Here is a 57,671-nt window from a genome sequence, read left to right on the forward strand (position 1 = left end):
CTAAGCGCTTGAAAAGACTAGCTTGGATGATGCCATCGTAATCTAATCGTTTCTGTGCGGACTTTGCTGGATCAACCGTTCGCGGTATTTTTACCTTTTGCATAGGGCGCGAATATTATCTTCCAAATCAAAATTAGTCAAAGAAAAAGGCAAAAAAGTTGTACTTTTTTACGCTTAACATATAGAGCATTAGCCAGAATCAATTTTGATCGATTATCCTATTGGAAATGCTCGCGTGAATTGTAATTCAAAATGAAAAATTACCAACTGGTTTTAGCCTCAACTTCCCCTTTTCGTAAACAACTGCTGGAAAAGCTATCAGTACCGTTTACTTGTTTATCTCCGCAATGCGATGAGACCCCCTTCCCTAACGAAACGCCTTTAGATTTGGTACAAAGGCTTGCGATTGGAAAAGCGACGTCTTGCGATACCGACCAAGACAGCTTGGTGATCGGGAGCGATCAAGTTTGTGTTATTGACGACAAGATAGTCGGCAAACCATTAGACCGAGAGAATGCCATCAAGCAATTATTGGCTCAAAGCGGTAAAACCATCACTTTTTATACTGGGCTTGCGGTACATAATACAGCCACGAATCACACTGAAGTCGGCTTCGACACCTTCGAAGTTCATTTTAGAGATTTGACGCTTGAACAGATTGAACGATACGTCGACAGAGAAGAACCATTTTATTGTGCTGGCAGCTTTAAAAGCGAAGGAATGGGAATTTGTCTTTTCAACAAATTAGCCGGCAAAGATCCGAATACGCTAGTAGGCCTGCCTCTCATTGACTTGATCGACATGCTACAAAAGCAAGGGTTTGAGGTTTTGTAAAAAGTACTATGTAAAAGATATTGTGTAATATACCCAAGTAACCTCGAGATGCTAGGTTCAGCGAGAATGACTTGGTTTGTAGACGCGGCGGCGATTTAAAGATCTAGTCATTCTAAATCAAGAATCGGCAACAAAGTATACAAGCCAAGGCAGCTCGCCCTTTGGGAGCGTGTCATTGACCCGATTGCTGCGTCAAACAACTTGGAAAGAGCTAGCTATTACACTGCGTTGTTTTCCTTACTCTCGAATCAATGACAGCGCTCTGAATCCTGCATCTTGAAGTCACTTGGGTATAGGTATTGATAGTTAATAAACGTTAAAGGGTTGGCATGAGAAAGCGCCAACCCTTTTTTAAATGCCAGTGCGAGAAGATTAAAATCACAGCGTCAAACTAATCACTCTATATCTAAGATAGAGATTCCCGACAATGCTCTTTCGTCGCTCTCGGGAAAAACGCTGTGTCAGCCCATTCCTCTAAAAATAAGAATTACCCACTTAGATTCAGAAGTCGCAGCGCGTCATCCTCAAGAGTGAGAAACGAGCGAGTTGGGGATCTCTTTTCTCATCTTTCGAAGCGAAGCAGTCTTGCTATCCCATAGGGTGAAGCCCGCTCTCACCTCTACTTCTTACGCAGACCCGCGAGTACTTTCTCTAATCTCGCTTCCATCGGCGCATTGATTTCCATCCACTCATCATTCGATGGGTGCTGGAACTTGATGTTCGCTGCATGAAGGAACAAACGGTCTAAGCCCACTTGCCCAGTGTAAGCATCGAAGCGACGGTCGCCGTAGCGATCATCCCATGCAATTGGGTGACCCGTATATTGAGTATGCACACGAATTTGGTGAGTACGACCGGTAATTGGGCTAGCTTGGATAAGCGTTGCTTGGTCAAACTTTTCCAGAATCTTGAATCGAGTTTCTGACGGCTTCCCATTTGGGTTCACACGCACGATGCTATTCACTTCGTTTTTAAGTAGCGGCGCATTCACGACCTTACAGCTGCTTTTCCACTCCCCCATCACAAGGGCAAAGTAGAACTTCTTTACGGTCTTTTCGCGAAATTGCGCTTGCAGATGGCGCAATGCTGAACGCTTCTTAGCCACCAATAAAATACCAGAAGTATCGCGGTCGATACGATGAACAAGTTCAAGGAAGCGAGCTTGCGGACGTAACGCACGAAGTGCCTCGATAGCACCAAATTTAAGACCACTGCCACCATGCACAGCTGTACCAGAGGGCTTATTTAGAATCAGCATATGATCGTCTTCAAAAATGATCATATGTTCTAGCTCTGCTACTTTGTTCAACTTAGTGCTTGGCGCAACGTCGTCCTCTTTTTTCTCTACCGTTACTGGTGGAATACGTACGAGATCGCCAGCCTTGAGTTTGTACTCAGCTTTAATACGCTTTTTGTTAACGCGCACTTCCCCCTTACGCACGATTCGGTAAATCATGCTCTTAGGGATATCTTTTAATTGGTTACGCAGAAAATTATCAATGCGTTGACCTGCCATGTCTTCGTCGATATCAACGAACTGGACTTTTGTTCTTATTTCGCTCATGCGCGGTATTGTAAACCCAAATCTGTGCGACTTCACATTATTCTTGCTGCAAAAGAAACACTCGTTGTCATAAATTGTTCTAAAACTCGCCAAGCTTTTGTTTAGATTATTAAAAGTCTTTATCAACTTCTCGTTTTGATTTGTGTCTTTCTCAGTTTGCAAGACTCAAGTGCTTATGAAACAGCCAGTTATAAATTACAAAAATTGAATTTAGCGCCAAATTTTCCATCGTTTGCGCTAAAGCAGATTGCTGATATCCACCTGCACTGCTATAGTTCACAGCTGCTAAGGAAGGTTTGGTTACATTTTGTTCATTACCAATCATTTATCCCCAAGCAATGTGAGTAGATTGTTGAACGTCAGGTGCAGCATTGGCGTAAGACACGTTGAGTTCAACACACTTGTCACTCTACTCCTCGCATATTCACGTTGAGTATCTACCGCCCGAATAGCGGGTCACAAGTTAACGTTTCCAACGAAACCCAAAGCAATTTGTGATGACTGAAGTGCCCTAGAGCATCCCCTTCCAGCCGGGAGGCTGCAAAATATAAGCCATGGGATCAGGCACCGTGAAAGAGCGAAAAGCCAGTGACAAGTTGAAAAGAAAGATAAAAGAAAAGACAACGAGAAATTTTCAATGAAAAGAATGTTAATTAACGCAACTCAAAAAGAAGAGTTGCGTGTCGCTCTGGTTGATGGCCAGCGACTTTTCGATCTTGATATCGAGAGTCCGGGTCATGAATCTAAAAAAGCGAATATCTACAAAGGACGTATCACACGTATCGAACCAAGCTTAGAAGCCGCATTTGTTGATTACGGTGCTGAGCGTCACGGTTTCCTCCCTCTCAAAGAAATTGCCCGCGAATATTTCCCAGAAGGTTACACTTACCAAGGTCGCCCAAGCATTAAAGAAGTGCTGACTGAAGGTCAAGAAGTTATCGTTCAAGTGGAAAAAGAAGAACGTGGTAGTAAAGGCGCAGCTCTAACTACTTTCATTTCTCTTGCGGGTAGCTATCTTGTTCTTATGCCTAATAACCCTCGTGCCGGCGGTATTTCTCGTCGTATCGAAGGTGACGAGCGCACTCAACTAAAAGCAGCATTAAGCACTTTAGAACTGCCTCAGGGCATGGGTCTGATTGTTCGTACTGCTGGCGTTGGTAAGAGTGCAGAAGAGCTTGAGTGGGACTTGAACGTACTACTTAACCACTGGGGTGCAATTAAAGGCGCAGCAGATTCTAACCCTGCTCCTTTCCTAATCCACCAAGAAAGTAACGTAATCGTTCGTGCAATCCGTGACTACCTACGTCGTGATATCGGTGAAATCCTAATCGACAGCAACACCATTTATGAGCGTGCTAAAGAGCACATCAAACTGGTACGTCCTGATTTCATTAGCCGCGTTAAGAAATACGAAGGCGAAGTACCACTATTCAGCCACTACCAAATCGAAAGCCAAATTGAATCGGCTTTCCAACGTGAAGTGCGCTTACCATCAGGTGGTTCTATCGTAATCGACCCAACGGAAGCTCTAACATCTATCGATATCAACTCGGCTCGCGCAACCAAAGGCGGCGATATCGAAGAAACAGCGCTTAATACTAACCTAGAAGCAGCAGACGAAATCGCTCGTCAATTGCGTCTACGTGACCTTGGTGGTTTGGTGGTTATCGACTTTATCGATATGACACCGGTGCGCCACCAGCGTGAAGTTGAAAACCGTCTGCGTGAAGCCGTTCGTCTAGATCGTGCTCGTGTACAAATCGGTCGCATTTCCCGCTTTGGTCTGTTGGAGATGTCTCGTCAGCGTTTGAGCCCTTCTCTAGCAGAAGCAAGCCACCATATTTGTCCTCGTTGTAGCGGTACAGGTGTTGTTCGTGATAACGAATCTCTAGCACTTTCTGTACTTCGCCTGATCGAAGAAGAAGCTCTAAAAGACAATACAGCCCAAGTACTAGCAGTAGTGCCTGTGCCGATCGCATCTTACCTTCTGAACGAAAAACGTCGCTCGGTCAACCACATCGAACGTATTCAAGAAGTGAAGATTACGGTTGTGCCAAACTCAGACATGGAAACGCCTCACTTCGAAGTTATCCGTGTTCGAGAAGGCGAAGAGTTTGACCTGCTTTCTTACCTACTTCCTAAGAAACTGGAAGCAATGAAAGAAGCAGAAGGCAAAGAGCCAGCAGAGGTTGATGTCAAGCCTAAGCGTATCGAAGAGCCTGTATTAAAAGGTTTTGCTTCGCCAGCGCAAACTGCTCCTACGCCAGCAGCAACTTCTAAACCTGCTCCAGCAGCGAAGAAGAAAGAAGCAGCTCCGCAAGAAGAAAAACCAGGTCTATTCAGCCGTCTGTTTAAAGCAATTGGTAGTTTCCTATTCAGTGGTTCTGAAGAAGTTAAAGAAGAACCTAAGAAAGAAGAGAAAAAACCAAACCGCGATAACAAGCGCAACAAGCGTGACCGCAACGATCGTCGTCGCAACAACAACCAGCGTGATAACCGCGAAGGTCGTGACAACCGCGATAACAAACGTCGTCGTAAACCGCGTGAAGAACAAGCGACTGAACAGAACGAAACACAACAGCAGCCTAACAAGCAGCAAAACCGCAACCAGAAACGTAAACCTAGAGCTCAACAAGCTGAAAAAGCACAAGAGCCTAAAGTTAACGCGAAAGTCGCGGAAAAAGGTCTGCAGCTAGCTGCTGAAGCTCGTACTGGTTCAGAAGCGAAGCCGGAAGAAAATAAAGCGAAGTCAAACGCAAAAGCAGAGAAAGTGAAAGAGCGCCGTCAACGTCGCAAGCTAAACAAATCTGTACGTGTTAAAGACCAGCAAGCGGCTGAGCAAGCAGAGCTGGAAGTACCAGCACAACCTGTTGAAGCAGTTGAAGCAACGGTTGAGAAGCCAGTTGAGGCAGCAGCAGAAGCGCAACAAGACAACAAAGCAGAGTCTAAACAGCGTCGTAACCGCCGTTCACCACGTCACCTACGTGCAAGCGGTCAACGTCGTCGTCGTGGTCGCGATCGTCGTCCTAACCCATTCCGCCTACGTAAAGGTGGTGTAGCATCTCCTGAGATGGCAATGGGTAAAGTGATGCCACGTTACATTCCAAAACCAGCGCCTAAGAAGGAAGAGCGAGTGAAGGAAGAAGTAGTGGTAACGGCAGCAGTTCCTGCAATTCAAGGTGGTTTTGCTTGCCCTGAAATGGCGATGGGTAAAGTTATCATCCGTCGTGAACAACCTGCAGTTGTTGAAGCACCAGCAGTTGAAACGAAAGTTCAAGAATCAGTAGAAGCGAAAGTAGAAGCGCCTGTTGCGGAAGCGCCAGTGGTAGAGGTTGCCGTTGCTGAGCAAGCTGAAGCTACAGTAGTTGAAACAACGCAAGTAGAGCCAATCGTCGAAGCACCTGTTGTCGAAGTGACTGAATCTGCAGTTGAAACAGCTCCAGCTCAGGAATCAGCCGTTGAAGTGGCAGAAGAAGCGGTAACAGAAGTTACAGCAGAAACGCCAGTAGAAACGCAAGAACCTAAAGCAGAAGTTATCAAAGTAGCTGCTAAGCCACGCGCTAGTGCTCCAATGACTAAAGCGCCAGGTCCTCAAGAGCTTCGCGAAATTACGGTTACAGCGGCACCGTTTAAAGCTGAGCGTTACGCACCGAAAGGCGCAGGTAGCCAAGTAGCAACAAACCGTGCATCAGCAGTAATGACAAAACCGAACTTTAACTAAGTTTTACTTTGTCATCGCATTAAGCGAAATACGAAACAAAAGGCTGCCAATCGGCAGCCTTTTTTGTTGAAGTAAGTGTTAACTCTAATTAGCTATATTAATATCAATGACTGATCACATTTGTGCGTCAATATCCCCTTCATTGTTGAACTTAATCACACTTTTCGGTAGCATTCGCCGACTCAAGTTTTCGACACCATTCTGATGCGGCTCTTTTTTTAATACGGTTTGTGCTGATAGAAGTGACTTCACTTTCACCAGCAGTACTTGTGCAAATACGAATATGTGTCGGGAGAAATTCATCGCCAAGAGAACTCAATACAAAACATGTTCGAATTTCCTCAATTTTCTAAGCACTCCGTAAAAAACGACGTGCTATCAGGTCTAACTGTTGCGCTCGCATTGGTTCCTGAAGCCGTAGCATTTGCATTTGTTGCTGGTGTAGACCCTATGGTTGGTCTTTACGCAGCCTTTATTGTCGGTCTTATCACCTCTATTTTCGGTGGTCGACCAGGTATGATTTCCGGTGCGACTGGCGCAATGGCAGTTGTTATGGTGTCGCTTGTTGCAACTCACGGTGTTCAATATCTATTTGCCGCAATTATGTTGGCGGGTATTCTTCAAATTGCAGCCGGTCTATTTAAGCTAGGTAAATTTATCCGAATCGTTCCTCATCCGGTGATGATTGGTTTCGTAAACGGTCTGGCTATCGTTATCTTCCTTGCACAACTAGGTCAGTTCAAAGCACCAGACCTTAACGGTATGCTAACGTGGCTACCACAAGACCAAATGCTGCTAATGCTAGGTCTGGTTGCGCTAACAATGGCTATCATTCACTTCCTACCGAAGATCACAACGGCAGTGCCTTCTTCTCTGGTTGCGATCGTGACCGTTACTGCACTTGTTGTTGGCTTGGATCTAGAAACACGTACCGTAGTTGACTTCCTACGTACTATGTCTGGCGATGAAGCAGCGACTTTGGCGGGTTCTCTTCCGACCTTCTCTATTCCAGCGGTACCTTTCACTCTAGAAACTCTGCAAATCATTTTGCCTTACGCAATCATCCTTGCCGCTATCGGTCTGATCGAGTCTCTGTTGACACTAACAGTGCTGGATGAAATGACTAACACTCGCGGTCAATCTAACCGTGAATGTATCGGTCAAGGTATGGCGAACATGACGTGTTCTGTGTTTGGTGCAATGGGTGGTTGTGCGATGATTGGTCAGTCAATGATCAACGTAAACTCAGGTGGTCGTGGTCGTCTATCAGGCATCGTTGCGGCTATCGCTCTGCTAATGTTCATCCTGTTTGCTTCTTCACTCATTGAGATGATTCCACTTGCTGCACTCGTTGGTGTCATGTTCATGGTGGTTATCGGTACATTCGAATGGGCAACCTTCAAACTTGCACGTCGCGTACCTAAGCAAGATTTCTTCGTTATCGTTCTTGTAACAGTAGTGACGGTGCTGACTGACCTAGCTGTTGCAGTAGCTGTGGGTGTGATTGCATCTGCGCTAATGTTTGCATGGCAACATGCTAAGCACATCTACGCAGATACGCGTCTAAATGAAGAGGGCTCAAAAGAGTACAAGATCCACGGTCCTATCTTCTTTGGTTCTGCGGCAAACTTCCTAGAATTGTTTAACGCACATGGCGATCCAAAAGACATCATCGTTGATTTCGCGGACTCTCGCGTAACAGACCACTCTGCTATCGAAGCGATTGAAACGTTGGCTGAGCGTTACGCCGCACTTGGTAAAACACTTCACCTACGTCACTTGAGCCCAGATTGCCGTAAGCTACTAGATAAAGCAGGTAGCTTGGTTGAAATCAACGTAAAAGAAGACCCAAGCTATAAGGTTGCGACCGACGTACTTGCAGGTTAATAAAAACAAAAAGGGATGAGCATGACTCATCCCTTTTGCTATCTATTTTGAGTTAATAAATACTCAGATTTTTTTCAAAATCGCTTCTGACGCCTCTTCAATCAAATCCAGTACCAGTTCAAAACCAGCATCGCCACCGTAATATGGGTCTGGGATCTCGTCATAATCAGAGTCACCATGACTTAAAAACAACGACACTTTAGGACGGTGTTCTACCGGGCAAATATCCAATAGATCGGCGAGATTGGCTTTGTCTGCAGCTAACACCATATCAAATTCATCGAAGTCCCCAACTGTTACCCTGCGGGAACGCATTCCTTTAAACGAATAACCGCGTTGCTTTCCCGCTTGCATGGCGCGAGCATCAGGCGGATTTCCGGCGTGGTAACCAATGGTCCCTGCAGAGTCCACTTCCACTGATATGCCCAGTTCTTTGGCTTTAGATCTTAATACCGCTTCACCAGTTGGCGAACGACAAATATTTCCCATACAAACAACGAGTAATTTCTTCATTTTATTCCCTGAATTATCGATGGTTTTTCTTCATCAACTGTTGGTCTATCATAACGAGATAATTCAATGAACCCAAATCGGCTTGGGTCAGTTCAAAAAAGGAATTGAGGAAGCATTATGTCTATCGACGAAAACAAAGAAGCACGCCACAAGGCGCGCCAACAAAAAGTAAAAGAGCAGGTAGACGCGAAAATCGCAGCCGCCCAAGAGGAGAAAGGTTTATTACTGATCATCACTGGTAATGGGAAAGGCAAATCGACTTCCGGTTTTGGTACAATTGCGCGTGCAGTTGGTCATGGTTTGAAGTGCAGCGTAGCGCAGTTTATCAAGGGTACATGGGATAACGGCGAGCGTAACCTACTTGAAAAGCTAGGTGTTGAGTTCCAAGTTATGGCAACAGGCTTTACTTGGGAAACCCAAAACAAAACAGCCGATACTGAAGCCGCCCAACTTGTTTGGCAAGAATGTAAGCGTATGCTTGCCGATGAATCAATTGATGTGGTTCTGTTCGACGAACTAACGTATATGGTGAGTTACGGGTACATAGACTTAGACGAAGTCGTCGAAGCACTAAATAATCGCCCTAAAATGCAATCGGTCGTCATTACAGGACGTGGAGCGCACCGTACTTTGATTGAAATGGCAGATACAGTATCAGAAGTGAAAAACGTTAAGCACGCCTTTGAATCCGGAGTTAAAGCTCTGAAAGGCATAGATTGGTAAGCGTCCGCCGTTGCTTCCGAAAAGACTAAAAACTAAAAAGGGTTGGCTCAATGCCAACCCTTTTACTTTACCTATATCCTCATAAAGAAGCTTGATCCTTTAGTTGAACAAGTTCTTCAACAAACCATCTACCGCCTCTTTTGTTTTCTCATCTTTGATCTTGTCCGTGAGCTTCTCTACTCCACGATCAATTTCTTTCTGAGCTTTTTGTTTCAACACGTCATCAAAGACTAGCTTGAACTTAGGATCTGCCCATTTGCCAGAAACGTTGATAGGGATAGTGATGTCTTTCAATTCATCAATGGTCTTACCACCCTGACCTTCCAATGAACCCACTATCGAAGTACTAATGGTGAAATCAACAGTTTCATTCAAGTAGTTTGCCTGCCCCTTACCACGAACACGAAGAAGTGGAGACTGCGCTTTCATGTTATCCGTTGAGACCGTGCCTTTATTTAACTTCAACGTCGCGGTCATCGCACTGAAGTCGGTTTTCTTAACTTCATCTGTGCCTTCAATGCTTTGACCTTTAAATCGCGCGTAGTTTTCGCGGATTAGCTGAGCAACGTTAATGCCATTCACAGCACCATCTGCAAAATTGATCACCACTGTACCAACAAGGTTCTTTTTGATGCCAGTTGGCGTTAGGCTCTTACCACTCACATTGACATCAATGTTACCAGTACCTTCCAGCATGTCGTTATTTGCTACATCGACAAGTAACGGTTGGACTTGTACACCTTTGATTGATTTCTTCGCAGAGTATGTGGCAGGTGATTTACGCGCATCCAGTTTGGCTGTCGCAGTGATCGTGCCTTGGTACAACTTAGAGCTGAATGAAGTAAGCTCAAAGACACCACGATTAACAGAGAAGCTTGCTTTCACTGCTTCCATCTTCGCATTAGCCGCCTTAAATTTGTCAATCGTAATATTGCCTTTCACATCAAGCGTTTTTAGTGCAGACAAGTCCGGCTCAACTTCAGGACCAGTAGATGCACTACTGTTGCCACCTGATGCTGGTTTATCACCCGCAGGAGCTTGCTTATTCAAGCCAAGGAATTCGTCCAAATCGATATTAGGACTATGCACTGCAAAACGTACTTTAGGAATATCACCCAGAGTCACATCTGTTTTACCATCGAGCGCAATTGCGTTCGCCGTAAGTTTCTCGAGCACAAAGCTCAGATGATTCTTAGTGAGGTCGAATGAAAGATCAGAGACCATATCAACTTTCATTGGTGATTGCGGTAGCGCATCTCCCTCAAAAGTCGCATTCAACGTCAGCTTATTCAGTTGTACCTTACTGATCGCCTTATCGATACTTAGCTCACCACCACCTTGCATATCGAGCTTCATACCACCAGCGTCACCTTTCAATGCATAGCTCAAGTTATTCACTTTATCGAACTCAAACGTATCTAGGCCAATAGTTGCTGAGTCAATTTTGTTTGCAGGATCAGCGTAAGTCGCATCAAAGTTGATGTTTTTCAGTGCGTAGCTCGCCAGACCTTTTGCTACTTTAAAGTCCGCTTTGCCTTGTGCTGTGAACGTTTGGTCATTCATCTCACCTTTCATGCCGAAATCAGCCGTTGTCCAGTTATCAAAAGCAAACTGAGAAAGGTTTAAAGAAATGTCAGAAAGCTTAGTGTAGCTACCTGTTTGCTTGTCTTGGATTTCAACATAGCCATTTGAAATGCTGACTCCAGCGAGATTGATCGTCCAATCAGAAGCAGCACTTTGTGAGTCTGCCGCTTTTTCTGGCGAAGCTTCGGTCGTTTGTTCTGCTTGTTGAGTTTGTGCTTTGGTTAACGCATCAATGTTCTTCGTGCCATCTTTCAGTGTTTCAAGATAGAACTCCGCACCATCAAGGGTGACATTACCAATTTCCAGCTGTTTGCTTAATAGCGGGGTAACCGAGACATCAACACCTACTGTCTCGACTTTAAGTAGGTTTGGTTGACTAAAACCTTGTGGGTTTCTCAGTTCAGTACGACCCAATTCGAAACCAATCGACGGGAAAAACTGCCAGCTGATATCCCCTTCGATTACGAGTTCCAATCCAGTTTGCTTTTGCGCTTGCTCCACGATAAGTGGTTTAAATTGGTTTGGATTGACAAAAATAACCAACCCTAAAATGACAGCTAAGATCGCCACAATTGGAATGGCAATGATTAAGAGCAGTTTCTTCATTCGCTTTTTCCTTGCTCGAGTGTTTTTACAATTATAAGCACAGACTTGTTTTATCGCTGACCGTTCCACGAAAGCGTGAAAAATGTCCGATTTTGTAGTGCAACTGACTAATTTAAAAACAAAAAAAAGAAGTGGCACCTAAGGTGCCACTTCTTCATACAAAAATAAAGCGATATAGCCGTCTAAACGCTTAAGCTTTCAGAAGTTTTGCAATGTGCGCTTTAAGAACATCGATTGCGATACGGTTTTTACCACCGCGAGGTACGATGATGTCCGCGTATTGCTTAGAAGGTTCAATAAATTGCATGAACATCGGACGTACTGTCTGCTGGTATTGCTTAAGAACAGATTCCATTGTACGACCACGCTCTTCAACGTCACGTTTAACACGACGCAATAGACAGATATCTAATGGCGTATCCATAAATACTGTCGCGTGCATTAAGTCGCGAAGACGCGGATCAGTCAGAAGCAAGATACCTTCAAGAATGATGACCTTTTTAGGGGTCATTGGAGTGGTATTGCTTGTACGAGTGTGCTCAGTGTAGCTGTACTCAGGTACTTCTACTGCTTCGCCACGAACCAATTTTTCTAAGTGTTCACACAGCAGGTCGTGGTCTAACGCGCTCGGGTGGTCGTAGTTAGTCTTTACACGCTCTTCCATGCTTAGTTGGCTTTGGTCGTTGTAGTAGCAATCTTCCGTGATGACACCGATTTGATGATCGCCCACTTTCTCGCGAAGCTCATTGTAAATAGTGCTCGCGATCAGACTTTTTCCAGAAGCAGAAGCGCCAGCAATACCTACGATGACGCATTGATTATTATCAGACATTAATTTGCACCCGATGATGATTTTCTAGTCACATAAAAAGATAAACTGCCTGATTATAGGGAGTTCACCCGTTCGTTACTAGTTGGAATTAGGGTTTCGTTATAAGTTTCTGTCAGCTCAGAGGATTAACCTCCGAGCAAACGTTTAAATGAACAATATTCAACCAGTGCTAATATTAAACTCAGTTCACCATAGTAAAACTGATTGCATCAGGTTTGGCTTTGCCTTGCCAATACATTGTACAACAAACACGATCAGCAAGTTGTTTATAGTAACCAGCGTGTTCACTATTCGGACGTCTCGCCACGGTCGGAATACCAGCATCAATGTCTTCTCGCATAGAGATATGAAGCGGAATTTGCCCAAGCAGCGCCAAGCCAAATTCTTGTGACATTTTTTCTGCACCACCAGTACCGAAAATATGCTCAACAGCCCCACACTGACTACAAATGTGGTAACTCATGTTCTCAACGATGCCGACAACAGGCACGTTGACTTTATGGAACATCGCCGCACCTTTACGTGCATCCGCCAATGCGAGATCTTGCGGTGTTGTAACAAGCACCGTACCTGTTACTGGAATTTGCTGAGACAGCGTTAGTTGGATATCCCCCGTACCCGGTGGCATATCAATCACCAAGTAATCAAGCTCTGGCCAATCCGTTTCTGTCAGTAGCTGTGATAAGGCCTTAGAGGCCATGGGACCACGCCAAATGGCTGCTTCCGATTTATCGACTAAGTAGCCAATAGAATGAGTATAGATTCCGTGGGCAAAAATAGGCTCCATCCACTTAGCATCACGAACTTCAGGCTTAGCGTCTTCTTGACCAAGCATCATAGGAACCGATGGACCATAGATATCGGCATCTAACAAACCGACTTTTGCTCCGGATTGCGCAATTGCGAGGGCAAGGTTTACTGCTGTGGTTGATTTCCCAACCCCACCTTTCGCGGAACTTACCGCAATAATGTTTTTAACGCCCTTTACCGCATTGGTGACTTGAGTCTCAAGTGCTTTAACGTTGAGCTCAATCTGGAAATCAAATGCAGGAACGTCACCTGATGCTTGTTGCTCTTGTATCCAATCGGATAACGAAACTTGAAGTTCGTTACTCGCGAACGGTAAAGTGATTTGAATGCCACCTTGTGCGGGAATCACGACAATACCGTGAATGTCCGCCCAGTTTTCCACCAACTGTGGATGTTGGAACTGGTTGAGCCAATGACAAAAATCTTGTTTTGAAGTGAACTGATGCATGAGACCTCCTTTATGCATCTAATCGTAGCACCCAGCGGCGAGATTCAGAACCCCAAAAAAACTAAGGCAATCCATGGTTTGATGCCTTGGCGTTGGGAAGCTCATGGGGTAGTATTACTCTCTATTTTTTATACCTATCAAAAAGCGATTATTAAGTATGGCAAACGATCCAAGAAAACTGCTGGTAACTTGTGCCCTTCCGTACGCTAATGGTTCGATTCACCTAGGTCACATGCTTGAGCACATTCAAGCTGATATCTGGGTTCGCTACCAACGCCTACGTGGCAACACTGTAAACTTCATCTGTGCTGACGATGCTCACGGCACGCCAATCATGCTAAAAGCACAACAGATGGGAATTACACCAGAAGAGATGATCGCTGCAGTAAGCGAAGAGCATCAGAAAGACTTCGCTGGCTTTGATATTAGCTTTGATAACTACCACAGCACACACTCAGACGAGAACCGCGAGCTAGCGTCTCACATCTACCTTGAGCTGAAGAAAAACGGCTTTATCTCTAGCCGCACTATCTCTCAGTTGTTCGACCCTGAGAAAGAAATGTTCCTACCGGATCGTTTCGTAAAAGGTACTTGTCCTAAGTGTAAGTCAGAAGACCAATACGGTGACAACTGTGATAACTGTGGTGAGACGTACAGCCCAACTGAACTGATTAACCCGAAATCAGCAGTATCTGGCGCAACGCCAGTCATGAAAGACTCTGAGCACTTCTTCTTCGACCTACCTCAGTTCGAAAGCATGCTAAAAGAGTGGACTCGTTCAGGTTCTTTGCAATCTGAAACTGCTAACAAGATGCAAGAGTGGTTCGAGTCTGGTTTGCAACAGTGGGACATCTCACGTGATGCGCCTTACTTTGGCTTCGAAATCCCAGGCGAGAAGAACAAATTCTTCTACGTATGGCTAGATGCACCAGTTGGCTACATGGCTTCTTTCAAGAACCTATGTGACAAGACTGAAGGTCTAGACTTCGACGAATACTGGAAGAAAGACAGCTCAACTGAGCTTTACCACTTCATCGGTAAAGACATTGTTTACTTCCACTCACTATTCTGGCCAGCAATGCTAGAAGGCAGCGGTTTCCGTAAACCAAACAATGTATTCGTACACGGCTACGTAACAGTAAACGGTGCGAAGATGTCTAAGTCTAAAGGTACGTTTGTTAAAGCAAGCACTTACCTAAACCACCTAGACCCAGAGTGTCTGCGTTACTACTACGCTGCAAAACTAAACAGCCGTATCGACGACCTAGACCTTAACCTTGAAGACTTCACTCAACGTGTTAACGCTGACGTAGTAAACAAAATCGTTAACCTAGCTTCTCGTAACGCTGGCTTCATCTCTAAACGTTTTGAAGGCAAGTTGGCTGAAAACTTTGCAGAACCTGAGCTATACAACGAATTCGTTGCAGCAGCAGACCGCATTGCAGAGCTTTACGAAACTCGTGAGTTTGGTCGTGCGATCCGTGAAATCACAGCACTAGCAGACAAAGCAAACCAATACGTTGACGAAAAAGCACCTTGGGTTGTTGCAAAAGAAGAAGGCAAAGATCAGGAACTGCAAGAAATCTGTTCTGTAGGCATTAACCTGTTCCGCGTGCTGATGACTTACCTAAAACCAGTGATGCCTGCACTAGCAGCGCGTACTGAAGCATTCCTAAACGAAGAGCTAACTTGGGAAGGCATCGCTGCACCACTGACTGGTCACGAGATCACTAAGTTCAAAGCGTTGTTTAACCGTATCGATCCTAAGAACATCGAAGCGATGATCGAAGCATCGAAGGAAGACGCTGCGGCAGAAATGGCAGCAAAAGAAAAAGCGGAAGCAGAAAAGAACAAAGCTAGCCAAACTGAGCTAGATAAAGATCCAATCGCTGAAGAGATTGAGTTCGATGCTTTTGCAGCGGTTGATATGCGTATTGCTCGCATCATCTCGTGTGAAGAAGTGCCAAAAGCAAACAAACTGCTTAAGTTCCAACTAGACATCGGCGGTGAAACTCGTCAGGTATTCTCTGGCATCAAGTCAGCTTACAAACCTGAAGAGCTAGAAGGCAAGCTAACCGTAATGGTAGCGAACCTAAAACCTCGTAAGATGAAGTTTGGTATGTCAGAAGGCATGATCCTAGCAGCGGGTCCTGGTGGCAGCGACCTATGGATCCTTGAGCCACATGAAGGTGCTCAACCAGGCATGCGTGTAATGTAATTCGTCACTTTACGATCAAACGTAAAAATCCCCGCCCAATTTGGCGGGGATTTTTTTGACAAAATTCACACTTTTGGTGAAATTACGCACCAAAATCGTACAGTTCTTTATTCATAAAAAAGCTAAGCCACTGTTTTAAAACAACTTAACTATTGGCATCAAAGATGCTCTTACTTAGTTGCTAGGTCAACAGCACTAACAAGGAGTTGGTTATGTTTGTTTTGATTTCTACTTTGATCTCGATTGCCATTCTGGCAGGGATCTATCATTTGGCAGCGAAGCGAGAAAAACAACATGCTCGCAAATATCAATTACTCACCTTATTACGCGATGTGGTTCACCTACTACGCCGTCACCGAGCGGTGACCCACTACTCTATCCAATACCAACAACATCATGAAAAAGAGATAGAGCAAATTCATCAGGAGTTAGGTTATAAACTGCATCAGCTCGTGGAAACTTCTCGCTTTGAGAACAAACCCATGTATCGCGTGCTGCAAATCAAAATCGATAAGTTGATGGAACAATGGCAGGACAACACGGTAGCACGGAATCAGATGGAGCATGGCAAACTGATCCGCCATAGTTTGTTCTTAATGGATGAGGTTACCATCGCATGGCTCGCTATTGCCCAGAGAGACGAGTTACATGACGAGTACCATATGAATTGGCAAACCGTGATTGATAGCTTAGAAACGCTGACACAGCTCCGTATCAGCATTCAAGACATGCAAGACAGAGGAGGACCTGAAAGGATGAGAAATTACGCATCGGTAATGATTAGAAGGCTCAATCAATTGGCAGTAATTAGCCCCTTGAGCGTTGCCTCTCCGATGTCTGCTAGGTCGATTCAATCTCTAAATGAATATATAGAAGGTGAAATACTGTCACTGAGCGAAGAGGAGTTGTACGACATTACTTCTGACTTGTCCCTTACTGTGTTCAATACCTATGACCAGATGCTCTCAGACATCATAGAGACCCTTTACCTACCATTACCCAAACTGTCCTTAGCTTAAAGATTCGATGATGGTTTGACTGCTCTCGGTGAGTTACTACTAATAATAAAAAACCGCAGGTACATGCCTGCGGTTTTGTATTTGAATCTTTTGCCAAGAGCGCTGATTAACTGTCGTCTTCCGTGAAGTTGGTCGGCAGTTCTTGCTTCATCTCATTCCAGATCTGAGCACTTTCCATACCATAGTGACGAATCACAACAGGAAGCTGATCACGTTGACCGGTTTCACACGTTTCTAGAAGTTGGCGGTAGAAGCGCAGCGCTAGATCTCGTGATGCTGGATTTGAGAAGTAGTAGCTGCCCACACGATCGTACAGTTTTCTCAAACCGTTAAAGATCAAACCGTAAATTTGGTTGCCAGAATGGAACGCTAAGCGTTGGAACAACATGTAATCATAGAAGTTGAACGTCTTAGCAATCAGGATTTCCTGACGTTTCGCCTCATCCTTCTCCGTGTCTTCTTTCACGCTTTGCAGAATCTTATCGGCATAAGGAGATGCCGCGATAAAATCATCCCATGAAGGTGCTTTTACTAGAGCTTCACATGACTCGATAACGTTTTGAATAGTACGCTCAGACGCTTCTTTGTTTGCTTTGAATGCATAACGCATGAAGATAGGACTGATGTTAGTACGTGCAGCAAGCAGGTCTTCGACGATGTTTGTCGCGTTATCAACATCTAGAGTCATCAGCGTGTCCAAGATATGCAGACCAGATGTCTCCATAAATTGGTTCACTTTGGTTGGCTTACCGTGCTGAATAGTCAACCAGCCATCACGAGCAAGACGTTGAAGTACTTCACGTAGAGTCGTACGGGTAACACCAATTAGTTCAGATAGCTCACGTTCAGCGGGTAAAATTGAGCCAGGAGGAAAACGGCCGTTCCAAATGCTCTCGATAATGTATTTTTCTGCGAAACCCGCAGGGCTTTTAGCCTTAATGACCATTCTGTTTTTATCCAATCTTGATTTCTAAGGGTCGATACGACTCATCATACCACTACTTAACGATTTGCGAAAATTAACGATCAATAAATGAAACGAAATCTCAATATAGAGTTAATACTCTACATATATTTTCAATTTAAAACGTTAACCACTTGGAACCAAACGCGCAAAATTTATATTTTGAATAAAATGTACAGACCACAAACTCAGGAAAAATAAAGCCTACCTCGTCACACTTTTCTGTTCAAAATATGCAAAATAAATTTGTGTTTTACGATTAATATTCTTTCTTAATTTATCTTTTCTAGTAATTGACTTGGTTTTAAATTCCAAGGTGATTTTTTTTAATCTTTTCGTGGTATAGTAACGCCGTTTTGATCGCGTTATTACAAATAAAAAGCAGTTTTAGTCGGCAGCATCACGTTTTGTTATTGACTAATAAATGCCGGGGTGTAGAGTTGCGGTCGAAAGTGAGCGGTGCTTAAGTTCAGGGGAAGTAACTTGGCAAGACTACAGTAAAACAATGGATTGTTGTTTTTCTAAGTTATTGTTTTAAAAGACTAAATAATAAGTCTAACAAACAGATACTTAAGCACTATTGTAGTGTCTATTCATAATTTTGTTATAAAGAGAATTATCATGCCGATGTCGCTCGGAAATGCCTTTATCAAGAATTTCCTTGGTAAAGCGCCTGATTGGTACAAAGTTGCCATTATAGCCTTCCTAATTATTAACCCGATTGTCTTCTTCCTAATTGACCCATTTGTTGCAGGTTGGTTGTTAGTTGCGGAATTTATTTTCACACTAGCAATGGCGCTTAAGTGTTACCCACTTCAGCCAGGTGGTTTACTTGCAATTGAAGCGGTCGCTATCGGGATGACTAGCCCTGCCCAGGTGAAGCATGAGCTAGTTGCGAATATCGAAGTACTTCTACTATTGGTATTCATGGTTGCCGGTATCTACTTTATGAAGCAGCTTCTGCTGTTCATCTTTACAAAGATCCTGCTTGGTATTCGTTCGAAAACGCTACTCTCCCTTGCGTTCTGTTTCGCCGCAGCATTTTTGTCAGCATTCCTAGATGCACTGACTGTAATCGCGGTGGTTATCAGCGTAGCGGTAGGTTTCTACTCGATTTACCACAAAGTCGCTTCTGGTAACCCAATTGGTGATCATGACCATACTCAAGATGACACGATTACTGAACTAACACGTGACGACCTTGAGAACTACCGTGCTTTCTTGCGTTCACTATTGATGCACGCAGGTGTGGGTACCGCGCTTGGTGGTGTAACAACCATGGTTGGTGAACCTCAAAACTTGATTATTGCTGACCAAGCAGGTTGGTTCTTTGGTGAGTTCTTGATCCGCATGGCTCCAGTAACGCTGCCTGTATTCTTCTGCGGTCTGATTACTTGTGCCGTTGTTGAGAAGCTTAAAGTGTTTGGTTACGGTGCGCAGCTGCCTGATAACGTTCGTCAGATCCTTGTAGATTTCGACCGTGAAGAGCGCAAGACTCGTACTAACCAAGACGTTGCAAAACTATGGGTTCAAAGCCTAATCGCGGTTTGGCTGATTGTTGCGCTAGCGCTTCACTTGGCAGCCGTTGGTTTGATTGGTCTTTCAGTGATTATTCTAGCAACATCGTTCACTGGTGTTATCGAGGAACACTCAATGGGTAAAGCGTTTGAAGAGGCACTGCCTTTCACCGCGTTACTTGCTGTTTTCTTCTCGGTTGTTGCGGTAATTATTGACCAAGAACTATTTAAACCTGTGATTGACTCTGTACTCGCAGTAGAAGATAAAGGCACACAGCTCGCTTTATTCTACGTAGCAAATGGTCTGTTATCGATGGTATCGGATAACGTGTTTGTTGGTACGGTTTACATCAATGAAGTGAAAGCGGCATTGATGGAAGGTTTGATCACTCGTGAGCAGTTTGACCTACTAGCAGTAGCAATCAACACAGGTACTAACCTACCGTCAGTTGCAACACCAAACGGTCAAGCCGCATTCCTATTCCTACTAACATCAGCACTGGCACCATTGATTCGTCTATCATACGGTCGCATGGTGATCATGGCGCTTCCTTACACGGTTGTATTAGCGCTTGTTGGTCTGATGGGTATCATGTTCTTCCTAGAACCAGCGACAGCATTCTTCTACGATGCAGGCTGGATTGTACCTAGTAGTGGTGATCTAGCTCCAGTTGTGTCAGGTGGACACTAAAAATTTGAGTTGATTAGGAAACTTATCCAAGTTAAAAAGCTCTGAGTAATCAGAGCTTTTTTATATTTCAAACAGGATCGTAATCGTGAGTATTTTTGCATCACTAAACCAGTTTTCGAAGGGACGCTTATCTTGGCTCCTCCTTCTTTTAGCTATCATCTTTTTTGAAGCTTGCGCCCTCTTCTTCCAACACGTAATGATGCTGGCACCTTGTGTCATGTGTATTTATGAACGTGTCGCTATGATGGGGATTGGCGTGGCTGCCATGATTGGTCTTGTTGCACCCAATAACCCATTAGTACGTTGGATTGCGCTCGCCGCATGGGCAGCAAGTGCTTACAAAGGCTTGATGTTAGCGATGCAACATGTGGACTATCAGTTCAACCCATCGCCATTTGCAACGTGCGATTTGTTTGTCACATTCCCTAGCTGGGCACCATTAAACCAATGGGTTCCGTGGATGTTTGAAGCATACGGCGATTGTGCGAAGATCGTTTGGCAGTTCCTTGGTCTTTCCATGCCTCAGTGGCTTGTGGTGATCTTTGCAGGTAACTTAGTCGCCCTTGCCTTGATTGTGATTGCCCAGTTCTTTGGCGGAAAGCGTAAAAACCCTATTCAGTAACGCTCCAACTGATTGCACTAAAAGCAGACTAAACCAATCAAAAAAGCCGACCTCATGGTCGGCTTTTTATCTTTAGTTCAATTACTTACCACAGCACTGCTTGAACTTCTTACCACTATCACATGGGCAAGGGTCATTACGACCGACATCCTTAAACGGATTCAAGCTCTTGGATTTTTTACCTACCATTAGCTCATCAGCACCAAGCGCCACTTCGTTAATCATCAAATCAAGCTGATCAATAAAATCCATTAGTGCTGGGGGTGTTTCAATACCCGCATCACGCATTTGCTGTTGCGTTTGCTCTTCATCAATCGCTAGCATCATTGTCGTAAGCAAAGCTTGCAACATACGCTCTAAGCCATCGTTGAGCACGACATCATGCCATTGCTCTTCAATCATGGACCATACAGACATAAAACCTTCAGCAAAGTCAGCTAACTGATCTGAATCATCGTTGGTCAACGCGAGAATCGAGTACTCATTTCTCAGGATGTAATTGTGTTGTTTGTGAATTTGCTCTTCGATGACAGGCTGAAGAGCTTTAAAGCCCTCACCAAGCAGTGGCTCTAGCCACGTTTCTGGCGCTAATGGTTTTGTGGTTAGGTTAGCAGCGAGCACTGCCCCTTCCAAAAACAATGAAGACTCATCGAACTGAACTTCACCTTTCTCAATTAATGTGTATTGCATGACATCTGGTTTCTCATAAATTTGGCGGCATTATACCCCAGAGCTTATACCCAAGTAACCTCGAGATGCTTGGGTATATAGGATGCTCGTTGATGTCACTCGATGCTGATGAGTCTTTTAATGACAAACTTCACTCACATCGCTACAATCGCCCTCTTTTTTCCCACCAAAGTGTATTAGGTAAACTATGCGAGTTGTATTAGGTCCAATGGAAGGCGTTTTGGACCATTTGATGCGCCAAATCCTGACCGAAATTAACGACTATGATCTGTGTGTGACAGAATTTGTTCGAGTGATCGATCAGCTTTTACCTGATCACGTATTCCACCGTTTGTGTCCAGAACTTCTTCAAGGGTCACAAACCGCGTCTGGCGTACCTGTTCACGTTCAATTACTTGGACAAGAGCCTAATTGGATGGCAGAAAACGCAATCAAGGCGGCAGAACTTGGTGCTCGTGGCATTGATCTTAATTTCGGATGCCCTGCTCGATTGGTGAATAAAAGTAAAGGTGGAGCGGCTTTATTGCAGCATCCGGAGTTGATCCATAACGTTGTAAAAGCGTGCCGTGACGCGGTACCTACGGATATTCCTGTTACCGCAAAAATCCGTTTAGGTTGGGAAAACCCTGAAGACTGCTTTGAAATCGTTGACGCGATTCAATCTGCCGGCGCGAATGAGTTAACGGTTCATGCTCGTACAAAGCAAGGTGGTTATAAAGCTTCTGAAATCAAATGGGAATACATCACAAAGATCCGCGAGCGTTTTGATATCCCGTTAATCGCAAATGGCGAGATTTGGAATTACGAAGATGGTCAACGCTGCATCGAAACGACTGGCGTTGATTCTCTGATGGTTTGCCGTGGCGCCTTTAATATCCCAAACCTTGGTAACATGGTGAAATACGATCATAAGCCAATGGCTTGGTCAGAAGTTGTCGAACTGCTGATTTACTACTCTCAATTTGAGATGAAGGGCGACAAAGGTCTGTATTACCCTAACCGCGTAAAACAATGGTTCTCCTATCTACGTCAAGCTTACCCAGAAGCCAACGAGCTATTTAGAGAAATCCGCACGTTTAACAAAGCCGCGCCTATTGTTGAACATATTCAGCGCTACCGAGATGAGTTGCAATCTCGCGTCGCTTAGCGCGGAATAAACCCATTAGTACATAAAAAAGGGCGATGATATCGCCCTTTTTTATTTCTCTATTCTTAATAGCAAATCTTGTTCTTGCCCGTGCTCTTCGCCTCGTAAAGCTTTTCATCGGCAAGTTTGAATAGCTCATCAAAGCTTTCCAGTTGAGGAGAAGACTGAAACTCAACCCCTCCCGACACTGTGAACCCACCAGACACCACTTTTCGTGAGTTTTTAGCAATTGCGCTTCGCACACGCTCTAAGATGCGAAGCATACTGTCAAAGTCTTCATCATAAATCGCTAAGACAAACTCTTCGCCGCCAAAACGGGATGCGACGTCCGAGTGGCGGATGTTATCGCGTATGCACTTTGCAACCAGACGGATAGCATCGTCACCGACATCATGACCATGTGTATCATTGATTGCTTTGAAGTCATCGATATCAAACACTGCGAGCGCAACATGTTTTTTGGTCATTTTATTGCGCCAAACCGCTTGTATGCCACGGCGGTTTAGCAGCCCCGTCATTGGGTCTTTTGCCGCCAGTTCTTGGAAATAACGGCGCTCTGTACGGGTATTCACTAAGAACAAGGCCACAGTACTCAGTACGTAGATGAAAAACGCGACAGCCACGCTGTACTTTTCAAAGACTAACAAATTCTTAAATTCATCCCACCAATTGTATTCATAGAATATGCGATGATTTGAGCTCAAACGCTCATGTTCTATTGGCTGTAAACGGATTGCATGCTTAGGTATGTCCATCATTCCAGAGATGATATGTAACTTACCTGTTAGGTTTTCATTCGTTTCAAGTAAGTTATCCACATCAAAATCTATGGATAAAACGCCTTGGTGTTTACTCTTTTCGTAGATAGGTACAGTCAGGCTCACTACTTGCCCATCGTGCCGATCTAACATCGGTGCGGGACCAGACATGGTTACTTTGACGGTTTCCTGCGCTGTTTTCTGCCAGAAAGGTCTCGCCTTTAAAGTCTCCCAAAGTGCTTTGGAAAAGTACTGAGCGTAAGTATCTGGAGAAGAAATAACATATCCACGCTGATCAATATAGTGAATACCAATCACATGCGATTCAATATCATGTAGAAATGACAAAGACGGAGCAAAGCCTGCTTTTTGTTCTGCCAACTTAAACAGTTTAGTTCCTGGTTCACACAGTTCTTTTTGTCCAACAATCATGTAGTCAAGTTCAACGGCAGGCAGACCTCCGGAGTGCTTGTTTTCTAAAAGCAGCACATCAATCGGCCAAACAAAACACAGATCATTTTTGATCATATGATTGTGCTCTTGAAACAGAGGGTGAGCTGGGTTGGAGTAGTTAACAAAGCTGTAATCCAGCGCCGTTAATACTTTGATAGCACGATTAATAGCACGATCAACTTGCGCGTACTCTAATGTAATGTAGCGATTCATCGCGTCATAGTAGTTCTTTGCAGTCACCACCATGACGGCAAGGAATAATAGTAGGGGGAAGAAGATGACAAACTTGAGGCTAAATCGCCTTTTAGTACCCATTGAACACCATTGATTATAATAATATCAGCCCTTCGAAAGCTTAGGCTATCGAAGGGCTATTTATAGTTTTTCACTTATGTATTCATAAATTTTAATAAAGAAGGCGCTCGAAGTCACTCCATCTGCCATACTTTGCAGTTCATTGCTGGGATATTGACAGAAAAATGACGTTCAACAGGCATTAGTTCACCTTTGTCTAATAATTGATGCAGGTGTTTAGCATTTAAGCCAAGTTGCCACAATGGTAGGTTAACATCTTGGTCACTGTTGCTAAGGTTAAATGCCACAACTATTGCTTCATCTTGCCATTGACGCACATATGCCATGACTTGTTCACCACAATGAAGCCATTGTAAGCTACCACATTGTAGTGCCTTGTATTTCTTACGGATTTCTATCCATTCCTTATACAAAGGTAACCATTTAGAAGTCGTTATTTGGTCCCAAGGGAAACAACGTCGATTGTCTGGGTCGAGCCCTCCCTCTAGTCCAACTTCACTGCCATAATAAAGACAAGGTGTTCCAACGTAAGTCATCAATAATGCAAGCGCCATTTGCATTTTTTCTTCATTTCCATTTAATAGCGTCAGAAAACGGGCGGTATCATGACTGTCTAATTGATTAAGCTGCGACAGCTGATTTGCAAACGGTACTTTGGCACGAGCTTCATCTACCCATTCTTTGAAATCCAACGCATTGATATCAATCGGATCATACATAATGTCTTGTTTGGCAAATAACGCACGTACAGGGTGGGCAAAGCCATAATAGTTCATCGCTCCATCTTCTTGTCCACCTTGTAGCCACTGCGTTGCCTCAAAGAAGTGTTCACCTAACACATATGCATTCGGATTGGTGGACTTAGCAGCTTGACGGAAAGCTTCCACATAGTGGGCATTATTCTTCGCACCATCGCCCTCGCCTAACATATGGATAACGTCGAAGCGCCAACCATCTACACAATACGGAGGTTTGAGCCAATGTTTGATCACAGCTTCTTCACTTTGGTAGATGTAATCACGTACCTGTTCATTTTCGAAATTGAGAACAGGGAGGTTACCAATCCCTTTCCAGCCAATATAGTTGTTGGTTTGACCTTCGAAGAAGTAATAATCTCGGAAATCTGAATTGGGATTTCCATAAGCACCCTGACCTTCTTGCTTAATATCAAACCAAGGATGATGAACAGACGTGTGGTTAAACACAGCATCCAAAACAATCTTCATTTGTTTGCCACGAATTTGCTCACACAACTGCGCAAACTGCTCATTCGTGCCAAACATAGGGTCAATCTGGAAGTAATCCGTTGTGTCATATTTATGATTACTTGGCGCTGTAAAAACTGGGTTAAAGTAAAGTGCTGTTACACCCAGATCGGATAGATAATCCAGCTTTTGTTCAATGCCTTTTAGATCCCCACCAAAGAACTCGCGAGCCCCCGTATTTTGGTGCGTTCCAACGGCATCTCCCCACGCCTTCACCATGGCACTTGAATCGTGATGTGCATAAGCATTTTTTATAGCGGTATGCTCCTGACTAGCAGCAAAACGATCTGGGAAGATCTGATAGAAGACTTGCTCTTGAACCCAGCTTGGCGGCTGAGATTGTACGTTTAACTTAAAGTGAAACTCTTTGGGCGGAACGCGCTTATGCACACCTCTCGCGTCTAACCAGAACTGGCTCGCCCCCTTAACAAGTTTAAACACGTAATGTGTCACGTCTCGATCTTTGTTTGGAGCAAACTGACCTTTCCACAACTGCAACTCACCAGCTTTACCATGAGGCTGCATCTCAATGAGATATTCTTCATTATCAGGCTCGCACCTTACATGGATGCAATCGAATTGGGTGTCATCCGTTTTGAGAACGACGGTCAGCCGTTCACCATCGAATTCAAGACCATCTTTCGTTTGGCTATGGAAGATAAATGGAAGGGACATGGCAAGTGCTCTTTGTATTGGAATATTCCACTATTTTAATAAAGAGCTTCTACCTAAAAATCCTCCTTTTAAAAATACCGTATGGGTCATTTTCTTAAGGAGGATCACGTTTGGTAGGCGTAGTCGATGAGCAGTCAATGCTAGTTTAGTAGGAGACTATCGTCAGCCAGTTCTTCTCCGCGCACTTTAGAGAACATTTCAAGCAAGTCGGGAACTTGCATATTTTTACGTTGCTCCCCTGCCACATCTAGCACTATTTCACCTTGGTGAAGCATGACGGTTCTGTCACCACACGCTAACGCGTCTTTCATGGAATGCGTCACCATCATCACAGTAAGGTCGAACTCAGTAACAATGCGTTTAGTTAAATCAATAACAAACGCTGCCATACGAGGGTCCAACGCGGCGGTATGCTCATCAAGCAACAACAGCTTACTGCCTGAAAGTGTTGCCATTACAAGGCTGACAGCCTGTCGCTGTCCTCCTGAGAGTAGACCAATGCTGTCACCTAAGCGATCTTCTAACCCCAAGCCAAGAATGCTGATGCGTTCCTGAAACAGCTTACGGCGTTTAATAGAAAGAGCCATTCCCCAACCACGACGTTTTCCTCGCATGTAAGCAAGCGCCATATTTTCTTCGATGGAAAGCTCGCCACATGTACCAGCCAATGGGTCTTGGAACACCCTCGCACATTGAGTAGCACGCTGAGCAACGGTTTTCCGTGTCACGTCTTTCCCATCAATGATCACCTTTCCGCCAATCATTGGCGTTTCCCCCGTCACGGCTCCGAGTAGAGTTGATTTCCCCGCACCGTTAGAGCCAATCACCGTAAGAAATTGATGCTCAGGAACCTCTAGGGACACGCTCTTTAAGGCTCGATTTTCTAAAATCGTACCAGGGTTAAACGTCACCTGAATGTCATTAAGTTCAATCATAGCGCCTCCCCTGAGCCGTTTTTGGATGCCGCTTGTTTGGCATTACTCACTCGCTGCTTTGCTTTCATCCTCTGTTTAAGTTTCGGTGCAATTAGAGCGACCGCCACCAGCACCGCTGTCACCAGATTTAGATCCGATGCTTGCAAACCAAACATGCCGGAACTCAGCGCAAAAGCAACCGCCAGACGGTACAGCACCGAACCAATAATTACCGCGCAAACAGCAACCCAGATTTTGCGTCCTGGAATCAAAGTCTGACCAAGAATCACCGCCGCTAAACCAACCACAATCGTCCCTACACCAGACGTTACATCTGCAAAGCTATTTGTTTGAGCAAACAGAGCCCCAGCAAAACCCACAAACCCGTTGGATAATGCCAAACCAAAATACGTGTAGAATCCCGTACTGGCTCCTTGTGCCGCGACCATTCGAGCGTTTACGCCTGTTGCTCTTAACCCTAAACCAAAATCACTATTTAGAAGGCGCACAACAAATAACGCAGAGAGTAAAACCAATACGCCCACGACCAATAGTCGGATGTACATCGCATCTCCCATGGCTTCAAAAGGCGTCAGAATCGTATCTTCGCCCAGTAGCGCCATATTCGGTTTTCCCATGATGCGGATGTTGATGGAAAATGCCGCAATCATGGTCAGGATTGAGGCAAGAAGATGAAGGATGCCGCAACGAACGGCAAGAAAAGCGGTGACCCACCCGGTCATGCCACCAGCGATTATAGCCAGTCCCGTTGCTAACCAAGGGTTGATACCCGCAACGATGGCTGTTGCTGCAACAGCCGCCCCCATAGGGAAACTACCGTCAACGCTTAGGTCCGGAAAGTCAAGAACACGAAACGTAAGGTAAACGCCCAAGGCGACCAAGCCGTAGATAAGCCCTATCTCGAGCGCACCAAAAAAAGCAAATGCAGACATAACTGCTCCTTTCTGCATAGATCAGGTCGGTAGAACACCGACCTAAAAACAACGCTTACTGCATACTAGTTGCACGTTTCACAACAGAACCTGGCAATTGAATACCAAGCTTACTTGCCGCGCCTTCATTCACGACAAGATCTGAGCCTGTCGCCACTTTTACATCTAACTTACCCGGATCTTGCCCTTCAAGAATAGCTGCCACGTAATCGGCTGTTTGAACACCGACTTGGTAGTAGTCAAAACCTAAGCTTGCGATAGCCCCTTTCTCAACATATGACGTCGCGCCTCCAAATACCGGTTTCTTCGCTTGGTTTGCGGCAACGATCATTCCTTCAATCGCGCTTGCAACCGTGTTATCTGTTGGTGCGTAAATGATGTCCGATTTCGCTGCAATAGCTTGAGTTGCAGATTGTACATCTGCGCTTTTCAGTGCCGTCGCTTCAACAACTTTTAATCCTTTTGACTCTGCGCTCTCTTTCAATAACTGTACCAAGGTGACGGCATTTGCTTCCCCTGGGTTATAAACCACGCCAATGGATTTCACCGAAGGTAAGATTTCCTGAATCAACGCAACGTGCTGTGCGACCGGAGATAAATCAGAGAGTCCTGTGACATTCTTTCCTGGTTGACTCATTGATTTGACTAACTTGGCACCAACAGGGTCCGTCACAGCAGTAAACACAACAGGAATAGAGCGAGTCGCAGAGACCAAAGCTTGTGCGGATGGCGTTGCTATACCAACGAGGACGTCTGGGCTTTCTCCTACATACTGGCGTGCGATCTGAACGGCGATTGCTGGATTACCTTGCGCTGTCTTGTAGTCAAACTCTAAGTTCTTCCCTTGTTCATAACCTTTGGCTTTCAGACCGTCTAACAACCCTTGACGAGTTGCATCCAAAGCAGGGTGTTCAACAATCTGTGATACCGCGACTGTTGCGGTTTTAGCCAGAACGCTAGCGGAAGAAAAAGCCGTGGTCGTAGCAAGAATAGCAATGGCGAGTAAACGTTTTGTTTTCATCATGACTCCTTGATGTTTCTTCGTCCTTGAACTGCAAGCACAATGTTGCTGACGTACTCACGAGTCTTTGAAGTAGAAGATGGGATGTTGTGTTTATAGCTGCGCACTTTTTGTGCATCTAATTATCATTATTAACGCTAAGTCTCAGGAAAGAAAAGTAAGATTTAACAACAAAGTAACATTTGTGATCTCACAATCGGCACGAGAGGCGGTGATTACAAATAAGCAAAGAGTAAAAAACCATGTTGCGGGCATAAAAAATGGAGTGGCTAAAAGCACACTCCATTTCAATGAGTTGATGACCGAACAAGAAGATTAGAACCAACGCTCTAATGAAGTCTTATCCAGTTGGCGAAAAGCTCGGTTTAAAATTACTGCGAGCTCTTTATATCTTGGACGCGCTTTAGCAGGCTCTAAAGCAAATCCTGTTTCGGTAATTTTTTGGTGCAGCTCTCGATACCACGATGCTAAAGCAGGTGGCAACTTAGTATTGGAACGGCTGCCCAACCACCACATGCCTTGCAGTGGCATGCTGATTGCGAACAGTGCAACCACAATGGCTTGAGGAAGCGCATCATAATTGTTAAAAGCCATTTGAGTGAGCACACTGATTGCTGCAACCGCTGGCATCACTTTAATGCCAAAGCGTGTTGCTTTAATAATGCGTTGTTCGGGAAAAATGGCGTTCAGCTCTTTACGAACCGGCCAGATCTCCATGTAACTCTGGCCGTCTTTCAGGCTATGGATCAATCCGACTTGTTTGCTCATACCGCTCTCTCACTAAAAAATAGTTGAACATTTCAACTGAAGGCGCAAAAAATTGATGAAAGTTAATATTCTTTCAAAATTTTTTTGTTATCATTGCCTATTATCGCTATCCTTTGCAGACCCTCAATCTCATTGTTGCCGTTATTTACAATTTAAGCAACTCCGAGATTTTATTCTGCACGGATCGCTTCATAGTGGTGGATGGGTTCATCACTATTCATTTATACGGAATTAGAACAATTTTTGACCAAGATTAGTACGCACCCTTGGCGGTATCGTCTATTCTTGTGATTAATTTTTCATCCTTTAACTGATTTTGATCAGACGAATAACAGGTAGTCACACATGTCTAAGCTAGTTTTAGTTTTAAACTGCGGTAGTTCTTCTCTTAAATTTGCTGTTGTTGATGCAGAAACAGGTGCAGAGCACCTATCAGGTCTTGCTGAATGTCTTCACCTTCCTGAAGCACGTATCAAGTGGAAACTTGACGGTAAACACGAAGCTCAACTAGGCAACGGTGCAGCACACGAAGAAGCACTAGCGTTCATGGTTGAAACTATTCTTGCTTCTAAGCCAGAGCTTAAAGCTAACCTAGGCGCTATCGGTCACCGTATCGTACACGGTGGTGAGCAGTTCACTCAATCTGCACTAATCACTGATGACGTACTAAAAGGTATTCAAGACGCTGCGACTTTCGCACCGCTTCACAACCCTGCGCACATCATCGGTATCGAAGCTGCTAAACACAACTTCCCAGAGCTTCAAAACGTTGCTGTATTCGACACTGCGTTCCACCAAACTATGCCTGAAGAGTCTTTCCTATACGCTCTTCCATACAAACTATACAAAGAGCACGGTATCCGTCGTTACGGCATGCACGGTACTTCACACCTATTCATCACTCGTGAAGTTGCAGGCCTACTAAACAAGCCAGTTGAAGAAGTAAACATCATCAACTGTCACCTAGGTAACGGTGCTTCTGTTTGTGCAATCAAGAACGGTCAATCTGTAGACACTTCTATGGGTCTTACTCCTCTTGAAGGTCTAGTAATGGGTACTCGTTGTGGTGATATCGACCCAGCTATCGTATTCCACCTACACGACGCTCTAGGTTACTCTGTTGAAGAAATCAACAACATGCTAACTAAAGAGTCTGGTCTTGCTGGTCTAACTGAAGTGACTTCTGACTGTCGTTTCGTTGAAGACAACTACGGTGAGAAAGAAGAAGCAACTCGTGCAATGGACGTGTTCTGTCACCGTCTAGCTAAGTACGTAGCTGGTTACACTGCTTCTATGGAAGGTCGTCTAGACGCAATCACGTTCACTGGCGGTATCGGCGAAAACTCTGGTCCTATCCGTGAAATGGTTCTAAACCGTCTAGGTATCTTCGGTATCGAAGTTGATGGTGAAGCTAACCTTAAAGCACGTTTCGGCGGTGAAGGTACTATCACTACAGCTAACAGCCGTATCCCAGCAATGGTTATCTCTACTAACGAAGAGCTAGTAATTGCTGAAGACACTGCACGCCTAGCAGGTCTTTAATAGATTTAACTGGCTAGCCACTCGGCTAGCCAGTTTTTCTTCCAAAAGAATTTCTTAGGGGCTTAACTCCTATTCTCTGAATTATTCATGGAATAAGAGTTGAGCTTTTATCCCCCAATAGCTAAAGGTACTCTACGAATGTCTCGTACTATTATGCTTATCCCTGCAAGTGCTGGTGTTGGTCTAACTAGCGTAAGCATGGGTGTTCTTCGCGCAATGGAGCGCAAAGGCGTTAAGGTTTCTTTCTACAAACCAATTTCACAGCCACGTTCTGGCGGTGATCAACCTGATCTAACTTCAACTATCGTTGGTTACAACAGCGATATGAAGATCGGTCAACCACTAGCGATGTCTGTTGCTGAAAGCCTAATCGGTAACGACAACATGGACGAGCTGCTAGAAACTGTTGTTGAGCGTTACAACCAAATCAACAAAGATGCAGACGTAACGCTTATCGAAGGTCTAGTACCAACTCGTAAGCACCCATTCGCTAACCAAGTGAACGCGGAAATCGCAGCGACTCTAGGCGCGGAAATCGTTCTTGTTGCAACTCCTGGTACAGATAACCCAGCTCAACTTAAAGAGCGCATCGAAGTAGCATGTTCTAACTTCGGTGGTACTAAGAACAAGAACATCTCTGGCGTAATCATCAACAAGCTAAACGCACCTGTTGACGAAGCTGGCCGTACTCGCCCTGACCTATCTGAAATCTTTGATGATGCAGACAGCGCGAAGCAAAACGAAATGAAAGTGATGGAAATCTTCAACACTTCTCCAATTCGTGTACTAGGTTGCGTGCCATGGAGCATCGATCTGATCGCTACTCGTGCTATCGATATGGCTCAGCACCTAAATGCTGACATCATTAACGAAGGTGACATTGCGACTCGTCGTATTAAGAGCATCACTTTCTGTGCACGTTCTCTGCCAAACATGATTGAGCACTTCAAACCAGGTTCTCTACTTGTTACTTCTGCAGACCGTCCAGACGTAATCGTTGCGGCAGCACTTGCAGCAATGAACGGTGTTGATATCGGTGCAGTTCTATTGACTGGTGGTTACGACATCCCTGAAGAGATCACTGGTCTTTGTAAGCCAGCGTTCGAAACTGGTCTACCGATCTTCAAAGCACAAGGTAACACTTGGCAGACTTCTCTAAACCTACAGAGCTTCTCTATCGAAGTACCTGCAGACGATAAAGAGCGTATCGAGTTCATCAACGAGCACGTTGCTGGTCACATCGACGGTAACTGGATCGAGTCTATGACTGAAGGTACTCAGAAGTCTCGTCGTCTAAGCCCACCAGCATTCCGTTACCAGCTAACTGAGTTCGCTCGTAAAGCTGGTAAGCGTATCGTTCTTCCTGAAGGTGACGAGCCACGTACAGTTAAAGCTGCGGCTATCTGTGCTGAGCGCGGCATCGCTGAATGTGTGCTTCTAGGTAACCCAGACGAAATCCGTCGCGTTGCTGCACAACAAGGCGTTGAGCTAGGTGCTGGCGTAACTATCATCAACTCTGATGAAGTTCGTGAAAACTACGTTGCTCGTCTAGTTGAGCTACGTGGCGCGAAAGGTATGACTGAAGTTGTTGCTCGTGAGAAGCTACAAGATTCAGTATTCCTAGGCACAATGATGCTTGAGAACGACGAAGTAGACGGTCTAGTTTCTGGTGCGGTTCACACCACAGCAAACACTATCGTTCCTCCGTTCCAAATCATCAAGACTGCACCTGATGCGTCTATCGTATCTTCTGTATTCTTCATGCTGCTACCTGACCAAGTATTGGTTTACGGTGACTGTGCGATCAACCCAGATCCAACAGCTGAACAGCTTGCTGAAATCGCTATCCAATCTGCTGATTCTGCAGCGGCATTTGGTATCGACCCTCGCGTTGCTATGATCTCTTACTCTACTGGTGAATCTGGTAAGGGTGCAGACGTAGATAAAGTACGTGAAGCAACTAAGATTGCTCAAGAGAAACGTCCAGATCTAGTGATCGACGGTCCTCTACAGTACGACGCAGCAATCATGGAAAACGTGGCAGCTTCTAAAGCGCCTAACTCTCCAGTAGCAGGTAAAGCGACAGTATTCGTATTCCCAGACCTAAACACTGGTAACACGACTTACAAAGCGGTACAACGTTCAGCTGACCTAGTATCTATCGGTCCAATGCTGCAAGGTATGCGCAAGCCTGTAAACGACCTATCTCGCGGTGCACTAGTAGACGATATCGTGTACACAGTTGCTCTAACTGCGATTCAGGCAGATCAAGCTGACCAAGCAAAAGAAAAAGCAGTTAACTAATAACTTCGCTTCTTCCAAAATAATAAAACCTCGCCACGGCGAGGTTTTTTTTCATTTCGTATTCGGATAAATCAATACAAAGCCAAAAACAAAATAGCGCCAGAAAGCACGCATCCAACCATGACGGGCGCAACTCTTCTCCACAATGCCTTATCCCCTATTGCGACAACCATCCCCATTTTCACCACTGTATTGACTGATGCCGCGATCAGAATACCCAGTGCCGCGGTTTCCACACTTAGGGTTTGGGTACTTTGTCGCCCAAGAGCAAGGGAAATAGCATCGACATCTGTAATGCCGGATAGCGCAGATAGTATCAGAACACCAGCATTACCAAACAGATCAGACAGTGCATGCGATAACAGCATAATCACAGCCAATACGACACCGAAGAACAACGCCGATTGCAATGCCAAAGGATTGGTTTGTTTATTTGATTGTTCCACCTTCCCTACCTCACTTCGACGCCATATCCACCAAGCAGGGAAGTAAAGAGCAATCATCATAATCATGACGATGGGCCACAACAATGTCACTAACTGAGGGTTAATCACTGACAGCACAATTAGCAGCCTAGGAAACATGGTACCGCAACTCAATAGTATGCCGCTTGCTAGCAAAGGGCTGATACTCGATTGTTCGCGTGAAAGATGGGAGAACTGCAGTGTGAGCGCAGTAGATGAGCTTAAGCCAGCGAAGACAGAAGTAAACAAAATGCCTCGCTTCGCCCCACCAATTTTAATCGCAAAGTAGCCCACAAATGAAATACTGGCAATCAACACCACCATCCACCAAATCTCATAAGGATTAAGTGCATTCCAAGGACCGTAAGCTTGATTAGGTAAGAGCGGCAACAAGACGATGGAAATTAGCAGCAGGCGCAAAGCGGCATCAAGCTCGTACTCTTGGAGGCGTTGAAGCGCCTGATGAAGTTCTCTCTTGTTGTCCAGAACAACTGCGGTGATAACGGCAGCTGCCGCAGCAAGAACCGGCTCACCGGATACAGCCAAACTACCAAGAACAAACGTAATGACTAAACTGACGACACCAGTAATGCTGATGTCTTCACTCTTTTTCTGCTGAATAACAAACGCAATGCAAGCAAGAATAACCAAGGCAATAAGAGCAAAGCCGAGTAGCAAAGGCGTATACAGATTGGCAAGAATCCCAACCAAGCCACCAAGCAAACCGACTAAAGAAAAGGTGCGGATACCTGCAACGCGACTGCCTTCGACGCTATTACGCATCACCCAGCCACGTTGTGTTCCCACAATCGCACCTAAAAGCAGAGCAACAAACAGATTCCAAATTAGATGCTCGCCACTGACAAACTCATTGATATCCATACCCCACCTCGGTCAAAGATCGGTTGTTATATCATCAGTTTATGTGATTGGTAGGAAGAAGCTGTGATGCTAAGAAGATATTGAGAAAAAAGAAAACCGCCACATCAAATGGCGCTTTTCTTAGAGGTTTTAAACTTAGATAGATTCTCGACCATGAGGTGAATCCAAATCTAATTCAGGACCTTTCGGTACCACTTGTGTTGGGTTGATGCCAGTATGGCTAAAATAATAGTGACGCTTTATGTGGTAGAAGTCCGTGGTTTCTGCCACACCCTCTATTTGATACAGCTCTTTCAAATAACCTTGAATGTTTGCGTAATCAGCAATACGTTGTTTATTACACTTGAAATGACCAACATACACCGCGTCAAAACGCACAAGAGTAGTAAACAAGCGCCAATCCGCTTCAGTGATTTTATTACCAGCTAAGTAGCGATGCGTCGCAAGATGGGCATCAATTTTATCCAAAGCATCAAAGAGTGAATCAAAAGCTTCTTCATACGCCTCTTGAGTTGTGGCAAACCCGCAACGATAAACACCGTTATTCACGTTTGGATAGATGTAATCATTCCATTCGTCAATCACACTTTGAAGTTGCTCCGGGTAATAATCATCATGATTGCCTGTTAGCTCATTAAGCTCAGAGTTAAACATTCGGATGATTTCTGACGATTCATTCGACACAATGGTATTGGTCTTCTTGTCCCATAATACTGGCACTGTAACTCGACCAGTGTAATCCGGTTTAGCTTCAGTATAAATTTGATGCATACGGGAGTGACCAAATAATGGCTCAGGCAGTCCCATCTGCCAGCCCTCGTTGAGCATATCAGGACACACCACTGTGACATCGATGTGTTTTTCTAACCCTTTGAGACTGCGAAAAATCAACGTTCGGTGCGCCCAAGGGCAAGCAAGTGAAACATACAAGTGATAGCGACCAGACTCTGGTTGATAGGTTGCATCCGGTTTGTTTTTAATCCAGTTGCGAAACCCTGCATCTTCTCGCACGAATTTACCGCCACTTGATTTAGTGTCGTACCATACATCGTGCCAAACACCTTCAACTAACTTACCCATGACTGCTCTCCTCAGATTCTGTTTTCCACTATATTAGCGAATCATGCAAAGCTTAAAATCCAACCGCTTAGTTCAACTTGTTCAAGAATTTCGAATGAACTAAATCAAGCCTAGATCGTAGGCATAAAAAAAGCGCGACCCTATAAAAGGAGCCGCGCTTAAGCCCGTCACAGGCCGAATTTAATTACACCGCTACGTGCAAACAAGAAACTGCATGAATATCAGAACCTTGGATATTTGGCTTTGTCTTTGCACACTCATCCGTTGCTTGAGGGCAACGAGTACGGAATACACAGCCCGATGGTGGGCTGATCGGAGATGGTAGATCACCTTCTAACATCTGGATCTTCTTACTGCGTTCAATTTCCGGATCTGGAATAGGCACAGCAGACATTAGTGCACGAGTGTATGGGTGCTTTGGATCTGCAAACAACGCATCTGCTTCACCCAGCTCCACAGCATTACCGAGGTACATAACCAGTACGCGGTCAGAAATGTGTTTCACAACTGATAAATCGTGCGCGATGAACACCAATGAAAGACCAAGCTCTTTTTGCAGCTCTTTCAATAGGTTAACTACCTGAGCCTGAATCGATACATCCAGTGCTGATACTGGCTCGTCACAGATAATCATCTTAGGTTTTAAAATCAGAGCACGTGCGATACCAATACGCTGACACTGACCACCAGAGAATTCGTGTGGGTAGCGGTTGATAACGTTTGGTAGAAGACCTACCTTCGCCATCATCTCTTTAACGCGGTCTTTCACTTCTTGCTTAGTCAGCTCTGGGTAGAATGTCTCTAGTGGTTCAGCGATGATGTCACCAACCGTCATACGTGGGTTAAGAGAAGCCAGAGGATCTTGGAAAATCATTTGGATTTCTTTACGCGTTTCACGACGTTGGACGTCTTTCATTTTTGTCAGATCTTGACCCAACCAAACCACTTCACCGTCTGTTGCTTCCACCAGACCAATGATGGCGCGAGCAAATGTCGATTTACCACAACCGGACTCGCCTACTACACCAAGGGTCTCGCCTTCGTATAAACGAACGTTTACGCCGTCTACCGCTTTTAGGCTTGAAGGTTTTGACCAAGGCCACGCAGATTTTGATGCAATGCTGAAGTGAACTTTCAGATCAGATACATCCAGAATTAGCTTTTTATCTGTACTCATTTGTTCCAAGCCTCCCATTCAGAAAAACATGCACGCTGACGACCATCACCAAATGGCGTCAGAATTGGTGCTTCACGCTTACAACGATCCATCACGCGATGGCAGCGATCTTGGTAAGGACAGCCAGGTGGTAGACGAAGCAAGTTTGGCGGGTTGCCAGGAATCGTTGGCAGAATCTCGCCTTCTGTATCTAGACGAGGAATAGCCTTCAATAGACCTTCTGCGTATGGGTGGCTTGGGTTGTAGAAGATTTCGTTCACTGTGCCGTACTCCATGGTACGACCCGCGTACATAACCAGTACTTTGTCACATGAACCTGCAACAACACCAAGGTCGTGCGTGATCATGATGATTGCAGTGTTGAACTCAGATTTCAGCTCGTTCAGCAGATCCATGATCTGCGCTTGAACCGTAACGTCCAATGCCGTTGTTGGCTCATCCGCAATAAGCAGTTTTGGACGACACAACAGCGCCATTGCGATCATTACACGTTGACGCATACCGCCCGAGAACTCGTGTGGGTACATAGTGATACGCTTACGAGCTTCTGGGATTTTTACCGCTTCAAGCATACGAACAGACTCTTCGAATGCTTCTGCTTTGCCCATACCTTTGTGCAGCATCAGTACTTCCATCAGCTGATCACTGACTTTCATGTATGGGTTAAGAGAGGTCATCGGGTCTTGGAAGATCATAGCGATCTGTTCCGCTCGAACCTTGTTAAGCTCTTTTTCTGGAAGGTTAAGGATTTCTCGACCTTCAAATTTCGCGCTACCAGAGATAATACCGTTCTTAGCCAGTAGACCCATGATTGCGAATACAGTTTGTGACTTACCTGAACCAGACTCACCTACGATACCTAGGGTCTCGCCTTGATTCAGAGAGAAGTTCAAATCGTTTACTGCGGTTACGATACCATCTTGCGTGGTAAATTCGACGCGCAGATCTTTGACATCTAATAAACTCATCATTGCTTCCTTTATTCTTTCTATTTTTAATTATCTGTCTTTTGGATCCAGCGCATCGCGCAGACCGTCACCAACGTAGTTGAAGCAGAATAGAGTCACAACCATGAACGCTGCTGGGAATGCCAGCTGCCAGATTGCTACTTCCATTGTTTGCGAGCCTTCTTGTAGAAGTGCGCCCCAACTTGTCATTGGTTCCTGTACACCAAGACCAAGGAATGAAAGGAATGATTCCGTTAGAATCATGCTTGGGATAAGTAGTGTTGAGTAAACCGCTACGATACCCAATACGTTTGGAACGATGTGGCGAGTGATGATCTTCCAGTTGCTCACACCACAAACGTGTGCCGCTTCAATAAACTCTTTACTACGCAGGCTTAGCGTTTGACCACGTACGATACGAGCCATATCTAGCCATGCGATAGCGCCGATAGCGACGAAGATAAGAACAATATTACGACCGAAGAATGTTACCAGTACGATAACTAGGAACATGAACGGTACCGCATATAGGATCTCAAGAATACGCATCATGATACGGTCAACTTTACCGCCAATGAAGCCAGAAGCCGCACCGTAAAGTGTACCAATCACAACCGCAACTAATGCACCTAGAACACCAACCATTAGAGAGATACGACCACCAATCAGCGTACGTACGTAAAGGTCTCGACCTAAGCTGTCTGTACCAAACCAGTGCTCAGCACTCGGACCAACGTGCATTGCATACCAGTCAGTATCATCAAAAGCGTAAGGGGCAATCATCGGTAAGAAGATTACCGCTAGGGTCATCAGTGCAAGAATGAACAAGCTCACCATCGCCGCTTTGTTACGCATAAAGCGGATACGGGCGTCTTGCCACAAACTACGGCCTTCAACTTCCAGGTTCTCTGCAAATTTCTCGACCGCTTCAAGATTCTCTTTTTTCGTTAACATAACCATACTTCCCTGTTAGTAGCGAATTTTCGGGTCAATCATTGCTAGCAGAATATCAACGATAGCGTTGAATAGAATGAATAGGAAACCAATCAGAATGGTCACACCCATTACTAGCGAGTAGTCACGGTTGAAGGCAGCGTTGACAAACAGCTTACCGATACCAGGCAGACCAAAAATGGTCTCGATAACAACCGAACCTGTGATGATACCTACAAACGCTGGTCCCATGTATGACACAACAGGAAGCAGAGCTGGTTTTAGTGCGTGTTTCAGGATGATGTAACGGTAACTTAGACCTTTTGCGCGAGCGGTACGAATAAAGTTACTGTTCAATGTTTCGATCATCGAGCCACGAGTGATACGTGCGAAAGTCGCCACGTAGAGCAATGACATACCGATCACAGGTAACACAATGTATTGCCACCCTCCGTCATGCCAACCACCCGCGGGGAATAAATTCCAATGGAGAGAGAACAAGTAAATCAGAGCAGGAGCCAATACGAAGGACGGCATAACTACCCCGAGCATCGCCGTTGACATTATGGCGTAGTCCACCCAAGTATTCTGCTTGAGTGCGGCTATGGTTCCAACCGTCACCCCCAAAATTACAGTGAAGATAAAGGCGATAAAACCAACCTTCGCTGATACTGGTAACGCAACAGAGATTAGTTCATTTACTGTGTAATCTAAGTATTTGAATGAAGGACCAAAATCACCTTGAATAACGTTGGTCAAATATGTGGTGTATTGCTCAAATACAGGCTTATCTAGACCGTATTTAGCTTCAATGTTCGCCATAACTTCTGGCGGTAATGGGCGCTCGCTCGAGAATGGGTTACCCGGTGCGAAACGCATGAGAAAGAAAGATACGGTGATCAAAACCAACATGGTTGGGATCGCCTCAAATATCCTTTTTGCGATGAATTTAAGCATAAACTCACTCTTTCAGTCTGTGACAGTTAAAATGTAAATGATAGGCTGCACACGCTCCTTCAATGGTGCGTGTGAGCCTTATTCTTATAGTTTTGAAGTGACTTTAATTAGTCAGCTTTGATGTAAAGATCTTTGGTGTAGATCTTTTCTTCCGCGTTGTTTGCAGGGAAACCACCAACGTGCGGATTTAATAGACGAGAACGAACATACTGGTAGATAGGCGCAATTGGCATATCTTTCGCCATCAGTTGCTCAGCTTCTAGGTAAATTTTGGTACGCTCTTCTTCAGAAGTCGATTTGATCGCTTTATCAATCAGAGCATCGTACTCTTTATTACCCCAGTGCTGACCACCAGTTGTGTTCGAGCTAACCATTAGGGTTAGGAATGAAGATGCTTCGTTGTAGTCACCACACCAACCGGCGCGTGCCACTTCGAAATCACCTTGGTCTTTAGTCGATAGGTAAGTTTTCCACTCTTGGTTTTCTAGCGTTACGTCTAGACCTAGAGTTTTCTTCCACATAGAACCTAGTGCTACTGCTAGTTTCTTGTGGTTCTCATCCGTGTTGTATAGAAGAGAGAATTTAAGTGGGTTGTCTTTACCGTAACCCGCTTCAGCCAATAGGCGTGCCGCTTCTGCATTACGCTCTTTTTGCGTCATCTTGCCGTAAGCTGGTAGCTCAGGGTTGAAATGCGCTGTAATTTCAGGCGTTAGGAAGTAAGCAGGCTTCTGACCTTGACCAAGAATTGCGTTTGCTACGATGTTACGGTCGATAGCGTAAGAAATCGCTTTACGAACGCGAACGTCGTTGAATGGTTCTTTCTTAGTATTGAATGAGTAGTAGTAAGTACACAGGCTACCTTCAACCGATACTGATTCTGGGTGCTCTTTTTTCAGACGCTTAAAGTGCTCTGTCGGCAGTTTAGACGTGAAATCAATTTCACCAGATAGGAAACGGTTCATTTCAGCAACACCGTTCTCAATTGGAAGGTACGTTACTTTGTTGATAACCGTTTTGTCGTTATCCCAGTATTCGTTGTTACGAACAAGCTCTAGACGCTCATTCACAACCCAGTTGTTTACGACATAAGCGCCGTTACCTACGAAGTTTTCTGGTTTCGTCCACTGATCACCAAACTTCTCAACTGTCGCTTTATGTACTGGTTTCATTGTTGTGTGACCAGCCATCATTACAAAGTAAGGAACGGCGGTATCTAGCTCAACCACTAGCGTGTGGTCGTCAGTCGCTTTAACACCGAGCTCGCTCTTGTCTTTTTTGCCCGCAACGATGTCTTTTGCATTCTTCATCTTGGTGTATTCCATGTACCAAGAATATGGTGAAGCCGTCGCAGGATCGACCGCACGCTGCCAGCTGTATACAAAATCTTGCGCTGTTACAGGATCGCCGTTAGACCATTTTGCGTCTTTACGTAGATGGAAGGTGAAAGTTTTGTTGTCTGAGGTTTCCCAGCTCTCAGCTACACCAGGGATAGTGTCGCCGTCTGCATTTTGGTTCACTAAGCCTTCAAGAAGATCACGAATCACATGCGACTCTGGAACCCCTTGAGATTTGTGCGGGTCGATTGTTGCAACTTCAGTACCGTTACCACGAACGAGTTCTTGTTTATCTGCTAGTTTAGTGCCTGCTGGAACGTCAGCAGCGAAAGCGGTAGAAGAAGAGGCAGCCACTGCCAGACCAGCACCTAGAAGAAGGGCTTTGGTGATTTTGTTCTTATACATGCGTAAAACTCCAAGTTTTTCATTAGCATCCATGACTTCTCTGCAAGGGACTGGAACGGTCAGAATTTTAGAATTTTTTAGTACACTTTCTGAGCACAAAACACTAAAACCTTACAAAGACTGCGGCACACATTAGCAATCATTGAAGTAATTTGCCATAAAAATGTAGCAAAAAAACTAATAATTCTGTAATTAGTGCTCATATTTAGCAATAAATACTACATAGTTTGTATTGGGTAGATAAATGCAGATTTGCGAGTTCATTTGGCAGGCAAAACTGTCGATAAATCTAAATTCAAACTCTTTGGTAGCATCTTATGCTAGATATATGTATAAAAATTAACATTTGTGACACATTGAGTCTAATTAATAATTGCATATATCTTGTTCGATATTTTTTATTGTGAACAAGGTCACCGAGAGGTGAAAGGAAGGAAAGGTGATGAATTTATCAGCAGGTCAAAGTAGGAAGTAAACTCCGTTTTTATCGTAAAAAAGAAAAAGCCAGATGAGATGAACATCTGGCTTTACTAGATTTGGTCGCAGAATAAAAAACGGTTCTACTTTTCCCAACGCTGCGCAGCTTGATGGTCAGTATCTCGTGACTCAATCCAGCGGTTATCGCTCGTTGTACGTTCTTTTTTCCAGAATGGCGCTTTAGTCTTTAGGTAATCCATAATGAATTCACAAGCATCAAATGCCGCACCTCGATGAGCGCTTGAGACTCCTACGAACACAATTTGATCGCCGGTATCAAGGTCACCAACACGATGTATCACGCGGACCCCAAGTAATGGCCAACGTGACTCCGCCTCATTACAGATATCGATCAGGCTTTTTTCTGTCATTCCAGGATAATGCTCTAAGTGCAGACCGATCACATTATCACCAAGATTCATATCACGAACCTTACCGATAAACGTAACAACGGCTCCAGACGCAGTGCCTTCCGACAAGCGCTGATATTCTTGATCAACAGAAAAGTCTTCAGCCTGTACAGAAACACGAGGATCCATCTTAACCTCCTGTCACTGGAGGGAAGAAAGCAACTTCATCACCCTCTTTCACTTCAGTATCCAGTGGGACAATAGATTGGTTTACTGCAGCGAGCAATTTACCAGGCTCAAGGGCGAGATCCCACTTACCTTCTGTACCTTCACCAATTTCAACCAAGTGAGCACGAATCGCTTCAACATTGTTGAATTGATCATCGAGCTCAAGCGCATCGATACCAACCAGTTCACGCGTTTGAGCAAAGAAAAGAACTTTAATCATTATTCCGCCTTGAAGTGACCAGATTTACCACCCGTCTTCTCTAGAAGACGAACTTGACCAATAACCATGTCTTTTTGTACCGCTTTACACATATCGTAAATCGTCAATGCAGCTACAGAAGCTGCCGTTAGCGCTTCCATCTCAACACCAGTTTTACCTGCTAGCTTGCAAACGGATTCAATGCGTACCATGCTCTCAGCTTCAATTGCTTCAAGTTGTACTTCTACTTTCGAAAGCAATAGAGGATGGCAAAGTGGAATTAGGTCCCACGTTTTTTTTGCCGCTTGAATACCAGCGATGCGTGCGGTTGCAAACACATCACCTTTATGATGTTGGCCAGAAACAATCAATTGCAGAGTTTCAGGTGCCATGTGAACGAATGCTTCTGCACGCGCCTCACGAACCGTTTCCGCTTTCGCTGATACGTCGACCATGTTCGCTTCGCCAGACGCATTGATATGTGTAAATTGGGTCATGGTTTTTCCTTCGCTTTTAGGAAAGGTTATACAGATAGGTGTGGCATAAAGTTGCAAGGACGATGACTTGCATCTAGTTGTTGCTTGATGATCTTCGTCCACCCTGTGCGGCACGCACCTGTAGAGCCAGGCATTGCAAAGATAACAGTGTGGTTAGCGAAACCAGCAATCGCACGAGATTGAATGGTTGAAGTACCAATTTCTTCATAAGAAACCAAACGGAATAGCTCACCAAAGCCTTCTACTTCTTTATCGAATAGAGGCTTAAGCGCTTCTGGAGTGCTGTCACGTGAAGTGAAACCAGTACCACCAGTGATCATGATTGCTTGTACGTTTTCATCCGCAATCCACTGGGAAACGATCGCACGGATCTTGTACATATCGTCAATTACGATTTGCTTATCAACGACGTTATGACCTGCTTCCTTCGCGTGTTCAACTAGGTAACCACCAGAGGTGTCGTTTTCTTCAGTACGAGTGTCAGATACCGTTAGAACTGCAATGTTTGCAGGTTGAAATTTGCTTTCAGCGTGACCCATTTGTTCACCTATTCTTTAATTTGCTTTTTGATACGCAAGGTATCGATTCTGGAAAAATCATCAGAAGCCACGTCTGCTCCTGATGTGAAATCTGATTGGAGTTAACCGCCGATAGACGCAAGATGCGGCGTCATACCAGTGTTGCCATCGTGCAAGAAGTGACTTACGGATTTCGTTTGCAACTGTGCCTGAATACGTTCAATCAATTCGCTTTCTTGCTCGTCGCGCTCTAACAGGTCACGTAACTCCACGCCATGTTCACCGAACAGACAAAGATGCAGTTTACCCATAGCCGAGACACGAAGTCGGTTACAGCTCTCACAGAAGTCTTTTTCATAAGGCATGATAAGACCAATTTCACCCTTGTAATCAGGATGAACGAAAACCTGAGCAGGTCCATCATTATGAGAACGGACTTTCAGTAACCAACCGTTGGCGATTAATTGATTTCGGATCGCAACACCAGAAACATGGTGCTTAGCAAACAACTCATCCATTTCTCCTGTTTGCATTAACTCAATAAAACGCAATTGGATTGGACGGTCTTTAATCCAGTTAAGAAAAGCAGGCAACTCACTGTGGTTGAGGTCTTTCATCAGCACCACGTTAACTTTGACTTGCTCATAACCCACTTCAAATGCGCGCTCGATACCATTCATCACCTCAGTGAACTTATTTTCACCAGTAATTTGATGGAACATGCGGGGGTCAAGGCTATCCACACTAACATTAATATTAGTCAGCCCAGCTTCACGCCAATCAGCAACCTGTTTCGCCATGCGGTAGCCATTAGTCGTTGTAGCGACTTTTTTGATGCCAGGCGTCGTTGCGACAGAGTGGATAATGTCAGTAAAGTCTTTGCGTAAACTCGGCTCACCACCTGTGATGCGGACCTTTGAGGTACCACAATCTGCAAACGCTCTTACGACACGCTTGATCTCAGGGAGAGATAAAAAAGACGAGTTTTTATTGCCCGATGGCTTGTAGCCGTCAGGAAGGCAATAGGTACATTTGAAATTACATACGTCAGTCACAGACAGACGCAAGTAATAGAACTTACGATGAAATTTGTCTTCGAATTGTTGCGCCACGGAACACCTTTCCAAACACGGGAGGCATAATCATTTCCAATTATGCCCTTGTGACAGAATGTCACTGGCTCAAAACGCCTATCCTTAGACTTAGCATAGTGAGCTCGGAGTTATGGCAACCAGAGGAGGTAAACCCCTGATAGCTTTGCCGTGTAAAATACTTAATATTTGTAATGGAATCCAGACTTGAGTGATAAAAAACTCTCTAGAAACACAATTTACCGCTTAGTGAGTACCCCTTTGGCACTCATTAAGTTAAATTGTAGTCGTTTTTTACAAGATTATTAGAAGAACGTAATGAATATCTACACCGATAAGAAAGTGGTCGCAGTTGGTGGTGGTCACGGTCTAGGCCGTATGTTGGCAGCATTAAAAGATTTTGGCAGCAATGCAACTGGCATTGTTGCTACAACCGACAATGGCGGTTCAACCGGTCGTATTCGCCATTGCCAAGGGGGTATTGCATGGGGTGATACGCGTAACTGTATCAACCAGTTGATCACTGAACCATCAATCAGTTCCATGATGTTCGAATATCGCTTCAAAGGTACTGGCGAACTCGACGGACATAACCTAGGTAACCTAATGCTGACCGCTCTGGATAACCTATCGGTACGCCCATTAGAAGCGATTAACCTTATTCGCAATATGTTGAAAGTCGACGTCAACATTCTGCCTATGTCTGAGCACCCTTCCGATCTCACCGCATTATCGGTCGATGGGCAATGGGTTACAGGCGAAACCAACGTCGATGAGATGGATACCGATTTGCGTCGCCTCGATCTATCACCAGAAGTTCCCGCAACCAAAGAAGCTGTAACAGCGCTTGCTGAAGCTGACGCCATCATTCTTGGTCCCGGAAGTTTCTTAACAAGCATTATGCCGCCACTGCTCCTACCTGAATTGGGTAAAGCTATTGCCGCAAATCAAACTGCAAAAGTGATTTTTGTCGCCAACTTGAGTCCAGAGTATGGTCCTGCTGGGCGTATGACAATGAAGCAAAAACTCGAGTGGTGCGAGCGTGCTTGCCAAGGAAGAAAGATTGATGTCGTATTGGCAGAAGAAACAGAGCCAGAGGTGCTTGAGAACTGGAATGTGGTCACCGAGTCGTTAGCTTCTACTAATCGCGATTGGCGTCATGATCGAGACAAGCTCAAACTTGCGATTGAAAACCAGTTGCCGTCGAACTAGAAAGTTCGCATCGAGAAAACGACTCCAGCTAGAGCCATTTGCTCGAATAAAAAAGCCCTTCCACACCGGAAGGGCTTTATGTTTTAGTGCTCATTGAATAGCGTCAACAAAGCGCTAGTTTGTCCAAGAGCGATAGGCATCGCGTGTGACATCAAGCAAAGCGAGCATTTCTGTGGCATCCTCACCCTGCTCGGCTAACTGATTCGACTTCGCTTTTCGGTCGATCGCAATAGCCAAATCACACAGTCGATCTGCACCAAAGCTTGCGGCACTGCTTTTGAGTGCGTGGCTGATCTCTTTCAAATAGATCAATTGCTCATTGCCTTTAAGATCAGATAATCGGGTTATATAGGTGTCCATTTCCCCTAAAAAAATATCAAGCAAAACGGGCACATTATCACTGCCTATCTCAGCAGACAGCTCTTCAATCTTTTGCTGATTTAATACGTTCATACTCATACGTTTTGTTTTTCGTCCCTGCTATTCCAAGCTTGCAACTTGCGATAAATCGTCGATGGGCTGACATCTAAGTAGCCCGCAGCGCGTGGAATATTGCCATCACACGCTTGAATCGCCTGCTCGATGGCCATTTTCTCAGTCATCCAAAGCGGCATAATGTCTGACACCGTCAAAATGTCAGGTTCAATAAATTTTGATGCCGATTGACGAACCACTGGCTGGTTCAACGGCGGTGGCAGCATGTCTAACGTAATCTCTTTGCCGTTGTTCAATACCACAATGTTGCGCAGTACGTTTTGCAATTGACGAACGTTACCCGGCCATTCATAACTATTGAACCTATCAATCACCTCTTGCGAGAAGCGGATGAAGCTTTTGCCTTCTTCGTGAGACATATAACCAAGCAACGAATAAGCAATCTCAATTACATCTTCGCCACGCTCACGCAGCGGTGGAAGGTGCAATGGGATCACGTACAAACGATAGTACAAGTCTTCACGAAAACGCCCTTCTTGCACTTCCTTCCAAGGGTCGCGGTTCGTTGCGCAAACAAAACGTACGTCCACACTCTTCATCTTCGAAGAACCGACTTTTTGGAACGTCCCCGTTTGAATGAATCTTAGTAACTTTGTCTGGAGGTCTAGGTCCATCTCACAAAGCTCATCAAGAAACAAAGTGCCACCGTCAGCAAGCTCAGCCGCACCTTGTCGGTCATTTGCCGCGCCAGTAAATGCACCTTTTACGTGACCAAATAGCTCGCTCTCAATCAGATCTTTAGGGATGGCAGCACAGTTAATGGCGATAAACGGCTTATCACCACGTTTGCTTGCTGCGTGAATTGCCTCGGCACACACCTCTTTACCAGTACCACTTTCACCCGTGATGAAAATACTTGCTTTACTGCTCGCCGCCGAGTCAATAGTGCGGTAAACCTGCTGCATGGTTTGGCTACTGCCGATAAAGCCTTGGTAATTTTGGTTGCCCGGATTATCCGCTTCATTTTTAAGCTTGGTAGCTTTACGGATCGCATTATTTACCGTGACGCGTAAACGGTCAGCTTCACATGGTTTAATTAAGAAATCTTGAGAACCATGACGCATTGCTTCTACCGCAGTATCGATAGAGCCATGGGCAGTCATAAAGATAATTGGCACGTCTGGGTGACTTTTCTTCACTGCGTGCAATACATCCATCCCCGTCATATCAGGTAAACGAAGATCGAGCAGAATAAGATCAGGAATACGATGGTTCAGACTTTCGATTGCGTCTCTGCCTGTACCAACAATATTGATATCGATGCCGAGTGGCGTTAGGTAAGAACGGTACAATGCCGCGACAGATGCGGTGTCTTCTACCATTAGTAGATAACGAGACTTTTGACCTTCTGTTATTTGTTGCATAGCCTAGCCGATTTTTTGTTGTGTTTTAAATAATAATCGCATTACGCTTTGCATTTTGCAAATAATCATTCGTAAGATTGTGGGTATTCTAAATAAACTAAACCGAATATCAACAGGTTAAATTATGGCACAAACCATGCTCTTAAACTAATGACCCCTCGGGTCACCTAGCCAACTGACGTTGTTAGTGAACGATATGTTCACAAAACGAGCCAATAGATCCGACTGCCTATTGGCTTCTTTTTTGTCTGTTGAGTAAGGGGAAAGAAAGTGCCCAAGCAATTTATGTATACCCAAGTGACTTCAAGATGCAGGATTCAGAGCGTTGTCATTGATTCGAGTTCAAGGAAAACAACACCGCGTAATAGCCAGCTCTTTCCAAGTTGTTTGACGCAGAAATCGAGGCAATGACACGCTCCCGAAGGGCGAGTTGTCTTGGCTTGTATACTTTGTTGCCGATTCTTGATTTAGAGTGACTAGATCTTTAAATCGTCGCCGCGTCTACAAACCAAGTCATTCTCGCTGAACCTAGCATCTCGAGGTTACTTGGGTATAAACACAAACACTTGGGCATGGAATGAAGCAATCAATCAACTGTTAGCGATGAACTGCTCGCGTAACTTCTCAATCTCGTCACGCTTTTGCGCTGCTAATTCAAATTCCAGATCTTGAGCATGTTGGTACATCGCCGCTTCTAGACGACTGATCTCTTTCTCCAACTGCTGTGGAGACATAATTTCGTAGGTTTGCGAAGGCTCTGCCACTTTCGATAACGGAACTTGCTTAGTGTTCCGTTGACGTTTGGACTTAGTGATATCCCCCAGCTCCATAATGTCTTTGATATTGCGCTTCAAGGCTTGAGGTTCAATGCCCATCTCTGCGTTATATGCCTTTTGCTTCTCACGGCGACGGTCCGTTTCGTCCATTGCTTTCTTCATCGATTTAGTGATCGAATCTGCGTAAAGAATCGCTTTACCTTTAATGTTACGAGCTGCACGCCCAATGGTCTGAATCAATGAACGCTCTGAACGCAAGAAGCCTTCTTTATCTGCATCCAAGATCGCCACCAGCGATACTTCGGGCATATCGAGACCTTCTCGCAACAAGTTGATCCCTACCAACACGTCGAACTCACCTAAACGAAGGTCGCGAATAATTTCGACACGCTCAACGGTGTCGATATCTGAGTGAAGGTATCGAACTTTTACATCGTGCTCGTGAAGGTATTCGGTCAAGTCTTCTGCCATACGCTTGGTTAACGTTGTCACCAGAACACGCTCATCTTTCGCCGCTCGAATGCGAATTTCAGACAACAAGTCATCAACTTGAGTCGATACCGGACGTACTTCCAATTCCGGATCGAGCAGACCCGTTGGGCGTACAACCTGATCAGCAATCTCATCGGCTGATTTTTCCAGCTCGTAGTTACCTGGTGTCGCTGATACAAATATCGTCTGTGGAGAAATCGCCTCAAATTCTTCAAACTTCATCGGACGGTTATCCAATGCTGAAGGTAAACGGAAGCCAAACTCCACCAACGTCTCTTTACGCGAACGGTCACCTTTATACATCGCACCAATTTGTGGAACTGTAACGTGCGATTCGTCGATGATCAGTAAACCATCATGAGGTAAGTAATCGAATAGTGTTGGGGGCGGCTCACCCTCCGCTCGACCACTTAAGTAACGGGAGTAGTTTTCGATACCTGAACAGAAGCCTAGCTCGTTCATCATCTCAATATCGAACTGAGTTCGTTGGCTGATGCGTTGTTCTTCTAGAAGCTTGTTGTTATCTAGCAACTGCTTCTTGCGAACTTCAAGCTCATCTTTGATGCTTTCAATCGCATCAAGGATACGCTCACGGGGGGTCACATAGTGAGTCTTTGGATAGATGGTATAACGTGGTAAGTCACGCTGTTTCACCACTCCAGTCAGAGGGTCGAATACGCTAATGCAATCCACTTCATCATCAAACATTTCGACACGGACCGCATCTTGGTCTGATTCTGCCGGAAAGATATCAATCACTTCACCACGAACGCGGAACTGACCACGTTCGAATGCAACGTCATTGCGAGAATATTGCAACTCTGCAAGACGGCGCAGCATATCACGCTGATCAATCACATCTCCACGACGCAGGTGCAACATCATTTGCAGATACGATTCCGGATCACCCAAACCATAAATAGCCGATACCGACGCTACGATGATCGCATCTTTACGTTCTAGTAAGGCTTTAGTGGCCGATAAACGCATTTGCTCAATATGAGCGTTAACTGAAGCATCCTTTTCAATAAAGGTGTCCGTCGTTGGAACGTATGCTTCGGGTTGGTAGTAATCATAGTAAGAGACGAAGTACTCTACAGCATTATTTGGGAAGAAGGCTTTCATCTCACCATACAGCTGAGCTGCCAGCGTTTTGTTTGGTGCAAGGAGGATGGCAGGACGCTGCGCTTGCGCAATCACATTTGCCAACGTGAATGTTTTACCTGAGCCAGTTACACCCAATAGCGTCTGATGAGCAAGACCTGCGTCTAACCCTTCCAATAACTGTTTGATAGCGGTTGGCTGATCACCAGATGGTTGATACTCAGAGACCAGTTCATAAACTTTACTCATACCCTTCCTCAAATTTACTGCACTTTGGCTGTATATATATACACCTTATTAGATGAAATCTACGTCTATTTTAGATTTATAGCTCATTGTTACTAATTTTTGTGCTTTCTCTATTTTGATCTAGCCTTAGTCTGGTGACTCTGTTATAGTCTTTCGCCCTACTTGGTGATACTCCCCAAATCATCACAATTTAGTTTCCACAACTTTTCCCCAGAAAGACCTAATATTATCCTTTATCCCCAAAAGGCTAAATTTTATCCACTTTAACTAATTCTGCGTCAATCTAAATAAATCACTGTTTTATTTGCTTATTCAGTGCCTATTTCTGCTTAAAAATGCAAAACAAAACAACACTGTTGCATATAAAAGATCTTTACTCAGATCTCATCAACATAGTTATCCACAAATTTGGTGGATAAGTAACTCCAGCCCTTTACTGGCAAGGATTACAAGAAAGTAAAGATAAAATTCCATTATTTTTTACTAGAAATGTGTTTTTTAGGTGTTGACAGAAATATAGGTGCTCGGTAAGATGCGACCCGCTTTCAAGCAAAGCAATTCCTCCTTAGCTCAGTCGGTAGAGCGACGGACTGTTAATCCGCAGGTCGCTGGTTCGAATCCAGCAGGAGGAGCCAAATTCCAGATAAAGCCGTGTCGAAAGACGCGGCTTTTTCGTATCTGCTCCTCTAGAATCTCAGCACAAATAAGCTTAGTAAATACAGTTACACAATCTCTTCATACACACCGCTTCTTCCTAATTCGAATGACGGCAAATCTGCTCATTACTCTGTTTTACTTTTAATTCGCCGATAAATTCACGATACCAAGCATTAAATGTGTGGTTCCAAAAGCAAAAGCCAACCATAAACCTATGATTTAAATATTAATGCATTTTAATCATTTAAAAAATGAAAAGCATTCATTTTACTCATAGGTGGTAAGTCCATACGATTGAAAGGGTTAAGAATGGTTCCGTCCTACTCGTCGCCTCCATTCTATTTATCAATAACTTAGGGATTTACTAATGACTATTCCGACGACTGATATGCTTGACGCATGGACTGGATTCGCTGCTGGTGAATGGCAAAATGCTGTCAACACTCGTGACTTCATCCAAAAAAACTACACCCCTTATGAAGGAGACGAGTCCTTCTTAGCTGAGGTAAGTGAATCTACGTCAGCATTGTGGAACCAAGTGCTTGAAGGCATTAAACAAGAAAGCCGCACACACGCGCCTGTTGATTTCGATACCGCTCTGCCATCAACAATTACTTCTCACGATGCGGGTTACATCAACAAAGATTTAGAAAAGATCGTTGGCTTACAAACCGAACAGCCACTCAAACGTGCCATTATCGCCAATGGCGGCATTCGTATGGTGAAAAACTCGTGCGAAGTGTACGGTCGAGAGCTAGACCCAACCGTAGAAAAGATCTTCACCGAATACCGCAAAACTCACAACAAAGCGTGTTTCGATCTGTACACCAAAGAGATCCTAGCGTGTCGTAAATCAGGCATCATTACTGGTCTTCCAGATGCTTATGGTCGTGGACGTATCATCGGTGATTACCGACGTATCGCCCTTTACGGTATCGAATTCTTAAAAGCAGATAAAAAAGAGCAATACAACTCAACACAAACTTTCCTAGAGCGTGGCAGTGATCTTGAAAAGACACTTCGCCTGCGTGAAGAGATTGCCGATCAAGTTCAAGCACTTGAAGACATTCGTCAAATGGGTCTGAAATACGGCATTGATATGTCGCTACCCGCAAAAACAGCACAAGAAGCGATTCAATTTACCTACTTTGGCTACCTAGCGGCGGTTAAATCACAAAATGGCGCTGCAATGTCATTGGGTCGTACATCAACCTTCTTAGACGTTTACCTAGAACGCGATATCGCAAATGGTTTGATTGATGAATCACAAGCGCAAGAGATGATCGACCACTTCATCATGAAATTGCGCATGGTTCGCTTCCTCCGTACACCAGAATACGATTCATTGTTTTCTGGCGACCCAATCTGGGCAACAGAAGCCATGGCTGGGATGGGGGTAGATGGTCGCACGCTCGTAACTAAAACGACATTCCGCTACTTGCATACATTGCATACCATGGGACCAGCACCAGAGCCAAACATGACGATCCTTTGGTCAGAGCAATTACCAGAGACGTTTAAGCAATACGCAGCAAAAGTGTCAATTGATACGTCTTCCGTTCAGTACGAAAATGACGATCTGATGCGCCCAGATTTCAATAACGACGATTACGCGATAGCTTGTTGTGTGAGTCCACAGATTGTTGGTCAACACATGCAGTTCTTTGGCGCACGAGCCAACCTTGCAAAAGCGCTGCTATACACAATCAACGGCGGCATAGACGAGAAATCTAAAGCGCAAGTAGGTCCATCTGTAGAAAAAGTTCAAGATGAAATTCTCGACTTTGACGCACTAATGCCGCGCTTCGATAACATGTTGGAATGGTTAGCGACTCAATATGTCACTGCGTTGAACATCATCCATTACTCGCATGACCGTTACAGCTACGAAGCGTCATTAATGGCACTGATGGATCGTGACGTACATCGAACCATGGCGTGTGGTATTGCGGGTCTATCTGTGGTGGCAGACTCTTTAGCTGCAATCAAATTCGCAACAGTGAAACCGATTCGCGACGAGAATGGCATCGCCGTTGATTTTGAAATCGAAGGCGACTACCCGAAATTCGGTAACAATGATCCACGCGTTGATGACATCGCTTGTGATCTAGTAGAGCGCTTCATGAAAAAAATTCAGAAGATGCACACTTATCGTGAAGCTGTGCCAACTCAGTCGATCCTAACCATCACATCTAACGTGGTTTACGGCAAAAAAACGGGTAACACGCCAGATGGTCGCCGCGCAGGTATGCCGTTTGGTCCAGGTGCAAACCCAATGCATGGTCGTGATGAAAAAGGAGCGGTTGCTTCGTTAGCTTCGGTTTCCAAACTGCCGTTTGCTTACGCGAAAGATGGCATTTCTTACACCTTCTCAATTGTACCCAATGCATTAGGTAAAGATGAGTCAAGCCAGAAGAAGAACCTTGCAGCACTAATGGATGGGTACTTCCATCATGAAGCAAGCAATGAGGCTATTGCGATTGAAGGTGGTCAGCATCTCAATGTTAATGTTCTCAACCGAGAGATGCTGTTAGATGCGGTTGAACATCCTGAAAAATACCCTCAATTGACGATTCGAGTGTCTGGTTACGCAGTGCGTTTTAACTCGCTAACGAGAGAGCAGCAACAAGACGTTATCAGCCGCACCTTTACAGAAAAACTGTAAGTCAATTTAGAAACGTTAACCTTAGCTCATCCCCCTAGCCCATTAGGGGTATGAGCATTTTCTATTTCGTTTTATCCAAGAAATGAAGAGTGAAGCCGCCAGCAAAGCGTGCGTTAAATCAGTGACGAAAATTGCGTTTTCCTTTGTTAACAACCATTCACCAAACTTTTCAATTTCTTATTAATCCATCCACTCACATCACATACACGTATAATTTTCCATCGGGTGCATAAAACCACACCGTTCTTTGGTTGTTATTGGTGTCACAAAACACGATAATATTGGGATCGGATTTTAAGAACGTAATAACTATGACCGAATATATTTTGTTGTTGGTCGGCACTGTGCTGGTGAACAACTTTGTACTGGTGAAGTTTTTGGGCTTGTGTCCTTTTATGGGCGTGTCTAAAAAACTGGAAACAGCAATTGGCATGGGCTTAGCTACAACTTTTGTACTAACGCTCGCGTCTGTGTGTGCATACTTAGTGGAAAGCTATGTTTTACGTCCACTGGGCATCGAATATCTACGAACCATGAGCTTTATTTTGGTGATCGCTGTTGTTGTACAGTTCACCGAAATGGTCGTGCACAAAACCAGCCCGACGCTTTATCGTCTGTTGGGTATCTTCCTACCATTGATTACAACGAACTGTGCTGTTTTGGGTGTTGCCCTGCTTAACATCAATGAAAACCACAACTTCATTGAATCGATCATTTACGGTTTTGGTGCGGCAGTTGGCTTCTCTTTGGTATTGATCCTATTTGCCTCAATGCGTGAACGTATTGCTGCAGCTGACGTACCTGTACCGTTTAAAGGTGCTTCGATTGCAATGATCACCGCAGGTCTTATGTCTCTTGCCTTCATGGGCTTTACTGGTTTGGTGAAGTAGACAATGAGTACTATTTTAATTGCGATCATTGCCCTTGCAGCGCTTGCCGCTGTATTTGGGGCCATACTCGGTTTTGCGTCGATTCGCTTCAAAGTAGAAGCCGACCCGATCGTCGATCAAATCGATTCTATTCTTCCTCAAACTCAGTGCGGTCAGTGTGGCTACCCAGGTTGTCGTCCATACGCAGAAGCGATTGCTAACGGCGATCAAATCAACAAGTGTCCCCCAGGTGGTCAAGCGACCATTGAAAAACTGGCGGATTTGATGGGTGTCGAAGCGGAAGAGTCGGCACACGACCTCGACAACAAAGTCAAAACGGTTGCCTTCATCCATGAAGACATGTGTATCGGTTGTACAAAGTGCATTCAAGCGTGTCCTGTCGATGCGATTGTTGGTGGTACTAAAGCCCTTCATACCGTAATCAAAGACGAGTGTACGGGTTGTGACTTGTGTGTTGCGCCTTGTCCAACTGACTGTATTGAAATGATTCCTGTGGAAACCACCACAGAGAGCTGGAAGTGGAAACTTAACGCCATTCCTGTGGTTAACATTACGGATGCTGCCAATGCAGCGAACGTGACTGATTCAATTAAATAAGGTTTCGTATGTTGTCTTTGATTGAACAAATTCGTACTGGTTCGCTCTGGGATTTCCCAGGTGGCGTGCATCCGGCAGAAAACAAAAAGCAATCCAACAAAACTGAATTGGTTCATGCAGCCATTCCGTCGGAAATCGTCCTACCTCTAAAACAACACATAGGTAAAGCAGGTAATCTATTGATTGCTGTTGGCGACAAGGTGTTGAAAGGTCAGCAACTAACGGCGTCAGACAGTGGCTTTACCGTTCCGGTTCATGCACCAACTTCCGGTCAAGTGACGGCTATTGAGCCACGAACTGTTGCTCACCCATCGGGTTTGAGCGAACTGTGCGCAGTGATTACACCTGATGGTAACGATGCTTGGTGTGAGAAAACGCCCGTTGCCGATTACACTCAAGAATCCGCTGATGCGTTAATCGATGTGATTCGCCTTGCTGGTATCTCTGGCATGGGTGGCGCAGGCTTCCCTACTGCTAAGAAGATCCAATCGGGTATCGCACGTACCGAAATTCTTATTGTCAACGCAGCCGAATGTGAGCCTTACATCACCGCCGATGACAAACTCATGCAAGAGCATGCGGACGAACTGATCCAAGGTATCGAGATCGTCGAGCATATCCTTAAGCCAAAACTGACCATCATCGGTATTGAAGATAACAAGCCAGCAGCAATCAAAGCACTGGAACAAGCGGCGATGAACAAAGACATCGTGATCCGCGTTATCCCAACCAAATACCCTTCTGGTGGTGAGAAGCAGCTCATCAAGATTTTGACCAATAAAGAAGTTCCTAGCGGTGCTATCCCTGCCGATATTGGCATCCTGGTTCAAAACGTTGGTTCTCTCTACTCAATTAAGCGTGCAGTGATCGATGGCGAACCTGTAGTAAATCGCATCGTGACTCTGACGGGTAAGACCTTCAAGCAACCACGTAACGTTTGGACGCTTCTTGGCACGCCAGTACAAGCACTTTTAGACGAGTTTGGCTACAAAGCAGATAAAAAACTGCAGCGTCTGATCATGGGTGGTCCAATGATGGGCTTTACCCTACCTCACGCTCAGGTTCCTATCACTAAAACGGCAAACTGTATTCTGGCACCGAAACGTCGTGAGATCGCCTCTGACCAACACGAAATGGAATGCATTCGTTGTAGCCAATGTGCTGAGGCATGCCCTGCCTCACTACTGCCACAGCAGCTCCAGTGGTATGCGAAAAGCCAAGAATACGACAAGCTGGAAGAGCTGAACTTAAAAGACTGTATTGAATGTGGTGCGTGTGCATTTGTGTGTCCAAGTGAGATTCCACTGGTTCAATATTATCGTCAAGCGAAAGCTGAAATCCGTACTCGCGCTCAAGAAGCGGCAGCCGCTGAACGAGCTAAACTGCGCTTTGAAGAGAAAAAAGCGCGTATGGAACGCGAAAAAGCAGAACGTGAGAATCGCTTCAAGAAAGCCGCGGATGATCGTCGTAAAGACATGAAAGCATCTGGTGGTGACGATGCGATTGCAGCAGCGATCGCTCGTGTGAAAGCGCAAAAAGAGAACGCTGAAGCGAAAGCCGAGCCAGCAGTGAAACCAGCGGTTGCTGCCGCGATTGCCAAAGCAAAAGCAAAACAAGCTGCAGCAGCTCAATCTGGCGCAGCAGAACCTGATAACTCAGAAATGGCGAAGCTACGCGAAGAGCGCAAACGTATTGCTCGTGAGCGTAAAGCACAAAAAGAGCAAGGTGACACATCTGAGGATAATGCTGACGATAAGAAGTCTGCAGTTGCAGCCGCTATTGCCCGTGCAAAAGCCAAGAAAGCTCAGCAAGAAGACACATCAACACCTGCTGAAGCTGGTGACAAGAAAGCAGCCGTCGCGGCAGCTATCGCCAGAGCTAAAGCGAAAAAAGCACAACAAGAGGATTCAACCGAACCTGTAGAATCAGAAACGTCTGAACAGCAAGGCGGTGATCCTAAGAAAGCTGCTGTAGCTGCTGCCATTGCTCGTGCAAAAGCGCGCAAAGCTAAGCAAGAAGAATCAACTGAATCTGTAGAAACGGAAGCACCTGCAGAACAAGCGGAAGATCCGAAGAAAGCCGCAGTTGCTGCAGCGATTGCTCGTGCAAAAGCGCGCAAAGCTAAGCAAGAAAACTCTACAGAACCTGTAGAAACGGAAGCTCCTGCTGAACAAGCTGAAGATCCGAAAAAAGCCGCTGTTGCCGCAGCCATTGCTCGCGCTAAAGCACGCAAAGCTCAGCAAGAAGCACAAACAGAATCTGTTGAAGCGGAA

The 57,671-nt window shown here is 44.9% G+C and carries 46 protein-coding genes, 1 tRNA gene and 1 riboswitch (2 of these 48 only partly in view); of the genes, 17 read left to right on the plus strand and 30 right to left on the minus strand.

Annotated elements, in window-relative coordinates; all coding sequences use genetic code 11:
* Positions 1-103, minus strand: partial view of a 23S rRNA accumulation protein YceD gene (yceD, locus tag J4N44_RS11610; RefSeq protein ID WP_005444794.1) — the beginning only. It extends 422 nt beyond the left edge of the window; only the first 103 of its 525 coding nucleotides appear in the window; it begins with the start codon at positions 101-103; its stop codon lies beyond the left edge, outside the window.
* Between the two features lie 149 nt (positions 104-252).
* Here yceD and J4N44_RS11615 point away from each other — a divergent pair, with 149 nt between their 5' ends.
* Positions 253-834, plus strand: a complete 582-nt coding sequence (locus tag J4N44_RS11615; RefSeq protein WP_005444793.1) for a Maf family protein — start codon at positions 253-255, stop codon at positions 832-834.
* Positions 835-1,453: 619 nt separating this feature from the next.
* Here J4N44_RS11615 and rluC read toward each other — a convergent pair.
* Together rluC and J4N44_RS11625 are read right to left on the minus strand one after the other, a co-directional pair.
* Positions 1,454-2,398, minus strand: coding sequence for a 23S rRNA pseudouridine(955/2504/2580) synthase RluC (gene rluC / locus J4N44_RS11620; protein ID WP_005444789.1), 945 nt, complete (start codon positions 2,396-2,398; stop codon positions 1,454-1,456).
* Positions 2,399-2,549: 151 nt separating this feature from the next.
* The gene (locus J4N44_RS11625; protein WP_017189381.1) at positions 2,550-2,723 is read right to left on the minus strand and encodes a hypothetical protein; all 174 of its coding nucleotides are present in this window, start codon (positions 2,721-2,723) and stop codon (positions 2,550-2,552) included.
* A 312-nt stretch (positions 2,724-3,035) separates the two neighbouring features.
* Between J4N44_RS11625 and rne the strand changes: the two genes are divergently transcribed.
* A complete protein-coding gene (gene rne / locus J4N44_RS11630) occupies positions 3,036-6,119 on the plus strand; it encodes a ribonuclease E (RefSeq protein WP_110414855.1) in 3,084 nt (1,027 codons plus the stop codon).
* Positions 6,120-6,446: 327 nt separating this feature from the next.
* A complete protein-coding gene (locus tag J4N44_RS11635) occupies positions 6,447-8,006 on the plus strand; it encodes a SulP family inorganic anion transporter (protein ID WP_005444782.1) in 1,560 nt (519 codons plus the stop codon).
* 63 nt (positions 8,007-8,069) lie between these two features.
* On the opposite strand, the gene J4N44_RS11640 is transcribed toward J4N44_RS11635, so the two are convergent.
* Positions 8,070-8,519, minus strand: coding sequence for a low molecular weight protein-tyrosine-phosphatase (locus J4N44_RS11640; RefSeq protein WP_252044485.1), 450 nt, complete (start codon positions 8,517-8,519; stop codon positions 8,070-8,072).
* Positions 8,520-8,636: 117 nt separating this feature from the next.
* Between J4N44_RS11640 and cobO the strand changes: the two genes are divergently transcribed.
* A complete protein-coding gene (gene cobO / locus J4N44_RS11645) occupies positions 8,637-9,242 on the plus strand; it encodes a cob(I)yrinic acid a,c-diamide adenosyltransferase (RefSeq protein WP_005444774.1) in 606 nt (201 codons plus the stop codon).
* A gap of 99 nt (positions 9,243-9,341) precedes the next feature.
* Here the strand turns inward: cobO and J4N44_RS11650 are convergent, their stop codons facing one another.
* The 3 genes from J4N44_RS11650 to apbC all read right to left on the minus strand — a co-directional run bounded on the left by J4N44_RS11650 (position 9,342) and on the right by apbC (position 13,522).
* Positions 9,342-11,432 carry an AsmA family protein gene (locus J4N44_RS11650; RefSeq protein WP_101960419.1) on the minus strand — a complete coding sequence of 697 codons (2,091 nt, stop codon included), beginning with the start codon at positions 11,430-11,432 and terminating at the stop codon, positions 9,342-9,344.
* A gap of 190 nt (positions 11,433-11,622) precedes the next feature.
* Positions 11,623-12,264 carry a uridine kinase gene (gene udk / locus J4N44_RS11655; protein ID WP_005433235.1) on the minus strand — a complete coding sequence of 214 codons (642 nt, stop codon included), beginning with the start codon at positions 12,262-12,264 and terminating at the stop codon, positions 11,623-11,625.
* Between the two features lie 181 nt (positions 12,265-12,445).
* Positions 12,446-13,522 (minus strand): iron-sulfur cluster carrier protein ApbC, encoded by a 1,077-nt coding sequence (apbC, locus tag J4N44_RS11660; protein WP_005444769.1) that lies wholly within the window; start codon positions 13,520-13,522, stop codon positions 12,446-12,448.
* Between the two features lie 157 nt (positions 13,523-13,679).
* On the opposite strand from apbC, the gene metG reads away from it, so the two are divergent.
* Positions 13,680-15,740, plus strand: coding sequence for a methionine--tRNA ligase (metG, locus tag J4N44_RS11665; protein WP_017817847.1), 2,061 nt, complete (start codon positions 13,680-13,682; stop codon positions 15,738-15,740).
* Positions 15,741-15,952: 212 nt separating this feature from the next.
* Positions 15,953-16,759: a hypothetical protein gene (locus J4N44_RS11670; RefSeq protein ID WP_017189375.1), complete on the plus strand. Its 807-nt coding sequence runs from the start codon at positions 15,953-15,955 to the stop codon at positions 16,757-16,759.
* A gap of 106 nt (positions 16,760-16,865) precedes the next feature.
* On the opposite strand, the gene fadR is transcribed toward J4N44_RS11670, so the two are convergent.
* Positions 16,866-17,705 carry a fatty acid metabolism transcriptional regulator FadR gene (gene fadR, locus J4N44_RS11675; RefSeq protein WP_005444763.1) on the minus strand — a complete coding sequence of 280 codons (840 nt, stop codon included), beginning with the start codon at positions 17,703-17,705 and terminating at the stop codon, positions 16,866-16,868.
* 639 nt (positions 17,706-18,344) lie between these two features.
* On the opposite strand from fadR, the gene nhaB reads away from it, so the two are divergent.
* A complete protein-coding gene (gene nhaB / locus J4N44_RS11680) occupies positions 18,345-19,931 on the plus strand; it encodes a Na(+)/H(+) antiporter NhaB (RefSeq protein ID WP_009698498.1) in 1,587 nt (528 codons plus the stop codon).
* A gap of 85 nt (positions 19,932-20,016) precedes the next feature.
* Complete coding sequence (gene dsbB / locus J4N44_RS11685) at positions 20,017-20,553, plus strand: disulfide bond formation protein DsbB (RefSeq protein WP_029790457.1); 537 nt, start codon at positions 20,017-20,019, stop codon at positions 20,551-20,553.
* An 81-nt stretch (positions 20,554-20,634) separates the two neighbouring features.
* Here the strand turns inward: dsbB and J4N44_RS11690 are convergent, their stop codons facing one another.
* Positions 20,635-21,243: an SEC-C metal-binding domain-containing protein gene (locus tag J4N44_RS11690; RefSeq protein ID WP_005444758.1), complete on the minus strand. Its 609-nt coding sequence runs from the start codon at positions 21,241-21,243 to the stop codon at positions 20,635-20,637.
* Positions 21,244-21,430: 187 nt separating this feature from the next.
* On the opposite strand from J4N44_RS11690, the gene dusC reads away from it, so the two are divergent.
* Positions 21,431-22,390: a tRNA dihydrouridine(16) synthase DusC gene (gene dusC / locus J4N44_RS11695; protein ID WP_005444756.1), complete on the plus strand. Its 960-nt coding sequence runs from the start codon at positions 21,431-21,433 to the stop codon at positions 22,388-22,390.
* A gap of 65 nt (positions 22,391-22,455) precedes the next feature.
* On the opposite strand, the gene J4N44_RS11700 is transcribed toward dusC, so the two are convergent.
* The 6 genes from J4N44_RS11700 to yfbV all read right to left on the minus strand — a co-directional run bounded on the left by J4N44_RS11700 (position 22,456) and on the right by yfbV (position 29,512).
* Positions 22,456-23,916 (minus strand): sensor domain-containing diguanylate cyclase, encoded by a 1,461-nt coding sequence (locus J4N44_RS11700; RefSeq protein WP_252044486.1) that lies wholly within the window; start codon positions 23,914-23,916, stop codon positions 22,456-22,458.
* Positions 23,917-24,029: 113 nt separating this feature from the next.
* Positions 24,030-25,856, minus strand: a complete 1,827-nt coding sequence (gene malZ / locus J4N44_RS11705; RefSeq protein WP_252044487.1) for a maltodextrin glucosidase — start codon at positions 25,854-25,856, stop codon at positions 24,030-24,032.
* Positions 25,857-25,996: 140 nt separating this feature from the next.
* A complete protein-coding gene (locus J4N44_RS11710) occupies positions 25,997-26,791 on the minus strand; it encodes an ABC transporter ATP-binding protein (RefSeq protein WP_222326363.1) in 795 nt (264 codons plus the stop codon).
* Positions 26,788-27,723, minus strand: a complete 936-nt coding sequence (locus tag J4N44_RS11715) for an ABC transporter permease (protein WP_252044488.1) — start codon at positions 27,721-27,723, stop codon at positions 26,788-26,790. Before J4N44_RS11715 ends, J4N44_RS11710 begins: the two co-directional genes overlap by 4 nt.
* A 55-nt stretch (positions 27,724-27,778) precedes the next feature.
* Positions 27,779-28,744 carry an ABC transporter substrate-binding protein gene (locus J4N44_RS11720; RefSeq protein WP_005444747.1) on the minus strand — a complete coding sequence of 322 codons (966 nt, stop codon included), beginning with the start codon at positions 28,742-28,744 and terminating at the stop codon, positions 27,779-27,781.
* 315 nt (positions 28,745-29,059) lie between these two features.
* On the minus strand, positions 29,060-29,512 hold the full coding sequence (gene yfbV / locus J4N44_RS11725) for a terminus macrodomain insulation protein YfbV (RefSeq protein ID WP_005444743.1): 453 nt from the start codon (positions 29,510-29,512) through the stop codon (positions 29,060-29,062).
* Between the two features lie 345 nt (positions 29,513-29,857).
* Here yfbV and J4N44_RS11730 point away from each other — a divergent pair, with 345 nt between their 5' ends.
* A complete protein-coding gene (locus tag J4N44_RS11730) occupies positions 29,858-31,054 on the plus strand; it encodes an acetate kinase (protein WP_005444740.1) in 1,197 nt (398 codons plus the stop codon).
* A gap of 138 nt (positions 31,055-31,192) precedes the next feature.
* The gene (gene pta / locus J4N44_RS11735) at positions 31,193-33,358 is read left to right on the plus strand and encodes a phosphate acetyltransferase (protein WP_005439640.1); all 2,166 of its coding nucleotides are present in this window, start codon (positions 31,193-31,195) and stop codon (positions 33,356-33,358) included.
* Positions 33,359-33,429: 71 nt separating this feature from the next.
* On the opposite strand, the gene J4N44_RS11740 is transcribed toward pta, so the two are convergent.
* From J4N44_RS11740 to moaA, 12 genes are all read right to left on the minus strand, one after another.
* Positions 33,430-34,704, minus strand: coding sequence for an MgtC/SapB family protein (locus J4N44_RS11740; RefSeq protein ID WP_029790462.1), 1,275 nt, complete (start codon positions 34,702-34,704; stop codon positions 33,430-33,432).
* Between the two features lie 135 nt (positions 34,705-34,839).
* Positions 34,840-35,784, minus strand: coding sequence for a glutathione S-transferase family protein (locus J4N44_RS11745; RefSeq protein ID WP_252044489.1), 945 nt, complete (start codon positions 35,782-35,784; stop codon positions 34,840-34,842).
* A gap of 184 nt (positions 35,785-35,968) precedes the next feature.
* The gene (oppF, locus tag J4N44_RS11750) at positions 35,969-36,961 is read right to left on the minus strand and encodes a murein tripeptide/oligopeptide ABC transporter ATP binding protein OppF (protein WP_009698507.1); all 993 of its coding nucleotides are present in this window, start codon (positions 36,959-36,961) and stop codon (positions 35,969-35,971) included.
* Positions 36,958-37,929 (minus strand): ABC transporter ATP-binding protein, encoded by a 972-nt coding sequence (locus J4N44_RS11755; RefSeq protein ID WP_053049734.1) that lies wholly within the window; start codon positions 37,927-37,929, stop codon positions 36,958-36,960. The genes oppF and J4N44_RS11755 overlap by 4 nt, the downstream gene beginning before the upstream one ends.
* A gap of 30 nt (positions 37,930-37,959) precedes the next feature.
* The gene (gene oppC, locus J4N44_RS11760; protein WP_005444726.1) at positions 37,960-38,862 is read right to left on the minus strand and encodes an oligopeptide ABC transporter permease OppC; all 903 of its coding nucleotides are present in this window, start codon (positions 38,860-38,862) and stop codon (positions 37,960-37,962) included.
* 15 nt (positions 38,863-38,877) lie between these two features.
* A complete protein-coding gene (gene oppB, locus J4N44_RS11765; protein WP_005444724.1) occupies positions 38,878-39,798 on the minus strand; it encodes an oligopeptide ABC transporter permease OppB in 921 nt (306 codons plus the stop codon).
* A gap of 107 nt (positions 39,799-39,905) precedes the next feature.
* Positions 39,906-41,537, minus strand: coding sequence for an ABC transporter substrate-binding protein (locus tag J4N44_RS11770; RefSeq protein WP_009702147.1), 1,632 nt, complete (start codon positions 41,535-41,537; stop codon positions 39,906-39,908).
* A 560-nt stretch (positions 41,538-42,097) separates the two neighbouring features.
* Entirely contained in the window at positions 42,098-42,553 is a 456-nt protein-coding gene (gene moaE / locus J4N44_RS11775; protein ID WP_009702831.1) for a molybdopterin synthase catalytic subunit MoaE, read from the minus strand.
* 1 nt (position 42,554) lies between these two features.
* The gene (gene moaD, locus J4N44_RS11780) at positions 42,555-42,812 is read right to left on the minus strand and encodes a molybdopterin synthase sulfur carrier subunit (RefSeq protein WP_005444716.1); all 258 of its coding nucleotides are present in this window, start codon (positions 42,810-42,812) and stop codon (positions 42,555-42,557) included.
* Positions 42,812-43,288, minus strand: coding sequence for a cyclic pyranopterin monophosphate synthase MoaC (gene moaC / locus J4N44_RS11785; protein WP_050908866.1), 477 nt, complete (start codon positions 43,286-43,288; stop codon positions 42,812-42,814). The genes moaD and moaC overlap by 1 nt, the downstream gene beginning before the upstream one ends.
* Positions 43,289-43,314: 26 nt before the next feature.
* Positions 43,315-43,827 (minus strand): molybdenum cofactor biosynthesis protein B, encoded by a 513-nt coding sequence (gene moaB, locus J4N44_RS11790; RefSeq protein WP_005433210.1) that lies wholly within the window; start codon positions 43,825-43,827, stop codon positions 43,315-43,317.
* 101 nt (positions 43,828-43,928) lie between these two features.
* Entirely contained in the window at positions 43,929-44,918 is a 990-nt protein-coding gene (gene moaA / locus J4N44_RS11795) for a GTP 3',8-cyclase MoaA (RefSeq protein ID WP_005444703.1), read from the minus strand.
* Positions 44,907-45,040, minus strand: a riboswitch (molybdenum cofactor riboswitch). It overlaps the preceding gene by 12 nt.
* Before the next feature lie 175 nt (positions 45,041-45,215).
* Between moaA and J4N44_RS11800 the strand changes: the two genes are divergently transcribed.
* Positions 45,216-46,109 carry a YvcK family protein gene (locus J4N44_RS11800; RefSeq protein WP_005444701.1) on the plus strand — a complete coding sequence of 298 codons (894 nt, stop codon included), beginning with the start codon at positions 45,216-45,218 and terminating at the stop codon, positions 46,107-46,109.
* Between the two features lie 114 nt (positions 46,110-46,223).
* Here the strand turns inward: J4N44_RS11800 and luxU are convergent, their stop codons facing one another.
* The 3 genes from luxU to uvrB all read right to left on the minus strand — a co-directional run bounded on the left by luxU (position 46,224) and on the right by uvrB (position 50,589).
* A complete protein-coding gene (gene luxU / locus J4N44_RS11805; protein ID WP_005444699.1) occupies positions 46,224-46,568 on the minus strand; it encodes a quorum-sensing phosphorelay protein LuxU in 345 nt (114 codons plus the stop codon).
* Complete coding sequence (gene luxO / locus J4N44_RS11810; protein WP_005444697.1) at positions 46,565-47,968, minus strand: quorum-sensing sigma-54 dependent transcriptional regulator LuxO; 1,404 nt, start codon at positions 47,966-47,968, stop codon at positions 46,565-46,567. The genes luxU and luxO overlap by 4 nt, the downstream gene beginning before the upstream one ends.
* Positions 47,969-48,558: 590 nt before the next feature.
* On the minus strand, positions 48,559-50,589 hold the full coding sequence (gene uvrB / locus J4N44_RS11815; RefSeq protein WP_005444695.1) for an excinuclease ABC subunit UvrB: 2,031 nt from the start codon (positions 50,587-50,589) through the stop codon (positions 48,559-48,561).
* A gap of 559 nt (positions 50,590-51,148) precedes the next feature.
* Here uvrB and J4N44_RS11820 point away from each other — a divergent pair.
* The 5 genes from J4N44_RS11820 to rsxC form a co-directional block, all read left to right on the plus strand.
* A tRNA-Asn gene (locus J4N44_RS11820) sits at positions 51,149-51,224 on the plus strand.
* 389 nt (positions 51,225-51,613) lie between these two features.
* The gene (gene pflB, locus J4N44_RS11825) at positions 51,614-53,911 is read left to right on the plus strand and encodes a formate C-acetyltransferase (protein ID WP_009702726.1); all 2,298 of its coding nucleotides are present in this window, start codon (positions 51,614-51,616) and stop codon (positions 53,909-53,911) included.
* Positions 53,912-54,222: 311 nt separating this feature from the next.
* Positions 54,223-54,801, plus strand: a complete 579-nt coding sequence (gene rsxA, locus J4N44_RS11830; RefSeq protein ID WP_005425202.1) for an electron transport complex subunit RsxA — start codon at positions 54,223-54,225, stop codon at positions 54,799-54,801.
* A gap of 3 nt (positions 54,802-54,804) precedes the next feature.
* Complete coding sequence (rsxB, locus tag J4N44_RS11835; protein WP_029790465.1) at positions 54,805-55,398, plus strand: electron transport complex subunit RsxB; 594 nt, start codon at positions 54,805-54,807, stop codon at positions 55,396-55,398.
* A gap of 8 nt (positions 55,399-55,406) precedes the next feature.
* Positions 55,407-57,671 carry the 5' portion of an electron transport complex subunit RsxC gene (gene rsxC, locus J4N44_RS11840; RefSeq protein WP_252044490.1) on the plus strand. 576 nt of this gene lie beyond the right edge of the window, so 2,265 of the gene's 2,841 nt are visible here — the first part of the coding sequence; it begins with the start codon at positions 55,407-55,409; its stop codon lies beyond the right edge, outside the window.

It is taken from the genome of Vibrio sp. SCSIO 43155 (assembly GCF_023716605.1).
GTDB classification, from domain to species: domain Bacteria; phylum Pseudomonadota; class Gammaproteobacteria; order Enterobacterales; family Vibrionaceae; genus Vibrio; species Vibrio harveyi.

What these genes read in the sequence shown, in the direction of transcription:
- J4N44_RS11625 (WP_017189381.1), bottom strand. Translation starts at nt 2,723, where the DNA reads ATGATTGGTAATGAACAAAATGTAACCAAACCTTCCTTAGCAGCTGTG.
- J4N44_RS11755 (WP_053049734.1), bottom strand. Translation starts at nt 37,929, where the DNA reads ATGAGTTTATTAGATGTCAAAGATCTGCGCGTCGAATTTACCACGCAA.
- J4N44_RS11710 (WP_222326363.1), bottom strand. Translation starts at nt 26,791, where the DNA reads ATGATTGAACTTAATGACATTCAGGTGACGTTTAACCCTGGTACGATT.
- J4N44_RS11715 (WP_252044488.1), bottom strand. Translation starts at nt 27,723, where the DNA reads ATGTCTGCATTTGCTTTTTTTGGTGCGCTCGAGATAGGGCTTATCTAC.
- J4N44_RS11740 (WP_029790462.1), bottom strand. Translation starts at nt 34,704, where the DNA reads ATGGATATCAATGAGTTTGTCAGTGGCGAGCATCTAATTTGGAATCTG.
- oppC (WP_005444726.1), bottom strand. Translation starts at nt 38,862, where the DNA reads ATGTTAACGAAAAAAGAGAATCTTGAAGCGGTCGAGAAATTTGCAGAG.
- fadR (WP_005444763.1), bottom strand. Translation starts at nt 17,705, where the DNA reads ATGGTCATTAAGGCTAAAAGCCCTGCGGGTTTCGCAGAAAAATACATT.
- pflB (WP_009702726.1), top strand. Translation starts at nt 51,614, where the DNA reads ATGACTATTCCGACGACTGATATGCTTGACGCATGGACTGGATTCGCT.
- rluC (WP_005444789.1), bottom strand. Translation starts at nt 2,398, where the DNA reads ATGAGCGAAATAAGAACAAAAGTCCAGTTCGTTGATATCGACGAAGAC.
- J4N44_RS11730 (WP_005444740.1), top strand. Translation starts at nt 29,858, where the DNA reads ATGTCTAAGCTAGTTTTAGTTTTAAACTGCGGTAGTTCTTCTCTTAAA.
- uvrB (WP_005444695.1), bottom strand. Translation starts at nt 50,589, where the DNA reads ATGAGTAAAGTTTATGAACTGGTCTCTGAGTATCAACCATCTGGTGAT.
- J4N44_RS11640 (WP_252044485.1), bottom strand. Translation starts at nt 8,519, where the DNA reads ATGAAGAAATTACTCGTTGTTTGTATGGGAAATATTTGTCGTTCGCCA.
- J4N44_RS11745 (WP_252044489.1), bottom strand. Translation starts at nt 35,784, where the DNA reads ATGGGTAAGTTAGTTGAAGGTGTTTGGCACGATGTATGGTACGACACT.
- J4N44_RS11615 (WP_005444793.1), top strand. Translation starts at nt 253, where the DNA reads ATGAAAAATTACCAACTGGTTTTAGCCTCAACTTCCCCTTTTCGTAAA.
- malZ (WP_252044487.1), bottom strand. Translation starts at nt 25,856, where the DNA reads ATGTCCCTTCCATTTATCTTCCATAGCCAAACGAAAGATGGTCTTGAA.
- cobO (WP_005444774.1), top strand. Translation starts at nt 8,637, where the DNA reads ATGTCTATCGACGAAAACAAAGAAGCACGCCACAAGGCGCGCCAACAA.
- dusC (WP_005444756.1), top strand. Translation starts at nt 21,431, where the DNA reads ATGCGAGTTGTATTAGGTCCAATGGAAGGCGTTTTGGACCATTTGATG.
- moaD (WP_005444716.1), bottom strand. Translation starts at nt 42,812, where the DNA reads ATGATTAAAGTTCTTTTCTTTGCTCAAACGCGTGAACTGGTTGGTATC.
- J4N44_RS11720 (WP_005444747.1), bottom strand. Translation starts at nt 28,744, where the DNA reads ATGAAAACAAAACGTTTACTCGCCATTGCTATTCTTGCTACGACCACG.
- moaE (WP_009702831.1), bottom strand. Translation starts at nt 42,553, where the DNA reads ATGGATCCTCGTGTTTCTGTACAGGCTGAAGACTTTTCTGTTGATCAA.
- rsxB (WP_029790465.1), top strand. Translation starts at nt 54,805, where the DNA reads ATGAGTACTATTTTAATTGCGATCATTGCCCTTGCAGCGCTTGCCGCT.
- rne (WP_110414855.1), top strand. Translation starts at nt 3,036, where the DNA reads ATGAAAAGAATGTTAATTAACGCAACTCAAAAAGAAGAGTTGCGTGTC.
- J4N44_RS11690 (WP_005444758.1), bottom strand. Translation starts at nt 21,243, where the DNA reads ATGCAATACACATTAATTGAGAAAGGTGAAGTTCAGTTCGATGAGTCT.
- metG (WP_017817847.1), top strand. Translation starts at nt 13,680, where the DNA reads ATGGCAAACGATCCAAGAAAACTGCTGGTAACTTGTGCCCTTCCGTAC.
- nhaB (WP_009698498.1), top strand. Translation starts at nt 18,345, where the DNA reads ATGCCGATGTCGCTCGGAAATGCCTTTATCAAGAATTTCCTTGGTAAA.
- oppF (WP_009698507.1), bottom strand. Translation starts at nt 36,961, where the DNA reads ATGAGTACAGATAAAAAGCTAATTCTGGATGTATCTGATCTGAAAGTT.
- J4N44_RS11635 (WP_005444782.1), top strand. Translation starts at nt 6,447, where the DNA reads ATGTTCGAATTTCCTCAATTTTCTAAGCACTCCGTAAAAAACGACGTG.
- yfbV (WP_005444743.1), bottom strand. Translation starts at nt 29,512, where the DNA reads ATGAGCAAACAAGTCGGATTGATCCATAGCCTGAAAGACGGCCAGAGT.
- luxO (WP_005444697.1), bottom strand. Translation starts at nt 47,968, where the DNA reads ATGCAACAAATAACAGAAGGTCAAAAGTCTCGTTATCTACTAATGGTA.
- luxU (WP_005444699.1), bottom strand. Translation starts at nt 46,568, where the DNA reads ATGAGTATGAACGTATTAAATCAGCAAAAGATTGAAGAGCTGTCTGCT.
- apbC (WP_005444769.1), bottom strand. Translation starts at nt 13,522, where the DNA reads ATGCATCAGTTCACTTCAAAACAAGATTTTTGTCATTGGCTCAACCAG.
- udk (WP_005433235.1), bottom strand. Translation starts at nt 12,264, where the DNA reads ATGTCTGATAATAATCAATGCGTCATCGTAGGTATTGCTGGCGCTTCT.
- J4N44_RS11650 (WP_101960419.1), bottom strand. Translation starts at nt 11,432, where the DNA reads ATGAAGAAACTGCTCTTAATCATTGCCATTCCAATTGTGGCGATCTTA.
- pta (WP_005439640.1), top strand. Translation starts at nt 31,193, where the DNA reads ATGTCTCGTACTATTATGCTTATCCCTGCAAGTGCTGGTGTTGGTCTA.
- oppB (WP_005444724.1), bottom strand. Translation starts at nt 39,798, where the DNA reads ATGCTTAAATTCATCGCAAAAAGGATATTTGAGGCGATCCCAACCATG.
- rsxA (WP_005425202.1), top strand. Translation starts at nt 54,223, where the DNA reads ATGACCGAATATATTTTGTTGTTGGTCGGCACTGTGCTGGTGAACAAC.
- moaB (WP_005433210.1), bottom strand. Translation starts at nt 43,827, where the DNA reads ATGGGTCACGCTGAAAGCAAATTTCAACCTGCAAACATTGCAGTTCTA.
- moaC (WP_050908866.1), bottom strand. Translation starts at nt 43,288, where the DNA reads ATGACCCAATTTACACATATCAATGCGTCTGGCGAAGCGAACATGGTC.
- J4N44_RS11800 (WP_005444701.1), top strand. Translation starts at nt 45,216, where the DNA reads ATGAATATCTACACCGATAAGAAAGTGGTCGCAGTTGGTGGTGGTCAC.
- J4N44_RS11770 (WP_009702147.1), bottom strand. Translation starts at nt 41,537, where the DNA reads ATGTATAAGAACAAAATCACCAAAGCCCTTCTTCTAGGTGCTGGTCTG.
- J4N44_RS11700 (WP_252044486.1), bottom strand. Translation starts at nt 23,916, where the DNA reads ATGGGTACTAAAAGGCGATTTAGCCTCAAGTTTGTCATCTTCTTCCCC.
- J4N44_RS11670 (WP_017189375.1), top strand. Translation starts at nt 15,953, where the DNA reads ATGTTTGTTTTGATTTCTACTTTGATCTCGATTGCCATTCTGGCAGGG.